General features: G+C 73.2%; 54 protein-coding genes and 2 pseudogenes (2 of these 56 running past the window's edge). 34 read left to right on the top strand and 22 right to left on the bottom strand.

All coding sequences use genetic code 11. The features are described 5' to 3' along the window. The 3 genes from ACWEVP_RS40720 to ACWEVP_RS40710 all read left to right on the top strand — a co-directional run. A protein-coding gene (locus tag ACWEVP_RS40720; RefSeq protein ID WP_452067924.1) for a hydantoinase B/oxoprolinase family protein crosses the window boundary here: on the top strand, nt 1-2,215 show its 3' portion. 89 nt of this gene lie to the left of the window's left edge; only the last 2,215 of its 2,304 coding nucleotides appear in the window; its start codon lies beyond the left edge, outside the window; it ends in the stop codon at nt 2,213-2,215. A gap of 89 nt (nt 2,216-2,304) precedes the next feature. Beyond that, the gene (locus ACWEVP_RS40715) at nt 2,305-2,868 is read left to right on the top strand and encodes a hypothetical protein (protein WP_452067923.1); all 564 of its coding nucleotides are present in this window, start codon (nt 2,305-2,307) and stop codon (nt 2,866-2,868) included. A 1-nt stretch (nt 2,869) separates the two neighbouring features. Continuing rightward, nucleotides 2,870-4,276 carry a dihydrolipoyl dehydrogenase family protein gene (locus ACWEVP_RS40710; RefSeq protein WP_452067922.1) on the top strand — a complete coding sequence of 469 codons (1,407 nt, stop codon included), beginning with the start codon at nt 2,870-2,872 and terminating at the stop codon, nt 4,274-4,276. 105 nt (nt 4,277-4,381) lie between these two features. Here the strand turns inward: ACWEVP_RS40710 and ACWEVP_RS40705 are convergent, their stop codons facing one another. Then, nucleotides 4,382-4,960, bottom strand: a complete 579-nt coding sequence (locus ACWEVP_RS40705; RefSeq protein WP_452067921.1) for a TetR/AcrR family transcriptional regulator — start codon at nt 4,958-4,960, stop codon at nt 4,382-4,384. 66 nt (nt 4,961-5,026) lie between these two features. Here ACWEVP_RS40705 and ACWEVP_RS40700 point away from each other — a divergent pair, with 66 nt between their 5' ends. The 4 genes from ACWEVP_RS40700 to ACWEVP_RS40685 all read left to right on the top strand — a co-directional run bounded on the left by ACWEVP_RS40700 (nt 5,027) and on the right by ACWEVP_RS40685 (nt 8,235). After that, the gene (locus ACWEVP_RS40700; RefSeq protein WP_452067920.1) at nt 5,027-6,046 is read left to right on the top strand and encodes a zinc-dependent alcohol dehydrogenase; all 1,020 of its coding nucleotides are present in this window, start codon (nt 5,027-5,029) and stop codon (nt 6,044-6,046) included. 51 nt (nt 6,047-6,097) lie between these two features. After that, nucleotides 6,098-7,042, top strand: coding sequence for a GlxA family transcriptional regulator (locus ACWEVP_RS40695; protein ID WP_452067919.1), 945 nt, complete (start codon nt 6,098-6,100; stop codon nt 7,040-7,042). A gap of 71 nt (nt 7,043-7,113) precedes the next feature. Further along, a complete protein-coding gene (locus tag ACWEVP_RS40690; RefSeq protein ID WP_452067918.1) occupies nt 7,114-7,668 on the top strand; it encodes a carbonic anhydrase in 555 nt (184 codons plus the stop codon). Between the two features lie 24 nt (nt 7,669-7,692). Next, nucleotides 7,693-8,235 (top strand): carboxylesterase family protein, encoded by a 543-nt coding sequence (locus ACWEVP_RS40685; protein WP_452067917.1) that lies wholly within the window; start codon nt 7,693-7,695, stop codon nt 8,233-8,235. Nucleotides 8,236-8,241: 6 nt separating this feature from the next. Here ACWEVP_RS40685 and ACWEVP_RS40680 read toward each other — a convergent pair whose 3' ends face one another. Then, nucleotides 8,242-8,706: a MarR family winged helix-turn-helix transcriptional regulator gene (locus ACWEVP_RS40680; protein ID WP_452067916.1), complete on the bottom strand. Its 465-nt coding sequence runs from the start codon at nt 8,704-8,706 to the stop codon at nt 8,242-8,244. Between the two features lie 109 nt (nt 8,707-8,815). On the opposite strand from ACWEVP_RS40680, the gene ACWEVP_RS40675 reads away from it, so the two are divergent. Together ACWEVP_RS40675 and ACWEVP_RS40670 are read left to right on the top strand one after the other, a co-directional pair. Continuing rightward, nucleotides 8,816-9,466 (top strand): NADPH-dependent F420 reductase, encoded by a 651-nt coding sequence (locus ACWEVP_RS40675; RefSeq protein WP_452067915.1) that lies wholly within the window; start codon nt 8,816-8,818, stop codon nt 9,464-9,466. After that, entirely contained in the window at nt 9,463-10,065 is a 603-nt protein-coding gene (locus tag ACWEVP_RS40670; RefSeq protein WP_452067914.1) for a malonic semialdehyde reductase, read from the top strand. Before ACWEVP_RS40675 ends, ACWEVP_RS40670 begins: the two co-directional genes overlap by 4 nt. A 23-nt stretch (nt 10,066-10,088) precedes the next feature. Here the strand turns inward: ACWEVP_RS40670 and ACWEVP_RS40665 are convergent, their stop codons facing one another. Beyond that, nucleotides 10,089-12,227, bottom strand: coding sequence for an FUSC family protein (locus tag ACWEVP_RS40665; protein WP_452067913.1), 2,139 nt, complete (start codon nt 12,225-12,227; stop codon nt 10,089-10,091). A 129-nt stretch (nt 12,228-12,356) separates the two neighbouring features. On the opposite strand from ACWEVP_RS40665, the gene ACWEVP_RS40660 reads away from it, so the two are divergent. The 4 genes from ACWEVP_RS40660 (at nt 12,357) to ACWEVP_RS40645 (ending at nt 16,219) form a co-directional block, all read left to right on the top strand. Further along, nucleotides 12,357-12,932 carry a CGNR zinc finger domain-containing protein gene (locus ACWEVP_RS40660; RefSeq protein WP_452067912.1) on the top strand — a complete coding sequence of 192 codons (576 nt, stop codon included), beginning with the start codon at nt 12,357-12,359 and terminating at the stop codon, nt 12,930-12,932. 28 nt (nt 12,933-12,960) lie between these two features. Beyond that, on the top strand, nt 12,961-13,950 hold the full coding sequence (locus tag ACWEVP_RS40655; protein ID WP_452067911.1) for a quinone oxidoreductase family protein: 990 nt from the start codon (nt 12,961-12,963) through the stop codon (nt 13,948-13,950). Nucleotides 13,951-14,032: 82 nt separating this feature from the next. Further along, on the top strand, nt 14,033-14,974 hold the full coding sequence (locus tag ACWEVP_RS40650; RefSeq protein ID WP_452067910.1) for an RNA polymerase sigma-70 factor: 942 nt from the start codon (nt 14,033-14,035) through the stop codon (nt 14,972-14,974). Nucleotides 14,975-15,061: 87 nt separating this feature from the next. Next, entirely contained in the window at nt 15,062-16,219 is a 1,158-nt protein-coding gene (locus ACWEVP_RS40645; protein WP_452067909.1) for an NAD(P)/FAD-dependent oxidoreductase, read from the top strand. Here ACWEVP_RS40645 and ACWEVP_RS40640 read toward each other — a convergent pair. The 6 genes from ACWEVP_RS40640 to ACWEVP_RS40615 form a co-directional block, all read right to left on the bottom strand. After that, nucleotides 16,110-16,631, bottom strand: coding sequence for an aconitase X swivel domain-containing protein (locus ACWEVP_RS40640; protein ID WP_452067908.1), 522 nt, complete (start codon nt 16,629-16,631; stop codon nt 16,110-16,112). The genes ACWEVP_RS40645 and ACWEVP_RS40640 overlap by 110 nt on opposite strands. Further along, nucleotides 16,628-17,905 (bottom strand): aconitase X, encoded by a 1,278-nt coding sequence (locus tag ACWEVP_RS40635; RefSeq protein ID WP_452067907.1) that lies wholly within the window; start codon nt 17,903-17,905, stop codon nt 16,628-16,630. The genes ACWEVP_RS40640 and ACWEVP_RS40635 overlap by 4 nt, the downstream gene beginning before the upstream one ends. After that, entirely contained in the window at nt 17,902-19,242 is a 1,341-nt protein-coding gene (locus ACWEVP_RS40630; protein ID WP_452067906.1) for an MFS transporter, read from the bottom strand. Before ACWEVP_RS40630 ends, ACWEVP_RS40635 begins: the two co-directional genes overlap by 4 nt. 26 nt (nt 19,243-19,268) lie before the next feature. Then, entirely contained in the window at nt 19,269-20,915 is a 1,647-nt protein-coding gene (gene ilvD / locus ACWEVP_RS40625; RefSeq protein WP_452067905.1) for a dihydroxy-acid dehydratase, read from the bottom strand. A gap of 13 nt (nt 20,916-20,928) precedes the next feature. Then, entirely contained in the window at nt 20,929-22,218 is a 1,290-nt protein-coding gene (locus ACWEVP_RS40620; RefSeq protein ID WP_452067904.1) for an FAD-dependent oxidoreductase, read from the bottom strand. 71 nt (nt 22,219-22,289) lie between these two features. Then, complete coding sequence (locus ACWEVP_RS40615) at nt 22,290-23,240, bottom strand: LysR family transcriptional regulator (protein ID WP_452067903.1); 951 nt, start codon at nt 23,238-23,240, stop codon at nt 22,290-22,292. Nucleotides 23,241-23,319: 79 nt separating this feature from the next. Here ACWEVP_RS40615 and ACWEVP_RS40610 point away from each other — a divergent pair, with 79 nt between their 5' ends. From ACWEVP_RS40610 to ACWEVP_RS40560, 11 genes and pseudogenes are all read left to right on the top strand, one after another. Further along, nucleotides 23,320-23,916 (top strand): sulfite oxidase-like oxidoreductase, encoded by a 597-nt coding sequence (locus tag ACWEVP_RS40610; protein WP_452067902.1) that lies wholly within the window; start codon nt 23,320-23,322, stop codon nt 23,914-23,916. Next, nucleotides 23,886-24,617 carry a ferredoxin reductase gene (locus ACWEVP_RS40605; protein ID WP_452067901.1) on the top strand — a complete coding sequence of 244 codons (732 nt, stop codon included), beginning with the start codon at nt 23,886-23,888 and terminating at the stop codon, nt 24,615-24,617. The genes ACWEVP_RS40610 and ACWEVP_RS40605 overlap by 31 nt, the downstream gene beginning before the upstream one ends. Before the next feature lies 1 nt (nt 24,618). After that, nucleotides 24,619-24,882 (top strand): DUF6510 family protein, encoded by a 264-nt coding sequence (locus tag ACWEVP_RS40600; protein ID WP_452067900.1) that lies wholly within the window; start codon nt 24,619-24,621, stop codon nt 24,880-24,882. A gap of 246 nt (nt 24,883-25,128) precedes the next feature. Continuing rightward, on the top strand, nt 25,129-26,154 hold the full coding sequence (locus tag ACWEVP_RS40595; protein ID WP_452067899.1) for an aromatic ring-hydroxylating dioxygenase subunit alpha: 1,026 nt from the start codon (nt 25,129-25,131) through the stop codon (nt 26,152-26,154). Beyond that, nucleotides 26,151-26,330 (top strand): hypothetical protein, encoded by a 180-nt coding sequence (locus ACWEVP_RS40590; RefSeq protein ID WP_452067898.1) that lies wholly within the window; start codon nt 26,151-26,153, stop codon nt 26,328-26,330. Before ACWEVP_RS40595 ends, ACWEVP_RS40590 begins: the two co-directional genes overlap by 4 nt. After that, entirely contained in the window at nt 26,327-27,268 is a 942-nt protein-coding gene (locus tag ACWEVP_RS40585; RefSeq protein ID WP_452067897.1) for a PDR/VanB family oxidoreductase, read from the top strand. The genes ACWEVP_RS40590 and ACWEVP_RS40585 overlap by 4 nt, the downstream gene beginning before the upstream one ends. A gap of 21 nt (nt 27,269-27,289) precedes the next feature. Next, nucleotides 27,290-28,084, top strand: coding sequence for an IclR family transcriptional regulator (locus ACWEVP_RS40580; RefSeq protein ID WP_452067896.1), 795 nt, complete (start codon nt 27,290-27,292; stop codon nt 28,082-28,084). Nucleotides 28,085-28,155: 71 nt separating this feature from the next. Continuing rightward, nucleotides 28,156-29,130: pseudogene (locus tag ACWEVP_RS40575) on the top strand (serine/threonine-protein kinase). A 36-nt stretch (nt 29,131-29,166) separates the two neighbouring features. Then, entirely contained in the window at nt 29,167-29,376 is a 210-nt protein-coding gene (locus tag ACWEVP_RS40570; protein WP_452067895.1) for a hypothetical protein, read from the top strand. Nucleotides 29,377-29,485: 109 nt separating this feature from the next. Next, on the top strand, nt 29,486-30,934 hold the full coding sequence (locus ACWEVP_RS40565) for a helix-turn-helix domain-containing protein (RefSeq protein ID WP_452067894.1): 1,449 nt from the start codon (nt 29,486-29,488) through the stop codon (nt 30,932-30,934). 303 nt (nt 30,935-31,237) lie between these two features. Then, nucleotides 31,238-31,627, top strand: coding sequence for an ATP-binding protein (locus ACWEVP_RS40560; RefSeq protein WP_452067893.1), 390 nt, complete (start codon nt 31,238-31,240; stop codon nt 31,625-31,627). Between the two features lie 2 nt (nt 31,628-31,629). Here the strand turns inward: ACWEVP_RS40560 and ACWEVP_RS40555 are convergent, their stop codons facing one another. The 5 genes from ACWEVP_RS40555 to ACWEVP_RS40535 all read right to left on the bottom strand — a co-directional run bounded on the left by ACWEVP_RS40555 (nt 31,630) and on the right by ACWEVP_RS40535 (nt 38,004). After that, the gene (locus tag ACWEVP_RS40555; RefSeq protein ID WP_452067892.1) at nt 31,630-32,889 is read right to left on the bottom strand and encodes a fatty acid desaturase family protein; all 1,260 of its coding nucleotides are present in this window, start codon (nt 32,887-32,889) and stop codon (nt 31,630-31,632) included. 18 nt (nt 32,890-32,907) lie between these two features. After that, the gene (locus ACWEVP_RS40550; RefSeq protein WP_452067891.1) at nt 32,908-34,005 is read right to left on the bottom strand and encodes a ferredoxin reductase; all 1,098 of its coding nucleotides are present in this window, start codon (nt 34,003-34,005) and stop codon (nt 32,908-32,910) included. A 100-nt stretch (nt 34,006-34,105) separates the two neighbouring features. Then, nucleotides 34,106-36,868, bottom strand: coding sequence for a helix-turn-helix transcriptional regulator (locus ACWEVP_RS40545; protein WP_452067890.1), 2,763 nt, complete (start codon nt 36,866-36,868; stop codon nt 34,106-34,108). A gap of 70 nt (nt 36,869-36,938) precedes the next feature. Beyond that, the gene (locus ACWEVP_RS40540; RefSeq protein ID WP_452067889.1) at nt 36,939-37,400 is read right to left on the bottom strand and encodes a hypothetical protein; all 462 of its coding nucleotides are present in this window, start codon (nt 37,398-37,400) and stop codon (nt 36,939-36,941) included. Between the two features lie 31 nt (nt 37,401-37,431). Beyond that, the gene (locus tag ACWEVP_RS40535; RefSeq protein ID WP_452067888.1) at nt 37,432-38,004 is read right to left on the bottom strand and encodes a VOC family protein; all 573 of its coding nucleotides are present in this window, start codon (nt 38,002-38,004) and stop codon (nt 37,432-37,434) included. Nucleotides 38,005-38,177: 173 nt separating this feature from the next. Between ACWEVP_RS40535 and ACWEVP_RS40530 the strand changes: the two genes are divergently transcribed. The 3 genes from ACWEVP_RS40530 (at nt 38,178) to ACWEVP_RS40520 (ending at nt 40,643) form a co-directional block, all read left to right on the top strand. Next, the gene (locus ACWEVP_RS40530; protein ID WP_452067887.1) at nt 38,178-39,377 is read left to right on the top strand and encodes an FAD-dependent monooxygenase; all 1,200 of its coding nucleotides are present in this window, start codon (nt 38,178-38,180) and stop codon (nt 39,375-39,377) included. A 151-nt stretch (nt 39,378-39,528) separates the two neighbouring features. Then, nucleotides 39,529-39,651, top strand: a complete 123-nt coding sequence (locus tag ACWEVP_RS40525; protein WP_452067886.1) for a hypothetical protein — start codon at nt 39,529-39,531, stop codon at nt 39,649-39,651. 44 nt (nt 39,652-39,695) lie between these two features. Next, nucleotides 39,696-40,643 carry an NAD(+)/NADH kinase gene (locus tag ACWEVP_RS40520; RefSeq protein ID WP_452067885.1) on the top strand — a complete coding sequence of 316 codons (948 nt, stop codon included), beginning with the start codon at nt 39,696-39,698 and terminating at the stop codon, nt 40,641-40,643. A gap of 210 nt (nt 40,644-40,853) precedes the next feature. On the opposite strand, the gene ACWEVP_RS40515 is transcribed toward ACWEVP_RS40520, so the two are convergent. From ACWEVP_RS40515 to ACWEVP_RS40505, 3 genes are read right to left on the bottom strand one after another with little or no spacing between them, the layout of a single operon-like run. Then, a complete protein-coding gene (locus ACWEVP_RS40515; RefSeq protein ID WP_452067884.1) occupies nt 40,854-42,932 on the bottom strand; it encodes an iron ABC transporter permease in 2,079 nt (692 codons plus the stop codon). Further along, on the bottom strand, nt 42,932-43,909 hold the full coding sequence (locus ACWEVP_RS40510) for an ABC transporter substrate-binding protein (protein WP_452067883.1): 978 nt from the start codon (nt 43,907-43,909) through the stop codon (nt 42,932-42,934). Before ACWEVP_RS40510 ends, ACWEVP_RS40515 begins: the two co-directional genes overlap by 1 nt. 21 nt (nt 43,910-43,930) lie before the next feature. Further along, nucleotides 43,931-44,758, bottom strand: coding sequence for an ABC transporter ATP-binding protein (locus ACWEVP_RS40505; protein ID WP_452067882.1), 828 nt, complete (start codon nt 44,756-44,758; stop codon nt 43,931-43,933). 109 nt (nt 44,759-44,867) lie between these two features. On the opposite strand from ACWEVP_RS40505, the gene ACWEVP_RS40500 reads away from it, so the two are divergent. The 3 genes from ACWEVP_RS40500 to ACWEVP_RS40490 all read left to right on the top strand — a co-directional run bounded on the left by ACWEVP_RS40500 (nt 44,868) and on the right by ACWEVP_RS40490 (nt 46,458). Beyond that, the gene (locus ACWEVP_RS40500; protein ID WP_452067881.1) at nt 44,868-45,002 is read left to right on the top strand and encodes an NPCBM/NEW2 domain-containing protein; all 135 of its coding nucleotides are present in this window, start codon (nt 44,868-44,870) and stop codon (nt 45,000-45,002) included. Between the two features lie 72 nt (nt 45,003-45,074). Then, complete coding sequence (locus ACWEVP_RS40495; protein WP_452067880.1) at nt 45,075-45,710, top strand: GntR family transcriptional regulator; 636 nt, start codon at nt 45,075-45,077, stop codon at nt 45,708-45,710. 25 nt (nt 45,711-45,735) lie between these two features. Then, nucleotides 45,736-46,458: a haloacid dehalogenase type II gene (locus ACWEVP_RS40490; RefSeq protein WP_452067879.1), complete on the top strand. Its 723-nt coding sequence runs from the start codon at nt 45,736-45,738 to the stop codon at nt 46,456-46,458. Between the two features lie 4 nt (nt 46,459-46,462). On the opposite strand, the gene ACWEVP_RS40485 is transcribed toward ACWEVP_RS40490, so the two are convergent. Together ACWEVP_RS40485 and mug are read right to left on the bottom strand one after the other, a co-directional pair. Beyond that, nucleotides 46,463-48,019 (bottom strand): long-chain-fatty-acid--CoA ligase, encoded by a 1,557-nt coding sequence (locus ACWEVP_RS40485; protein ID WP_452067878.1) that lies wholly within the window; start codon nt 48,017-48,019, stop codon nt 46,463-46,465. 60 nt (nt 48,020-48,079) lie between these two features. Continuing rightward, nucleotides 48,080-48,649, bottom strand: a complete 570-nt coding sequence (mug, locus tag ACWEVP_RS40480) for a G/U mismatch-specific DNA glycosylase (RefSeq protein ID WP_452067877.1) — start codon at nt 48,647-48,649, stop codon at nt 48,080-48,082. A gap of 104 nt (nt 48,650-48,753) precedes the next feature. Here mug and ACWEVP_RS40475 point away from each other — a divergent pair, with 104 nt between their 5' ends. Both ACWEVP_RS40475 and ACWEVP_RS40470 read left to right on the top strand, forming a co-directional pair. Beyond that, the gene (locus ACWEVP_RS40475; protein WP_452067876.1) at nt 48,754-49,320 is read left to right on the top strand and encodes a TetR/AcrR family transcriptional regulator; all 567 of its coding nucleotides are present in this window, start codon (nt 48,754-48,756) and stop codon (nt 49,318-49,320) included. A gap of 105 nt (nt 49,321-49,425) precedes the next feature. After that, complete coding sequence (locus tag ACWEVP_RS40470) at nt 49,426-50,805, top strand: endo-1,4-beta-xylanase (RefSeq protein WP_452067875.1); 1,380 nt, start codon at nt 49,426-49,428, stop codon at nt 50,803-50,805. Nucleotides 50,806-50,817: 12 nt separating this feature from the next. Here ACWEVP_RS40470 and ACWEVP_RS40465 read toward each other — a convergent pair whose 3' ends face one another. Further along, the gene (locus ACWEVP_RS40465; RefSeq protein ID WP_452067874.1) at nt 50,818-51,669 is read right to left on the bottom strand and encodes a PaaX family transcriptional regulator; all 852 of its coding nucleotides are present in this window, start codon (nt 51,667-51,669) and stop codon (nt 50,818-50,820) included. Between the two features lie 117 nt (nt 51,670-51,786). Here ACWEVP_RS40465 and ACWEVP_RS40460 point away from each other — a divergent pair, with 117 nt between their 5' ends. Further along, entirely contained in the window at nt 51,787-53,088 is a 1,302-nt protein-coding gene (locus ACWEVP_RS40460) for an MFS transporter (protein WP_452067873.1), read from the top strand. A 30-nt stretch (nt 53,089-53,118) separates the two neighbouring features. Here the strand turns inward: ACWEVP_RS40460 and ACWEVP_RS40455 are convergent, their stop codons facing one another. After that, nucleotides 53,119-53,667 carry a cysteine hydrolase family protein gene (locus tag ACWEVP_RS40455; RefSeq protein WP_452067872.1) on the bottom strand — a complete coding sequence of 183 codons (549 nt, stop codon included), beginning with the start codon at nt 53,665-53,667 and terminating at the stop codon, nt 53,119-53,121. A 4-nt stretch (nt 53,668-53,671) separates the two neighbouring features. Then, a pseudogene (locus tag ACWEVP_RS40450) lies at nt 53,672-53,767 on the bottom strand (hypothetical protein); the annotation flags it as partial. Between the two features lie 1,103 nt (nt 53,768-54,870). On the opposite strand from ACWEVP_RS40450, the gene ACWEVP_RS40445 reads away from it, so the two are divergent. Continuing rightward, a protein-coding gene (locus tag ACWEVP_RS40445; RefSeq protein WP_452067871.1) for a serine hydrolase domain-containing protein crosses the window boundary here: on the top strand, nt 54,871-55,887 show its 5' portion. It continues 258 nt past the right edge of the window; only the first 1,017 of its 1,275 coding nucleotides appear in the window; the start codon lies at nt 54,871-54,873; its stop codon lies beyond the right edge, outside the window.

The following is a 55,887-nucleotide window of genomic DNA, read 5'->3' as shown; positions in this document are numbered from 1 at the left end:
CCTGCACCAGGTCGGCGACATCGAGGTCGACGCCCTGACCTACGAGGTCGTCCGGCACCGGCTGTGGGCGATCACCCAGGAGATGGGGGAGACGCTGCGGCGGATGTCGGGCTCGCACGTCGTCACCGAGTCCAACGACTTCAACTTCTCCATCTGCGACGAGCTCGGCGAGCAGGTCCAGGTCGGCACCTACAACATCGGCCTGATCGGCTCGATGGACCTGGCCATCACCTGGACGTTGCGCCACCGCGGCGACAACCCCGGCATCGCCGAGGGCGACATGTTCCTGTGCAACGACCCGTGGATCGGCGGCGGGCTGCACCAGAACGACGCCGCGGTCCTCGCGCCGATCTTCCACGACGGCAAGCTGTTCGGCTGGACGACGGCGATCGCCCACCAGGTCGACCTCGGCGGCCCGCGGCCGGGCTCGTTCAGCCCGTCCGCGCAGGACGTCTTCGGCGAGGCCGTCCCGACGCCGCCGATGAAGGTCGTCCGCGGTGGCGTCCTGCAGCGCGACGTCGCCGACGCCTGGGTCCGCCGCTCGCGGCTCCCGCACCTGGTCGGCCTCGACCTGCGCGCGAAGATCGCCGCCAACAAGAACGCCGCCGAACAGATCCTGCGGCTCATCACCAAGTACGGCGCGGACACGGTCAAGTCCGTGATGCGCCGGATGATGGACGACGCCGAACGCCGGCTGCGCGCCAAGCTCGAAACGCTGCCCGACGGGACGTGGAGCGCGGTCGGCTACCAGGAGCAGTCGCGGACCGGCGACCGCGGCCTGCACGCGATCAAGGTCGCGATGACCAAGCAGGCCGACAAGCTCGTCTTCGACTTCCGCGGCACCGCCGGGCAGACCGGCATCATCAACTGCCCCTACCCCGGGCTGCGCGCGGGCATCGTGTTCACGATGCTTCCCCTGCTGGCCGGGGACATCCCGTGGGCCGCGGGCGGACTGATGCGCTGCTTCGAGATCATCACCGACGAGGACACCATCACCAACGCGTCCTTCCCGGCCGCCGTGGGCAAGGGACCGTTCGGCCCGGCCTGGGGTTCGGGCAACCTGGTCGCCGAGGTGCTGGCCAAGATGCTGGACGCCGAACCGGACCACCGCGCCGATGTGCAGTCGATCTGCAACGGCACCACGGACCTCTGCGTGGTGTCCGGTGTGGACACTCGCGGTGGGGGCAGTAAGGGCTTCGTGTCGCCGGTCTTCGACGTCATGGCGGGCGGCTACGGCGCCCAGGTGCACCACGACGGCGTCGACACCGGCGGCCGGTTGATCATCCCGTCCGCCCGGGCACCGGACGTCGAAATGACCGAGTACCTCTACCCGCTCGTCGCGCTGTGGCGCCGGGAACAGACCGACTCCGGCGGCCCGGGCCGGCAGCGGGGCGGGATGAGCGGCTCGGTCTGCTACGTGCAGCACCCGGACCAGAACGGGACGATGTCGCTGGTCGTGTCCGGTACCGGCAAGGTGGCCAACCAGAACGTCGGCCTGGCCGGCGGCTACCCCGGCAACTCCCAGCTCGACCTGGTCGTGCGCGGAGTCCACGAACCCCAGCTCGCCCAGGCGGTCACCATCCCCGGCCACCTGGGCGAGCTGGGCGGGGAGATCGAGGTGCTGCCCTGCGAAGGCGAGTCGCAGCTGGGCCCACGTGACGCGCTCTACCTGCACTGGCAGGCCGGCGGCGGGTACGGCGACCCGCTGTTGCGCGCACCCGGAAGCGTGCGCGAGGACGTGCAGCAGGTCCGGGTGACGGCGGACGCGGCCGAGGACGTCTACGGAGTCGTGCTCCGCGGGGGCGAAGTGGACGTGACCGCGACCGAAGAGCGGCGCGCGAAGCTGCGGCGCCGCCGGGCGTCCGGCGCCGGCATCGCCGGGCTCACGCCCATCGGCACGCCGGATCTGAACGCGGTGCGCCGGCTCGACGACAACCTCGCCGTCCTCGCCGACGGGGTGGTCGCGTGTGTCCACTGTGGAACCGGCATCGGGCCGCTCGAAGGGGGCGCGTTCGTCGCCGGGCTCGCCCGCTGGGACGCGCCGCCGACCGAAGCGGGCCCGCACATCTGGCACGACCCCGTGGAGTACGTCGACGCGGAGATCGTCTTCCGTCAGTTGTTGTGCCCGGGGTGCCTGACCGCGGTCCACTCCCGCGTGGTGCCCGTTGATCACCCGCTGCCCGTCGACGAATACCGGGGCTGGGCCTCGACGTAAGACTTCGGATAGAACGTTCGGTCTTGACATTGCGCGGGGCGGCGGTCATGCTGGGATGAGATAGAACGTTCGGTCTTGTGAAAGGGATCATGGTGACTACTGTCGACTCGCCCGCCGTAGGTGGGTTCGCTCCGGCGCTGCGCCGGTTGTACTTGGTGCGGTTCGCGTTCGCCATCGTGTGGGCGGTCCTGGTCTTCCTGACGACGAAGTCGGGACTGGGGGCGGCCGGCATCGCGTTGGTCGTCGTGTACCCGCTGTTCGACGTGGGCGCGGCCATTGTGGACGCTCGGTCGGCGAAGGGCGCCGGCTCGGTCACCGGGTTGTACGTGAACATGGCGATCAGCCTGCTCGCCACCATCGGCATCGGGGTCGCCGCCGCTTCGGGCATCCCGGCGGTGCTGCGGGTGTGGGGCGCCTGGGCGATCGTGGCCGGGCTGGTCCAGCTGGTCGTCGGCATTTCCCGCCGCAAGATGGGCGGCCAGTGGTCGATGATGCTCAGCGGCGGCATCTCCGTGCTGGCCGGCGCCAACTTCGTCATCGGCGCCTCCGCGGCGAACCCGGCGCTGTCCGGCGTGGCCGGTTACGCCGTTCTCGGCGGCATCTTCTTCCTCGTCTCGGCGATCCGCCTCGGCCGCGCCGCGAAAGGCAACTGACGTGAGCGACTACGACGTCATCGTCATCGGGGCCGGCCCGGTCGGGGAGAACGTGGCCGACCGGGTGGTGCAGGGCGGCCTGACCGCCGCGATCGTCGAGCGGGAACTGGTCGGCGGCGAGTGCTCCTACTGGGCCTGCATGCCGACCAAGGCGCTGCTGCGCAGCGGCGCGGCGCTTCGTGCGGCCCGGCAGGTGCCCGGCGCCCGGGAAGCGGTGACCGGCGAGCTGGACGTGGCCGCCGTCCTCCGCCGTCGCGACGCCTTCGCCTCGCACTGGAACGACGAGGGCCAGGTGTCCTGGCTCGACTCGGCCGGTATCGCCTTGCACCGCGGGCACGGCCGGATCGCCGGCGACCGGGTCGTCGAGGTGACCGCCGCCGACGGCACCACCACCACGCTGACCGCGCGGCACGCGGTCGTCGTCGCCACCGGCAGCGGCGCGCTGGTCCCGGACATCGAGGGCCTGCGTGAGGCGAAGCCGTGGACGAGCCGCGAAACCGTGGCGGCGAAGGAGGTCCCGGCCCGGCTCGCCGTCATCGGCGGCGGCGTGGTGGCCTCGGAGATGGCGACCGCGTTCAGCCAGCTGGGGTCGTCGGTGACGATGCTGGCCCGCGACGGTGTCCTGCACATGCAAGAGCCGTTCGTCGGTGAGCAGGTGGCAGCCTCATTGCAGGACAAGGGAGTCTCGGTGCGCATCGGTGCCGAAGCCGGGTCCGTCAAGCGCAACGACGACGGCACGGTGTCGATCACGCTCACCGACGGCGAGCAGGTCGAAGCCGACGAGCTGCTCGTCGCGATCGGCCGGACGCCCAACACGCAGGATCTCGGGCTGGAGAACATCGGTCTGAAGCCGGGGTCCTGGCTGACCGTCGACGACACGATGCGGGTCAACGACTGGCTGTACGCGGCCGGTGATGTGAACCGCCGCGTGCTGCTCACGCACCAGGGCAAGTACCAGGCCCGCGCGGTCGGCGACGTCATCGTGGCCCGCGCCAAGGGCGAGCCGGTCGACGACGCGCCCTGGGGCCGCCACGCGGCGACCGCCGACGAGCGCGCGGTGCCCCAGGTGGTCTTCACCGACCCGGAGATCGCGTCGGTCGGCCTGACCGCGGCCAAGGCCGAGGCGGCCGGGCTGCGTACCCGCGTCGTCGACTACGACCTGGCCGCCACCGCGGGATCCGCCGTGCACGCCGAGGGCTACCGCGGGCACGCCCGGATGGTCGTCGACGAGGACCGCAAGGTGATCGTCGGCTTCACCCTCGTCGGCCCGGACGTCGCGGAGATGATCCACGCGGCGACCATCGCGGTCGCCGGCGAGGTGCCGATCGACCGGCTCTGGCACGCGGTTCCGGCGTTCCCGACCGTCAGCGAGGTGTGGCTGCGGCTGCTCGAAGCCTACGGCCGCTGATCCACCCGGTCGGTGCCCCGGCCCCGCCGCGATCCGGCGGGGCGGGGACGCCTTCTTTCCCGCAAGGGGTTTCGTCATCCACCGCGGCGGACGTACCCAGTGCGGCTAGTCCGCGGTGAGCGCCGCCCGGATGGCGCGCTCGACGATGTCCTCGAGGCTCGCCGGGATCGGTCGATCCGCGCCGAGGTACCGGCGTACGGCCGCGTAAGGCAAGTCGACGACGATCAGCAGGACCTCCGCCGTTCCGCGCCCGGTCGCCGCCTTGAGGTCGGTCACCAGGCGGCGGATGTGCTGGTCCCAGCGGGACTGGTCGGCCTCGCGCGCGTCCCGGCTCTCCGCGGGCCAGGCCGCGGGCTCGAAGGAGCCGAGGCCGGCCAGCAACACCCGGGCGTCGGCCGGGTTGGCGCGGCACCAGGACACGGTCCGGCGCCCGAGGGCGACCGCCGCGGCCACCGGTTCGCCGTCGAAGAGCGGGTACAGCTCGCCGTGGAAGCTCCGCACGGCCCGGTTCCAGACCGCGGCCAGCAGGGCCGCGCGATTGGGGAACCGGTGGTAGACGGAGCCGCTGGACACCGCGGCTTCCCTGATCACGCCGGCGATGGTGATCGCGTCGGCGCTCCCCGCGGCCAGCAGCCGGGCCGCCGCATCGAGGATCGTCGACGTGTCGTGCACGAGGCGTGGCATGGGTTGACGATACCGAACACGGCTCTCTAGAGTCCTCTCTCTAGAGAGCCTCGTCCAAGGAGCGCCATGCAGAGCCTCGTCGTCACCGGTCCGCGCGCGCTGCAGTGGCAGGACCGCCCGGCGCCCGTCCTCTCCGCGCCCGGCGACGCGCTGGTGCGGCCGATCGCCTCCTCCGCCTGCGATCTCGACCGCCGGCTCGTGGTGTCGCCCGCGCCGTTCGAAACCCCGTTCGCGCTCGGTCACGAGGCCGTCGGCGAGATCGTCGACCTCGCCGGCGACGACTCCCCGCTGCGGGTCGGCCGGCGGGTGGTCATCCCGTGGCACATCAGCTGCGGCACGTGCGAGAACTGCCGGCGCGACCTGCCGGGTGCCTGCGTTTCGGTGCCGCGCCTGGCGTCCTACGGCACGAGCGCCGGCGGACTCTGGGGCGGGTTGTTCGACGAGCTGGTCCGGGTCCCGTGGGCCTCGTACAACCTCACTCCGCTTCCGCGGGGCGTCGATCCGGTCGTGGCCGCCCCGGCCTCCGACAACCTCACCGACGCCTTCCAGGCCGTCCGGCCGACCCTCGAGGCCCAGCCCGGCGCCGACGTGCTCGTGGTCGGCGGGACGGCCAGCCTCGGGCTGCTGATCGTCCTGAGCGCCGTCGCGCTGGGCGCGGGCAGCGTCACCTACCTCGACGTCGACGAAGCCCGGTGCGCCACGGCCGCCGCGGCGGGCGCGACCGTCACCGCGGTCGACGCCTATCCCGACCGCCTCGACGGCACCTTCGACCTCGTCGTGGATGCCTCGGCCGCGAGCGCCGGCTTCCGATGCGCTTTGCTGTCCACGCGCCCGGGCGGCACGTGCGTGATCCGGTCCGTCTACTTCGGAGAGCCGCGGCTGCCGTACTTCTCGTTGTACGGCACCGGGATCACCCTCGTCGTCGGGCCACCGCACGCGACTCCCCACGTGCCCGGCGTGCTCGAGCTCGTCGCGGGCGGAACTCTCGATCCGTCACCGGTCCTGGCCGGCCCGTTCGGTTACGAGGACGCGGTCGAGGTGCTGCTGGACCCGCCGCCGGGCAAGCCGGTCTTCGTCCGCCCGTGAGCATCGCTATCGCCGCTGTCCGACCGGGCCGGGAGTGGGATACTCGAACCCATGCGACCGCCAGAACCCGACCCGCACCGCGTCGTCGCGCTGGTGCTGCCCGGGGTGATCACCTTCGACCTCGCCATCGCCGCGCAGACCTTCGGGCACCAGGAGCAGTCGCACCTCTACCGCTTCGACGTCTGCACCCCGCACCCGGGACGCGTGGCGACCCAGTCGCCGTTCGCGATCGATGTCGCAAGTGGACTGGAGGCGCTGGAGCGGGCCGACACGATCGTCGTGCCGGGCTTCCGGCCGCTCGTCGACCCGCCGCGGGACGTGCTGGACGCGCTGCGGGCCGCCTACGCCCGCGGCGCCCGGATCGCCTCGGTGTGTATCGGGGCTTTCGCTTTGGCCGCAACAGGTTTGCTCGACGGCCACGTCGCGACGACGCACTGGCGGGAGGCGGCCGAGTTCCGGCGCCGGTTCCCCGCGGTCCGCCTCAACCCCGGCGTTCTCTACGTCGACAACGGCCGGGTGCTGACCAGCGCCGGCCTGTCCGCCGGGATCGACCTGTGCCTGCACATGATCCGGCAGGACCACGGCGCGGCGGCCGCCGCCCGGGTCGCCCGCTACCTGGTCGTCGCGGCGCACCGGCCCGGCGGGCAAGCGCAGTTCGCGAGCCAGGTCAGCGAAGACGACGGCCTGTCCGCGACGTTCGGGTGGATGGTCGGGGAGATGCACCGGCCGCTGACCGTCGCCCAGATGGCCCGGCACGCGGGGATGCCGGAACGCAGCTTCGCGCGCAAGTTCCGCGCCCGTACGGACATGACCCCGATGCGCTGGCTGGCAGTCCAGCGGTTGCTGGAAGCGCAGCGGCTGCTCGAGTCGACCCCGCTGCCGGTCGAGGACATCGCGCAGCGCACCGGGCTGGGCACCGCGGCCAACTTGCGCCTGCACATGGCCCGCCAGCTCGGGACGACGCCGACCGCCTACCGGAAGTCGCGCGCGTCGTAGTGGCCGAAGCCTTTCGCCAACTGGCTGTCCTGCCCCTGGCCGGAGCCCCGCCGCGCCAGCAGTCTTGAGGCATGAGCAACTTCGAGGAACTACTGGACAACAACGCCCGTTTCGCCGAAACCGACGCCAAGGACAAGGTTCCGGACATCCCGTTCATCCCGAACAAGCAGGTCTACGTCCTCACCTGCATCGACCCCCGGGTGGACCCGGCGGCCACGATGGGCCTCGAGCTGGGGGACGCGATCGTCGCCCGCACGGTCGGCGGCCGGGCGAACCAGTCCTTTCTGGACGACCTGGCGTGGATCAGCTACCTGCACGAGACCAAGACCCCGGACGCGGAGTGGTTCGAGATCGCGGTCGTCCACCACACGGACTGCGGTTCGGCGCTGATGGCCGACCCGGAGCTGCGCAAGGGGTTCGTCGAACTCGGCTTCGACGACGAAGAGCTCCGGCGGACCGCGGTAGTCGAGCCGGCGGACACGGTCCCGGTCGACGTGCGGGCGATCCTCGACGCGCCGGCCGTGTCGGGCCGCGTCAAGGTGTCCGGCTACCGCTACGACCTGAAGACCGGCCGCATCGAGCAGCTCGTCGCGCCGCGGTCCCGCGACGGCCGGCAGGCGCCATGACCGGCCACCGTCCACTGAGGATCGGTGCCCTGCGTAGACTGTCGGACTCGACGTTCACCACGTACGGCGGGGGCGGCCGGGGCCATCGCCGACACGAGCGGCCTGGCCCTGTGGGTCGAAGCGGCCGGCACCGATCTCGACGTCCGCGAAACCGCGGCGCTCTTCCACCGCGACCCCGGCGACGCCGTGCGCGACTATCGGAACCGGTACCCGCACGCGGGCGCGGCCGAGCTGCGCACCCGGGTGCTCGGTGACGGTCTCTTCCGCAGTGGCACGCACGCGCTGGCCGGCGCACACACCTCCGGCACGACCTACCGCTACGAGTTCGGCTGGCGGTCGAACGCGGTCGACGGGCAGCTGGGCGCCAGTCACGTGATGGAGCTGCCGTTCGTCTTCGACAACCTCACACTGCCCGCACTGCGCGGGCCGCGGAAGCTGCTCGGCACCGGTGAACCGCCCGCCGCGCTCGCCACCCGGATGCACCACTCGTGGGTCGCGTTCGCCGAGTCGGGCGATCCCGGCTGGGCGGCGTACTCGCCCGGCGGGCACGTCGAAGAGCTGGCGTAGCCGCGCTCAGTCCTCGTCCCGCGCCGCCAGCCGGGCGTTCACCTTGGCGCTGATGGTGGTCAGCGCGTCGAGTTCCGCCGGCGTCAGGTGGTCGATGACCACCTCACGGATGTCCGAGACGTGCTGGGGGGCCGCCGCTTCGATCAGCTTCCTGCCCTCGGCGGTGATGGCGATCACCGAGCCGCGTTGATCGGTGTCGCAGGGTTCCCGGCGCACCAGGCCGCGTTTCTCCATCCGCGTCAGGTGCTGGGACAGGCGGCTCTTCTCCCAGCGCAGCAACCGGCCGAGCTCGTACGACCGCAGCGGGTCCGCCGCCTCCGAGAGGTGGGCCAGCACCTGGTAGTCCGCATTGGACAGACCGCAGCGGTGCCGCAGCTGCCGGTCGACGAACTCCGTCAGGCCCTCCTGCATCGCCATCAGGCTCCGCCAGGCCCGTTGTTCCCGTTCGTCCAGCCACCGCACCTGCGCCATGCTCGCGAGCCTACCCAAGTGGTTGACACGTTAACAAGTTGCGGCGTAGCTTTTGGTTAACACGTTAACCAAGAGGGATCAGTGGTTCGACGACCGGAGGCGTACTGACGTGAAGTTCGGGATGATCGGGGCCGGGACGCTGTCCCAGGCCATCGCCGGCCACCCGCTGAAGGCGGGGCACGAAGTGGTCTTCAGCAACAGCCGCGGACCGGAAACCCTGACCGAGCTGGTCTCCCGGCTCGGCCCGGGAGCCTCCGCCGGCACCATCGCCGAAGCGGGCGAAGCCGACTTCGTCGTCCTGGCCGTGACTTGGCGCCGCGTGCGCGAAGCGGTGAAAGCGCTTCCCGCACGGCCGGGCCGGATCCTCGTCGACGCGACCAACCAGTGGGCGGACCCGCCGCCCGCGGCCGTCCTCGACGTCCTGGACGTCGGCGGCAGCGAGTTCGTCGCCTCGCTCCTGCCGGACGCCCACGTGATCAAGGCGTTCGACAACCTCTACGGGCCGGTCATCGCGGCCGACCCGGTCACCCCGGCGGGCCGCCGCATCCTCTTCCACGCCGGGGACGACGCGGACGCCAAAGCCCGGTTCCGCGCCGTGGTCGAGGAGTTCGGCTACGCGCCGGTCGACCTCGGGCCGCTGACCATGGGCCGGCTCATGCAGGTCGACGGCCCCCTGACCGGGCTGCACGCCATCCGGGAAGACCTCGCGCACCCGGTCGGCCTGTCCGGACAACTCCTGTCACGGAAGGAAACACGATGAACGCCGCCCGGAGGCGGTTGGCTCCCGACGCCACGCACGTGCTGTTCACCGGCGCCCGGACCGCGAACAGCTTCGCGGACACCCCCGTGAGCGACGAAGAGCTTTCGGAGATCTGGGAACTCGCCAAGTGGGCGCCCACCGCGGCCAACACCCAGCCGCTGCGCGTGGTGTTCGTCCGCCCGGGCGAGGGGCGTGATCGGCTGGTCAAGCACCTGGACGAAGGCAATCAGGCCAAGACGCGGTCCGCGCCGGCGGTGGCGATCCTCGCCGTGGACACGCGGTTCCACGAGCACATCCCGGCGCTGTTGCCCCACAAGCCGGAGCTGAAGGAGGTCTTCGCGGCGAACCACGAGATGCGGGAAGACACCGCGACCTTCAACGCCACCCTGCAGGCCGGGTACTTCATCCTCGCCGTCCGCGCGGTCGGGCTGGCGGCCGGCCCGATGGCGGGCTTCGACGCGGCCGCCGTCGACGCCGAGTTCTTCCCGGAGGGGCGGTTCCGCTCGATCCTGGTGGTCAACATCGGGCACCCCGGGGAAAACCCGTGGTTCCCCCGGCTGCCGCGGCTGGCCCACGCCGACGCGCTGCAGTGGGTCTGACGTGGCGGGCAGCTCGCCGGGGGCTAACGCCACCAAGGACGATGGCGTTGGGCCGCCACGACGTTCGCCGGCTCGACGAGTTCGGCGAGCCGTGCCGCGATGTGCTTGATGTGTTCGTGCACCCAGAGGGCGCACGCGAGGTCGCGTACCGAAGCGCCCGGCTGCTGGAGGAGATCCGGGAAGGCGGGCGGCGCGAGGATGGGTACGTCGCCGTGGTCGGTGCGGTCGAGGCGGGAGGCGAGGTGGTCGTACCAGGCGGCGAGCTGGCCCGCCTGGTCGCCGAGGAGCCGGCGGAACGGGTCCGGCTCGACGTGCGGGTTCGGGAGACCGGCCAGTGACTGCGCGGTCAGCCGCGAGCGGACGGTGCCCATGACCAGCCGCCACAGGTCGGGTTTGGGGACGTGCTTGGTGCCCTGTTCGCTGAGGAACCCGCGGAGCGCGTCGTCGAGGCGGGTACCGGCCGCGGTCGCCGCCGCCGGGGCGGGCGGGTCGTGGCGGAGGCCGAGTGCCCAGTTCGCGGCCGCGACCAGGTACGCGCCGCCCGTGCGGAACGCGTCGGCGAGGTCGTCGGCGACGACGGCCCGGGCGCCGCGGGGCCAGAACAGCGCGCCCGCCACCAGGCACACCGCGCAGCCGATGGCGACGTCTTCGATCCGCACGACACCGATCCGCCAGCCGGCCGGTGCGAGCAGGTTGAACAGCACGGACACCGTCACGGTGAAGGCGGCCTGGCCGACGGTGAAGGGCAGGGCGCCGGGCGCGTAGGCGGCGACCAGCACCGCGATCGGGAGGGCGATCCACAACGCGGGCGCGCTGGTGCCGATGACCAGCAGCAACAGCGCGCCGACGACGACGCCGAGCGCGGTGCCGAGCAACGCCCGGAGCGCGGTCGACCCGGTCGCCGCCGCGTTGCCGCGCAGGACCGACAGCGTGCCGAGGACGACCCAGAACCCGTGCTCGACCCCGCTGACGCCGGCGACCACGACCGCGGCGGCCAGGGCCACGGCGCCGCGGAGACTGTTGACGAACCACACCGAGCGCAGGCTCGTGTGGGGGGACGCGACCCGCGTCAGCGACGCCAGCGAGAGCCCGCGCGGACGCCGGCTGCCCGGTGCCGCGGCACTCGCTTCGACGGCCGCGGCCCGGACGGCGAACGCGGCGGTGCGGGCGTGGAAGGACAGGTGCACGGCGTCGGCGTAACCCGGGTCGCCCGAAGCCAGGTCGCGCAGCCACGCCACGCTCGCCTCGATCCGGCGGTCCAGTTCGGCCGCGTCGAAGGAAGCAGTCCCACCGGACATCAGCCGGGTGATGGTGCGCAGGCAGGCGGCGGTTTCGGCGAGGAGCTGCCGTTCGACTTCCGGTGCCCCGCTGAGGTCCGGGTATTCGCCGAGGGTGTCGGCGATGACCGAACCGCACCACTCGAGCAGGCCCACCAGGTTGTCGAGGGCCTGGTCTTCGGCGGCCAGCCCGGTCTGGCGGTACGGCGTCGCGGTGAACTCGTCGATCAGGTGGTGCTTGGCCTCGATCGCCGCCTCGTGGGCGGTGGCGACGTCCGGAGCGCCGCGCAGGGCCGCGTCCAGGTAGCCGGCCATCGCGCCGGCCGCCCGGGACGCCGCGTCGCGCAGGGTCGTGGCGGGCGAGCGGGGGGACAGCAGCAGCACGGCCGCGGTGCCGACCACCGACGCGAGCCACCAGCCGCCGAGGCGGGCGGGCACCATGCTCATGGCGCCGGGGGAGGCGGCGGGCAGGACGTAGGCGAGCAGGGCGGCGGTGCCCCCGGCCGCCGCGTTCGGCCCCGCGACCCCGCCGAACAACACCAGGAAGGCCACGATCAGCGTGACGACCGCGGCCAGGGGCAGCGACACGCTGGCGGCGGTGCCGACGACCAGCAGGACACTGCCGACGACGGCGAGACCGAAGTGGGCCCGCAGCTTGTCCCGCCGGTCGCCGCCGAACGAGGCCAGGACGAGCGTGGCGAACCCGCCGAACGCCGCGAAGGTCGCCACCTGCAGGTCGCCGATCACCGTGATGCTGAACGCGAACAGAGCGGGCACCACCAGCGTGGCGCGGACCGCGCGCAGGGCCGCCGTCGTCGACCACTGGGGAGCCCACGCACGAAGTGTCACCCGGTGCGTCCGCCGGACGGGGGAGTCGATCGCCACCGGGCGAGCATAGACGGCAGGGGCGCCGCGAACGGCCCGCCGGACCACGTCGGCCGCCGCCCGCGCCGACGACGGTGACCTGGCCCACAAAGCAGCGCACGAAATAGGCAACCACGTCATGCTTCTTTCATGGCTTGGCTCGCGACCGCGCGTTACGACCTCTCTCCGGCCCCGGCCGGCCTGGGGCTCGTCCAGGACCTGCTCAACACCCGGTCCGCCGGCCGCCCCCGGCAGCCCGACCTGCTCGCCGACGTGGCATCGGCGCGGAGCTGGGTCGACGGGGCCCTGGCGGCCTGGAGTGAAGAGACCGGACGGGACGTGCCCGCCGTGAGTCTCGGCGAAGCCGACCTCGACCCGCTTCGCGACCTCCGCGTCGATCTGCACGCCCACGCGGCCGGCGTGGCCGGACCGCCGGAACACCAGGCCGGGGTGGTGCTCCGCCTCGGTCCCGACGGCCGGGTCCGGGCGGACCCGCGCGGCACCGGCTGGCGGGCCGTGGCTTCGCTCGCCCTGATCGCCATCGCGGACGCCCAGGCGGCCGGCACGTGGCGCCGGCTCAAGGTCTGCCGCAACCACCGGTGCGAAGCCGCGTTCTTCGACCGGTCGCGCAACAACAGCGGCACCTGGCACGACGTGCGCGTCTGCGGTAACCCCGTCAATCTGCGCGCCTACCGCGAGCGGCAGCGCGTGGAAAGAAGCAACTGACAATAATCTCTTTCCAAGAAGGACCACCATGCGCGCGATCCAGTACGACGAGTTCGGCGGCTACGACGTCCTCCGGGCCGTCGACGTCCCGGTCCCGGTCCCGGCCGACGGCCAGGCGCTCGTCCGGCTCACCCTGGCGGGCGTGAACCCGCTGGACGACACCGTCCGCCGCGGCAAGCTGCCCGCCGCCGCCGTCAAACCGCTGCCGATCCGGCCGGGCGGGTTCGGCGTCGGCGTCCTCACCGAGCCCGGCGCGAGCGGGCTGGCGGCGGGCACCCGCGTCATCCTCAGCGGCGGCCGGTACGGCGTGGGCGCCGACGGCGCGTGGGCCGAGTACGTCGCTGTCGACCCGCGGCACGTCGTGGCCGTCCCGGACGCCGTCGACGACACCGCCGCGGCCGCGCTCACCGCCGCGACCGGCCACCTCACGGCGTACCTGGCGCTGACCGAGCTCGCCGGGTTCCGGCCCGGGCAGTCCGTGCTCGCGCCCGGTGCCGGCGGCGGCGTCGGGCAGGGCGGCGTGGACGTCGCCAGGGTGCTCGGCGCCGGCGCGGCCATCACCACGGCCACCACCACCGCGAAGGCCGAGCGCGGCCGCGCGCTGGGGTTCGAGGTGATCGACCTGTCGACCGAGTCCCTCCGCGCCGGGGTGCACCGCCTGACCGGCGGCAAGGGCGTCGACGTCGTCCTCGACGGCGTCGGCGGCTCCGTCACCGGTGAGTCGCTGAGCGCTCTCGCCGTGGACGGCACCCTGGTCAGCGTCGGGTACGCGGCGAGTACCCGCACCGAAATCGACGTCACCGACCTCATCTGGAAGAACGCCCACATCCACGGCTTCCGGTTCGCGCTGTTCACCACCGAGCAGATCAACGCCGCGAACACGCGCCTGCTCGACCTGGTCGCCCGCAAGGAGATCACGCCGCTGGTCGACAGCGTGTTCCCGCTGGAGCAGGCCGCGCAGGCACAGCGGCACCTCGCCGAGGGCGGCCCGTTCGGCCGCGTCCTGCTGGCGATCTGATCCCGGCTCGGAGTGCGTCTCCCGCGCTGCCGCTGCGGCGTCGAGCGGCTGTCGGCGACCGGTCCGGTGTTAGCTTGGCAGCATGCTGCTGGGGGCGCACGAAGTCGCGGTGTTCGAGGGGGCCAGGGCGCGGCTGGAGGCGATCGCCTACCGCCTGCTCGGGTCGGCGACCGATGCCGAGGACGCCGTGCAGGACACGTTCCTGCGCTGGCAGTCCGCCGATCGGGCCCTCATCGAGACGCCCGAGGCCTGGCTGACCAAGGTGCTCACCAACCTGTGCCTCAACCGGCTCACCTCCGCGCGCGCCAAGCGGGAGACCTACGTGGGCCAGTGGCTGCCCGAGCCCGTCTTCGCCGGGGATCGGATGCTGGGTCCGTCGGACACCGCCGAGCAGCGCGAGTCGGTCTCGATCGCGATGCTCACGCTGATGGAACGGCTCTCGGCCAAGGAACGCGTCGTGTACGTGCTGCGCGAGGCCTTCGGCTACTCGCACCGCGAGATCGCCGAGGTGCTCGACCTGACCGAGGCGAACTGCCAGCAGATCCACCGGCGCGCCAAGCAGCACCTGGCCACCGACCGGCGCCGGGTGGCGGTCGACGCGGCCGCGGCTCGCAGGATCGTCGAGGAGTTCCTCGCCGCGGCGCTCAGCGGCCGGACCGACTCGCTGGTGAAGCTGCTGACCGACGACGCGACCAGCGTCGGCGACGGCGGTGGCGTGCTCTTCTCGCTGCCGCGGCCGGTCACCGGCGCGGTGCGGGTGGCGCGGTTCCTGCGTGGGCTGTTCGAGCCCAGCCCGGCCAAGTGGGAGCTCATCGGCGGCGAGCCCGTCCTGTTCGCCGAGGTCACCAACGGCGTGCCCGCCCTGGTACTGGTGGTCGGTGACCGGGTCGCCGGCGTCGTCTCGCTGGACGTCACCGCCGATGGCATCGCGGCCGTCCACGCCCAGGTGAACCCGGCCAAACTCGACCGCGCGGCGCGCCAGTGGGCCGCCGGCGGCCACGGGGAGCCGCTCGCCGCCTGGTGACCCGGATCACACCTCACCGCTGTCAGGTTTCCCGCCGCCGCCCGGTTCAGGGAGCGACACACCAGCCGGACAGGAATGAGGGAAGCCATGAAGCACCGCATCGTCGTCCTCGGGGCCGGGTACGCCGGGGCCAACGCGGCCGGGCGCCTGGCCAAGCGGCTGCACCCCGCCGACACCGAGATCACGCTCGTCAACGCCGATCCCGAGTTCGTCGAGCGCGTCCGCCTGCACCAGCTCGCGACCGGCCAGGACCTGCGGCCGCGCGCCCTGACCGACCTCTTCGCGGGCACGGGCGTGCGGGTGCGGATCGCGCGGGTCACCGCTGTCGACGCCGACCGCAAGACCGTCGCCCTCGACAACGGCGAACTCGCTTACGACACGCTCGTCTACGCCCTCGGCAGCACGGCCGCCGACGCCGGCGTCGCCGGGCACGCCCAGTTCCTCGCGGGCAAGCAGCAGGCGCTGCGGCTGCGGACGCGGCTGGCCGGCCTCGCCGCGGGCGAAACGGTGCTCGTGGTCGGTGGTGGCCTCACGGGTATCGAAGCCGTCACCGAGATCGCCGAAGCGCGCCCGGACCTCGAAGTCGGCCTCGCCGCCCGCGGCGGGCTCGGCGACTGGCTGAGCGAGAAGGCCCAGCGTCACCTGCGCGTGACGTTCGACCGGCTCGGCATCACCGCGCACGAGCACACCGACATCACGGCCGTGGAGCCGGACAGCGCGGTGACCCGCGACGGCCGCGTGCTCCCGGCGCGGGTGACGGTGTGGACGGCCGGGTTCGCCGTGCACCCCCTCGCCGCGGCGACGACGCTGGCCGTTTCCGAGACAGGGCGGATCGTGGTCGACGAAACGATGCGGTCGGTCTCGCACGCGGACGTCTACGCGGTCGGGGACGCCGCACTCGCCCCGGGCGCGAACGGCGCCCCGCTGCGGATGTCGTGCGCGTCGGGCGTCCCGACGGCTTACCAGGCGGCGGACGCGATCGCCGCCCGCCTGACCGGCCGCGCGCTGCCGGAGAACAAGATCGGCTACACCGCGCAGTGCATCAGCCTCGGCCGCCGCGACGCGATCGTGCAGTGGGTGACGCCGGACGACCGGCCCAAGCCGTCCGCGCTGACCGGCCGGACGGCCGCGCGGCTCAAGGAAGTGATCTGCGCGGCCGCGGCCTGGAGCGTCTCCCATCCGACGTCGCTGCTCCCGGCGCGCCGGCGGCACCCGGCCGGGGAACCGGTCCCGGCGAATCGCTGAAGCCGGCTCTCCCCACGATTTCGACGAACCCGTGGTCGGCGTCGAGGCGGAGGTGGTCGCCGGTGCGGATCACCGCCACCGGGTCCTGGTCGAGGTCGCTCAGCGCCGGGACCCGGGTCACCACCGCGCCCAGCGCCGCCTTCGTCGTCACCACCGTGAAGATCATGCCCAGCGGTGCCGTGCCGAGCAGGCGCGTCGACTGGAAGAACCCCGACCAGCCCGAGGATCCCTTCGCGCCGGGGAAGACGAGGATCTTCCCGGTGAAGCACACCCCGTGCAGCTCGTGGCGGCGTTCGACGATGGTCCCGGTGGCCGGGTCGATGCCGCCCCAGCCCGAGATCGTCTCGCGGGAGACCAGTGCTTCGCCCTCGACGATCCCGGGGACGATCGTCCGCCCGCGCAGGACCGTCATCGCAGGTCACCTCGCCAGCGCCCGGTGACCGCGGCGCCGACGCAGTCTTCCAGGGAGCCGAACCACGCTTCGATCCCGAGGATCGCGGGCAGGTAGTGCGCCTGCTTCGCCGAGTCGGTGGCGAACACGCGGGTGCCCGGCGGTGCGACGCGGGACATCGCCGGGCACGAGTCGGCGAGCAGCCGCCCGCCCGCGGCCTCGATCACGGCCGTGTAGCCGCTGCGGTCGGCCACCGCCTTGAGCGCCCGGGGCGTCATGATCCACAGCTGCGTCCCGGAGTGCAGCCGCTTGCCGTCCAGCGCGCGGGCGGCGGCGCGGAGCTGGTCGATCGACGCGTGCGGGCAGCCCAGCAGCACGAAGTCGACGTCGGTCGAGCGGCCCTGGTCGTTCAGCGTCTCGTAGACCGCACGCCGCTCCCGGAGTCCATAGTGGACAGCGGAAGGCGGGCGGCCGCGGAAGGCCGCTTCGACCGTCGGTGCCTCCGGCGTGATCCCCGGCAGGTGGTACAGCTCGACGCCGCCGGAAGACGCGGCGGCCGCGCCGAAGTGCTTGAGGTCGACGAGATCGGGACGCGGGAACGCTCCCGTGACGACCGGCCGTTCGTCCTGGACCAGCCCGCCCGCGAAGTAGCCGAGCATGCCCCAGTCCAGGAAGTCGCGCACGCCCGCGTCCACCTCGATCAGGTGCGTGCCGAACCGGTTCTCGGCCAGGTGGTTGCCCCAGCACGGGATCTTGCCGGTCAGCGACGCCGCGCCGGTCGACGTCCCGCCTTCGCAGTTGGTCCGGGCGCCGAGCACGGAGTTGGCGTAGACGACCGCCGACGACTCCATCCACGCGCAGTGCTCGCCGCGGACCGGGAGGTTGCCGACCTGGTACGGCGTGCACGTGGCGAGGATGTTCACCCCGCGTCGTCCGTAGAACGCTTCGGCGTCGCTCTGCAGCTCGACGAACTCCTTCGGGTAGGGCACCACGCCGACCGAGTCCGGGCCGAAACCCTGTTGCAGCTGGCAGGTCGGCACCCGCATGCCGGGGATCTCCACGACGTCGTCGCAGTCGAGGTTGAGCACCGCGAACGCCTTGTTCCAGCCGCCTTCGGCCACGAGCTTCGCCTTCACCGGCGACGGCTGGGTGCTCGTGCCGGCGACGTTGCGGGTGTCGCACAGCTTTTCCGCGTCCAGCGCTTCGCCGTAGCGGATGAGCAGGTCCATGGCCGCCGCGACCGCGGGCCCGTCGGCGCCGTCCCGCATGGCCTTCTCGCCGTCGGTCAGGATCACCGCGCGACCTCCGGTTCGGAGACCGCCGGGACCGGGTCGGTGACGCCGTTGGTCTCCGGACCCCGGCGCACGGCCTCGAACATCAGCAGGCCGCCGAAGACGATCAACGCGATCGGGGTGAACTCGTACGGCATGATCGAGCTGAGCGCCAGCAGCCAGAAGGTGTACAGCCCGGGCAGGATCAGCCCGAACATGTAGCCGATGCCGTACCCGCTGGCCCGCACGGACGCCGGGAAGCGCTCGTTGAGGTACACCAGGATCACGCCCAGCGGCGCGGACGGCAGGACCTTCGCGACCACCGCGATCAGCCCGATCAGCCACGCGGGCGCCCCGGCCCGGGCGGCCACCGCGAGCACCGCGAACGCGCCGCCCACGACGACCGTGAGCACGAGGGCCCAGCGCATCAGCAGCGCCCGCCTGCCGATCCGCTGGCCGATCCCGGCGAGCACCAGGATCAGCGCGATCGTGGTCACCGAGCTGATGATCTCGACCGTGGAGGACAGCCGTGGGCTCTGGTCCAGCACCTGCACCAGCAGGGTCGGCAGGAACGACACCGACATCTGGGTGGCGAACCAGTACCCGCAGGTGAACAGGAACACGCTGACGAGCAGCTTCCGGTGCGTGGTGAACAGCTCCGCCACCGGCTGGCGTCCCGTACGGCGGCGGGCGAACACGGAGTCGTCCTCCTTCACGCCGCGGTAGTGCCACAGGTACACCAGGCCGAGCACGAACCCGAGGAAGAACGGGATCCGCCAGCCCCAGGCCAGGAAACCGCCGTGGGGCAGCACGTCGAGCAGCCCGAGCAGGAGCAGGTTGATCACCAGGAACGAGCCGGGCGCGCCCACGCCGATGAGCCCGCCGACCCGGCCGCGCCGCGCCGGGTTCGCCTGTTCCAGCGCCAGGGGGATCGGCGCGGCGTACCCGCCGGCGAGGAAGATCCCGCCGATCAGCCGCAGCAGCGCGAACACGGCGATCGCGCCGTAGTCCCACGTCGCGTAGCCGGGCAGCAGCCCGATCAGGAGGGTGACGATCGTGAAGCCCCAGCCGCTGATCATGGTGACCGGCTTGCGGCCGATCCGGTCGGACAGGTTGCCGAAGATGACGCTGCCGATCGGGCGCGCGACGAGCCCGATGGTGAACAGCAGCGTGGTGAACGTCGCCCGGATCGCCGGCGACAGGTTCGCGGGCATGAAGTACGCCATGGCGGCCGGGAGCACGAGCGCCGGGAGGTAGACGTCGAAGCTGTCGACGAACATCGAGAACGCGCCGCCGCGCGCGGAGCGCCGTTCGTCGGCCTCGGTGATGACGGTGGACGGGGGGACTTCGGGCAGCGCCATTGCGGCCTCCTGGTCGTGGGGGAGCGCTAGGGACGGAGCACGGCGCCGTGGCCGAGGGGGCGCACGGTGCGCCGGTAGACCGACAGCCAGCCGGTTTCGTGGTGGTCTTCGGCGGGCACCGGCCGCCTCGCGGCGAGCTCGGCCGCGTCGACGCGCAGGTCGCACACCCGCGCGGGCAGGTCGATGTGGACGGTGTCGCCGTCGCGGACGAGGGACAGGGGACCACCGTCGGCGGCTTCGGGGCGGACCTCGCCGACCACGATGCCGCGGTTGACGAGCCCGGACAGCTGGCCGTCGGTGACGACCGCGACCTCGCCGGTGAGCCCGGCGCGGTCGAGCGCGAAGACGATCTGCGACGCCATCCCCATGCCGGGCCGGCCCCGCGGCCCGAGCCCGCGGACGACCACGACGTCGCCCGCGGTGATCTTTTCGGCGGCCAGGGCGGCGACCGCGGCTTCCTGGCTTTCGAAGCAACGGGCCGGGCCGGTGAACGCGGCCGGGCGCTCGTCGCCGACGGCGAGCTTGACGATGCCGCCGTCCGGGGTCAGCGACCCGCGCAGGACCACGATCAACGGCTCGGTGGCGAACGGCCGATCGGCCGGGCGGATGACTTCGGGGTCCGCGACTTCGGCCGAGGACAGGTTGCCGCCCACGGTGGTGCCGCTGACGGTCATCGGTGCTGGGTCGATCAGGCCGCCGAGCTGTTTCAGCACCGCCCGCGCGCCGCCCGCGGCCTCGAACTGCTCGATGAGGTGCGGCCCGTTCGGCCGGACCGCCGACACGACCGGGGTGTCCCGGCCGAGGTCGGCGTAGCGGCCGAGGACGTCGACGTCCACTTCGGACTCTTCGGCCACCGCCTGGAGGTGCTTCACGGTGTTGATCGACGCGCCCACCGCCAGCGCGACGCGGACGGCGTTGCCGAACGCGGCGGCCGTCATGATCCGGCGCGGGCGCAGGTCCTCTTCCACCATCCGCACGATGCGCGCCGCGGCGGCGTCGGCCGCGGCCCACATCGACGGCGAATTCGCCGCGACGGGCGTGGTGCCGGGCAAGGCCATCCCGAGCGCTTCGGCGACGACGTGCATGGAGTTGGCCGTGCCCATGCCCGGGCACACGCCGGGGCCGCCGACGGCGCCGTCGCTCATCTCGGCGAGATCGTCCACTGTGGACGACCCGCAGGCGTGGAGGAAGACGTCCTCGATGTCGCAGTGGCCGCCCCGGAAGCACCCGCTGGGCTGGTAGCCGCAGGCGACGAGCAGCGTCGGGAGGTTCAGCCGCCCGGCCGCCATCAGCTGGGCGGGCGCGGTCTTGTCGCAGCTGGCCAGGCACACCATCCCGTCCAGCTGCGCGCCTTCGACGCCGACCTCGATGTCGTTCACGATGAGGTCGCGCGCCGAGAGGATGTACCCGCCGCCGTGCCCGGCCGAGTGGATGAAGTCGCTCGGTGCGGTCGTGCGCACCTCGAACGCCAGCCCGCCGGCGGCGGCGATGCCCTGCTTGACGCGCGCCGCGATCGGGTCGAGGTGGCTGAAGCAGATCGCCAGGTCCGACGAGGAGTTGACGACGGCGATCTTGGGCTTGGCCAGGTCTTCGTCGGTGAGCCCGAGCGCGCGCCACTGGGCGCGCCGGGTGGCCCAGCGGACGGTGCCGGGCGGGAAGTCGCTGCGGACCATCGCTTTCCTCCGTTCAGGACTCGAGGTTGCGGGCCAGGCGGCCGGCCAGCTCGCCGTGGTCGACGTCGTGGACGCTGTCCTTCCCGGCGATGTCCAGCGCGTGCGCCGCCGCCATGCCCATCGCCCCGCACGGGCCCATCACGCGCACGCTCGACAACGCGGCCGCGTCGCCGTCGACGCACCGGCCGGCGACCAGGACGTTGTGGACGTCCGGGGGAGTCATCGAGCGCAGCGGGACGTAGTGCACGTGGTCCGGCCCGAACGTCTCCCACACGTAGCCTTCGGGGCTGTCGTGCAGTTCCACGGGCCACGCGGTCCGCGCGACCGCGTCGGGGAAGCGGGTGCCGGCCCGCACCTCGTCGATGGTCAGCTGGTGCACCCCCTGCGCCCACCGGGTCTGCCGCCGTCCGGGCAGCCCGTACGCCCGGACCCGGATGCGCCCGAACGCTTCGGGGAACTCGGCCCGCAGGAACGCCACCACGCGGTCGGCCTGGGCCTTGCCTTCGAGCTGGGCCCGGGCCGCGGCGATCGGCTCCAGGGGTGCCTCGATGTGCGTCATGTTGAGCACCGCGGTGCCGCGGCCGGGAAAGTGGAAGGCGAGCCCGTCGTGGCGGCGCAGGCCGTACTCCCGGGCTTTCGCGCCGACGCGTTCGGCCAGCTCGCCCGGTTCGGGCGCGGCCTCTTCGGCGACGTGCTCGACGACGAGCTGCTGCGAGCCGTAGATCTCCCGCTCCGGCAGGCGGCAGGGCAGGCCTGCCTCCCAGATCAGCGAAGCGTCCCCGCTCGCGTCCACGAACCCGGTGGCGTCGACGTCCACGGCGCCGTAGCGGGTGGCGAAGGTGACCGACTCGACGCGGTCGCCGCTCCGGACGACGCCGGTGATCGCCGCGCCGGTGATCACCCGGATGCCGTGCTCCCGCACGGTGTCCTCGACCCACCGGCCGAGCACCACTTCGTCGTAGCCGACGGTGAGCGTGTGCCGCCGCTGCCGGAACAGGTCGCCCGTGGCACCCAGGTCGCGGAAGATGTCGTCGAAGATGCCGTGCGTCAGCTGGCGGTAGTCCGGGGCGTTGCCGAAGACCCCGCAGAACAACCCGATCAGCGAGTTGACCATCTGGCCGCCGAGCACCGGCAGCGCGTCGACGAGCACGACGTCGCGGCCGAGCCGGGCGGATTCGATCGCCGCGGACAGCCCGGCGATGCCGGCGCCGACGACGCAGACGTCCGCCGAGACCTGGTGGGCGGCGGAACCGGCGGGCTTGCGGACGGTGCGGACCTTCAGCTCGGTGAGGGGGTGCGGCATGGCTCACACGCTAGGTCGGGCGTCCGCGCCCCCGGAAATAGACAATCGGGCTGCGGAACCATCAGTGTGGCTTATACCCGGAGGTCGCGGGCGAGGTCGGTCAGCACGGTCCGGAGCCAGCGGTGGGCCGGGTCGCCGTCGTGGCCGGCGTGCCACCAGAACCGTTCGACGATCGGCTCCGGATCACCGGGACACGGCAGGACCCGCAGGCCGAGCCGGTCGGCGACGCGCGTCGCGAGGCGTTCCTGCAGCAGGGCGACGCGGTCGGTGCCCGCGACGAAGTGGGGCACGGCCTGGTAGCTCTCGACGCGGACCCGGATGCGCGGCTGAATGCCGAAGAGCGCGAGCTGGCGGCCCATCGGCGCGGCGGGCGGGAACCCCCGGTCCGGGTGGAACGGCGCGACCCACGGCATCGCGGCGAGCTGCTCGAGGCCGAGCTCGTCGCCCCGCACGGACGGGTTCGCCGCATCGACGACGCAGACCCAGCGGTCGGTGAACAACGCGACCGACCGCACGTCGGGCAGCTCGAACCGGCTGACCGGGGGCGCCACCATCCCGTCGATCAGCCGGATCGTGTCGGCGATGTCGCTGGCGAACGCCTCCCGGACCAGCCGGACGTGCAGCCGGACGTCCGGCGCCTGCGCGGCGAGCAGCGCCGACAGCCGTGAACCCAGTACCTCGATCGTGTAGTCCGCCATGACCAGCGTGAACTCGCGGGCGGACGAGCCGGGGTCGAAGTCGTGGCCGGTGCCGAAGAGCCGCTCCGCGCCGGTGCACACCGCTTCGACCTGGTCGGCCAGCTGCGCGGCCAGTGCGGACAGCACGTAGCCGTTCCCCGACCGCACCAGCAGTTCGTCACCGAAGTGCCGCCGCAGCCGGGCGAGCGCGGCACTCGCCGCGGGCTGCGTCACCCCGAGCCGGGCCGCCGCGCGGGTGACGTTCCGCTCGCCGAGGAGCTCGCGCAGGACCACCAGCAGGTTGAGGTCCAGGTTCGCCAGGTGCACCGCGGAGTGCCTCGCCACGGTGGGACTATAAATCAGGCTGACACCCGTTGCGGGCCCGTGGCGGGTTAAGGTGAGCGCCCGACGAGAGGGGAGTGCCTTGGCCGTGTTCAGCCGGGGGTTCCAAGGGCGGCGCGAGCGCGACGCCGGCCTGCCGCCGGGCCAGTACCTCACCGACGACTTCCCCGTCCTCTCGGCGGGACCGACCCCGCCGGTGACCGTCGACGACTGGTCGTTCACGGTCACCACGGAAGCGGGCGAGCGGACTTCGTGGAACTGGGCCGAGCTGACGGCGCTGCCCGCCGAGGAGCCGACCGTCGACATCCACTGCGTGACCCGCTGGTCGAAGCTCGGCACGACCTGGCGTGGCGTGTCGCTCGACGTGCTGCTGGCCGACGTCGAGACCGCCGCCGACTACGCGATGGTGCACAGTTCCGGCGGCTACACCACGAACCTCCCCCTGGAAGACCTGCTCGACGGCAAGGCGTGGATCGCCTACGAGTTCGAGGGCGAGCCCCTCGAACCGGTGCACGGCGGGCCCGCGCGGCTGCTCGTGCCGCACCTGTACTTCTGGAAGTCCGCCAAGTGGGTCAGCGGCCTGGAGCTGCTGCCCGACGACGAGCCCGGGTTCTGGGAAGAGCTCGGCTACCACAACTACGGAGACCCGTGGCGGGAACAACGCTACGACGGCGACTAGGCCGCCGCCGCCTCACCGCCCGGCTCGTCGAAACCCGCGACGAGACGGCCACCGCGCGCACCCTCCGCTTCGCCGTGCCGGACTGGCCGGGGCACCTCGCCGGGCAGCACGTCGACATCCGGCTCACCGCCGAGGACGGCTACACCGCGCAGCGCAGCTACTCGCTGTCCGCGCCCGCCGACGGCGAGTTCGTCGAGGTGACCGTCCAGCTGGTGCCCGGCGGGGAAGTCTCGCCCTACCTGGTGCGCGACCTCGAGGTCGGCGACGACGTCGAGGTGCTCGGCCCGCTGGGCGGCTGGTTCGTGTGGCGGCCGGAGCAGCCGGAGCCGGTCCTGCTGATCGGCGGCGGCTCGGGTGTCGCCCCGCTGATGGCGATGGTGCGCGCCCGCCCGGCGACCGCGCCACCGTTCCGGCTGCTCTACTCGGCCCGGACCCCGGCCGACGTGTACTTCGCCGACGAACTGGACGGACCGGAGCGGGTCGTGCTGTACACGCGGGAAGCGCCGGACGGCGTCGGCCGTGTGCCCCACCGGATCGACGCCGCCGACCTGACGGCGCACGGGATCCCGGCTTCCGAGGAGCCGACGTGCTACGTGTGCGGGCCGACGCCGTTCGTCGAGACGGTCACCGGGTTGCTGGTCGGCGCCGGGCACGACCCCGGCCGCGTGCGCGCGGAGCGGTTCGGAGCGAGCGGAGGGTGAGATGACGGACGCACACATCGACGGGAACGTCCTGGCGGGCCCGCTGAGCAGCGTGTTCACCGCCGACGTCACGAGCGCGACGGCGGTCTGCGCCGGGTGCGGCCGGACCGATCGCCTCGCCGCGGCGGCGGTGTACGGCGCCCCGATGGGGTACATCGCGCGGTGCCCCGGCTGCGACCAGGTGCTGCTGCGATACGCCGAAGGCCCCGCCGGCGCCACGCTCGACATGCGCGGGATCGCCACGCTCCGGCTGACGACGGGCTGACCTCCGCTTTCCCGGCGGGCGGAAGTCACCGCCCGCCAAGGGATTTCGTCAGTGGTGACTGTCCTGGCGGGACACTTCCGGTCGCTGCCTGCCCGCGAACGTGGGGTCGTACGTCGAACGCCGTGCCGGGAAGGGCGATTTCGTGACCGGGCGGGCTTTTCAGCCAGTGAAAAGCGGGATGGCCGCCGCGACGGCCGGGTGGGAGCTTCGGGTGGCGACCCCCGACCGAAGGAGCTCTGAGGCGTGATGGCAGCGTTCGCCCGAAACCAGTGGTACGTCGCCGCTTACGGCCGCGAGGTGGGGCGTGAGCTGTTCGCCCGCACGGTGCTCGGCGAGCCGATCGTGTTCTACCGCACCGAATCCGGCGAAGTCACCGCGCTCGCCGACCGCTGCGTGCACCGCCGCTACCCGCTGTCGGAGAGCCGCCTCGACGGCGACCGGATCATCTGCGGCTACCACGGCTTCACCTACGACCGCGCCGGTTCGTGCGTGGCCGTTCCGGGACAGAAACGGATTCCCCGCACCGCACGGGTTCCGGCCTACCCCGTGGTCGAGCAGGACTCGTTCGTCTGGGTCTGGATCGGCGACCGCGACCTGGCCGACCCGGCCGCGATCCCGCGCGCGCCGTGGCTCGCCGACCCGGCCTACACCACCGTGAGCGGGATGGAACCGCTCGCCGCGCGCTACGAACTGCTCGTGGACAACCTGCTCGACCTGTCCCACGAGACCTACCTGCACGGCGGCTACATCGGGACGCCGGAGGTCGCCGAAACGCCCATCACCACCGAGGTCGACGAAGACCGCGGCATCATCTACGTCAGCAGGCACATGGCCGACGCCGAGTGCCCGTCGTTCTACGCGAAGTCGACCGGCATCGAAGGCCGGATCACGCGCTGGCAGGACATCGAGTACCACCCGCCGTGCCTGTACCTGCTGCACAGCCGGATCGCGCCCGTCGGCGTGCTGCCCGACGACGACGGGACCGATCCCGACGGGTTCCACGTCGAGGTCGTCTACGCCATCACCCCGGAGACCGAGCACAGCACGCACGACTTCTGGGCCGTGGCCCGGGACTTCGCCCTCGAGGACCAGGGCGTGTCGGACTTCCTGGCCGAGAACAACCGCACGGTCGTGCTGCAGGACGTGCGCGCCCTCGACGTCCTCGAACGCGTCATCGCCACCGAACCCGAGGGCTACCAGGAGCTTTCGGTCAACATCGACACCGGGGGACTGGCCGCGCGGCGCATCCTCGCGAAGCTGGCGGCCTCGTGAGCGCGCGCGTGGCGATGCTGTCCGGGGACGCGGTGGTCCGCATCCACTGGAAGCTCGGCACCGACGTGCTCGTCGGGGTGTGCCACTGCGGCGCCGAGCACGAGTCGGAGGACCCCGTCCGGCTGTGGGACTGGCTGCTGGCCCACCCCGTCGGCCACGAGGCGGGGGACCGATGAGCGGTTCGCCCGACCCGGAGCTGGACGTGGTGCTGGCGGCCAAGGAGCGCCTCGCCGACGACGTCGTGCGGCTGACCCTGCGCGCCCCGGACGGCGCGGCGCTGCCCGCGTGGGAGCCGGGGGCGCACCTGGACCTGGTGCTGGGCCCCGGGCTCGTGCGGCAGTACTCGCTGTGCGGAGACCCGGCCGACCGGTCCGCGCTGCAGGTGGCCGTGCTGCGGGAACCGGAGGGCCGGGGCGGGTCGGCCCACGTCCACGAGCGGCTGGCGGACGGCGAGACGCTGCGCGTGCGCGGCCCGCGCAACCACTTCGCGCTCGAACCGGCGGCGCACTACCTGTTCGTCGCGGGCGGGATCGGCATCACGCCGCTGGTGCCGATGGTCGCCGCGGCCGAGGCGGCGGGTGCGCGGTGGCGGCTGCTGTACGGCGGCCGCACGCGGGCGTCGATGGCGTTCGCGGCCGAGCTGCGGGACCGCTACGGCGACCGCGTCGAGCTGGTGCCGCAGGACGAGCGCGGTCTGCTCGACCTGGACGCGGCACTGGCCGCCGAGCCGGGCGCGGCCGTGTACTGCTGCGGGCCGGAGCCGCTGCTGGCGGCGGTGGAAGAGCGGTGCGCACCCGGCACGCTGCACGTGGAGCGGTTCACGGCCAAACCGGACAGCGGGGCGCAAGCCGCGTTCGAGATCGAGCTCGCGCAGTCGGGACGGACCCTCGCGGTGCCCGCGGACCGGTCGGTGCTCGAGGTGGTGGAGGAGGCCGGCGTGCCGGTCCTGTCGTCGTGCCGGGAAGGCACGTGCGGGACGTGCGAGACCGGCGTCCTGGCGGGCGTGCCCGACCACCGCGACGCCGTGCTCACCGCGGCCGAGCAGGAGGCCGGCGACGTGATGATGATCTGCGTGTCGCGCTGCGCCGGCCCGCGGCTGGTACTGGACCTGTGACGCGCCGGGTAGCGTGAGGCGATGACCCGGCGAGCCGAGCACGGCGCCGGCACCTCGGTGACGAGCAAGGTGCTGGCGCTGCTCGAGGCGTTCACGCCGGAGGCCACCGAGCTCAGCCTGAGCGAGCTGGCCCGCCGCTCGGGCGTCTCGCTCGCCACCGCGCACCGCCGCGCGGCCGAGCTGGTGGAATGGGGCGCGCTGGAGCGCGACGCCGCGGGCCGCTACCGCGTCGGGCTGCGGCTGTGGGAGGTGGCGTCGCTCGCGCCGCGCGGGCTGGGCCTGCGTGACGCGGCCATGCCGTTCCTCGAAGACCTGTACGAGGTGACCCACGAAAACGTCCAGCTGGCGGTGCGCGAAGGCCTCGAGGTGGTGTTCGTCGAGCGCATCGCCGGGCGCGACGCGGTCCCGGTCTGGACCCGCGTCGGCGGCCGGTTCGCCCTGCACGCCACCGGGGTCGGGCTCGTCCTGCTGGCCCACGCGCCCGCGGCCGTGCAGGAGGAGGTGCTCGGCGGGACCCTGCGGACCTTCACCGGGAAGACCGTCTCCGACCTCGCCCGGCTGCGCCGCATGCTCGCCGACGTCCGCAAGCTCGGCTACTCGGTGAGCGACGGCCAGGTGACCGTCGACGCCCTTTCCGTCGGCGCGCCCGTTTTCGCCGCCGACGGAACCCTCGCGGCGGCGGTCTCGCTCGTCGTGCGGACCGGCAGCGCGGCGCCGGGCGCGCTGGCGCCGTTGGTGATGGCGGCGGCCAGGGGGATCGGCCGGGCGCTGGCGGGCGGATCGCCGCGGGTGTTCCCCGCCGGGCGGCCGAGGTGATCGCCGCGACCAGGCACGAGTGACACTTTTGCGTGAATTGCCCCGAAGGGTGACCGAACGACACCTGGAGCGTGCCCGGGTACGCCGAAGTGGACGTGCTCGGCAGCGGCGGCTTCGGGCGGGTCGTGCTGGCCAAGCACGAGGCCTCCGGGACGCTGGCGGCGATCAAGTACCTGCGTGCGGAGTTCCTCGCCGACGCGCGGATCGCCGACGGGTTCCGGCGGGAGGCGTGGCTGCTCTCCGGTGTGCGGAGCCCGCACGTCGTCCGGCTCTTCGACTTCGTCTAGACACCCCAGGGCGCCGCCCTGGTCATGGAAGCGGTGCCCGGCGTGTCGCTGCGCGCACTGCCGGTGACGGAGAACGTCCTGGCGCCCGAGGCGGCGCTGGCGATCCTGAAGGGTTCACTGCTCGGCCTCGCCGACGCGCACGCGGCCGGCGTCGTCCACCGGGACTACAAGCCGGGCAACGTGCTCGTGTCGCGGGAGGGCGAGTCGAAGCTGGTCGACTTCGGACTGGCCACTTTGGACGGACACAACGGACTGACCGCGGGCTCCCCGTCCTACCTGGCGCCGGAGCAGTGGGCGGGGCAGCCGGGCGTGCCCGCCACCGACGTGTACGCGGCCACGTGCGTGTTCTACCAGTGCGTCACCGGACAGCGGCCGTTCGAGGCGGACACGAGCGAGCAGCTGCGCGCCCTGCACGGGGGCGCGCCGGTGCCGGTGGCCGCGGTGCCCGAGGCCCTGCTCCAGTACCCGCAGGTGTCCGGCGGCGCCGACGCCGCGGTCCGGCAGCGGATCAACGACGCCCTGCGGGCGCCGGTCGACGAGCGGCTGAAGTCCCTCCACCGATGCTGGGCAAGACGGCGCCGGCCGCGCCGTCGACGACCGCGCCGCCGGCTACGGAGCGGCCCGCCGACGGGAGCACGTACACGAACACCCGGTTCGGGTTCAGCACGCCGGTGCCGCCGGGCTACACGGCGTCGTCGTGGGTCCCCGAGAACGGCGAAGGGCGGCGGTTCACCGACGCCGCGCTCGGCGCGACGCTGACGGTCTGGGGAACCAACGCGGCGGGTGTGCGGCCGGGTGACGTTCCGCTCCGCCGACCGGACCGGCTACACAGTGTCCGGCTTCCAGCGGGACGGAAGGATCTTCTACGAGCACGAGGCCATCGGCCCCAGGGCGGCGGCCGGGCTGCGCTGGGTCTACCCGGCCGCTCGCAAGGCGGAGCTCGACAAGCCCGTCACGGACACGGTGAAAGGCATCGCGCCCGGGGATCTCTCCCAGCCGCACTGAGCGGCTCCCGCGCCGGGACAACGCCTTCACGCGCTTCTTCCGGTCGAGAGCCGCTCCCGTTAAGGTGAAATCCGCGTGCCAGGGGGTGGTCGACGGTGGGCCAGGTCGGGTGACCGCGGCAATCGGCTCCGCCGATCGGGCCGGGGACATCGTCGCGCTGAGCCGGCTGGCCACGGAGCCCGGCGCCGTGGGGGCGATGCTCGACTGGCTCGCGACGCGCACCGGTGGCACCGCCGCGCTGATCGACGTCGGCGGCAGAACCCTTGCGGCGCCGGCGAACCGCGCCGCCCCGCCCCCGCCGGTCCTGGCCGGGGCCGCCGCCGCGGCCGCCGGAATGCACCGGCGCGGGACGCCCTCGGCGGTGCTGTGCGCGGACCCGGACACCATCGACGTCGTCCGCCTCGGCACCGGCGACGAGCCCTACCTGGTCGTCGCCCACCGGGCGGAACGACGGCACAGTGCCCTGCTCGCCGACGCCGCCCGCATCCTCGGCCTGTGCTGGCGGGTGGCGGAAGCCGACCGGACCCGCCTCCGGGTCACGGCGGCGATGACGCGCAGCCGCGAAGCCGTGCTCCACCTGCTCATGGCCGGCAGCTTGGCCGCCGCGCGGCGGGTGGCCGCGGCCCTGGGGCCCCGGCTGCCGAACGTGGCCCGCGTGTTCGTCGTCGAGTGTCCGCCCGGCCGACGGCTCGAGGTCGCCGACCGGATCGAACGGTTCGCGCGGGGGCGGGCGTGGATCGTCCCCTGTCCCGTCCGTCCCCACCACCTCATCGCGCTCGTGCCCCTGGAGCGGGCGCACCGCGGCCGGCCGCTGGACCTGCTGATCGCCGAACGCGCCCCGGAGGCGCGGATCGGCGCGAGCCAGGAGCTGCCGCTGCGCGAGACGGCGCTCGGGTACGAACAGGCGTTCCACGCGCTGGCGGTGGCCCGCGGCGTGCCCGGCCGGTACGCGCGGTTCGACCGGCGCACCGACCTCACGCCGTTCCTCGGCGGCCGCGGCCCCGCCTGGGCGGCGGGGTTCCTGGCGCCGTGCCTGAGCCACGTCCCGGCGCGGCGGGCCGACCCCGGCGCCGAGGAGCTCCTGGCCACGGTGAACTCCTGGCTCACCTTCGAAGGCGGCGCCTGTCACCACCTGAAGATCCACCGCAACACGCTGTCCGCGCGCTTGCACCTGCTCGAGAACCTGCTCGGCCTCGACTTCACCCGGGTCGCCGACCAGTCGGCCGCCTGGCTCGCCCTGCGCCTGCACGCAGCCGGCCGGACGACCACCGCGCCACCGGAAGCCGGCACGCTGGAGAGCCTGCTGGCCACCCCGGGCGCGGTCGTCTGGGCGCGGTCCCAGCTGCTCGCCCTCGACCCGGCCGGCGTCGAGACGGTCCGGACCTGGCTGCGCGCCGACGCCCGGCTGCCCGCCACCGCCGCGGCCCTCGGTATTTCGGCGCCGGCGGCGCGCAAGCGGCTGGCCAGGATCGAGCGGGTGCTGGGGCGTTCGCTTCTGCACGCGCCGAGCGCGAAGCCCGAGCTGTGGCTGGCGATGCGGGCTCTCGGGGAGCTCTGACGCGGGCTCACTGGTCACCGGGAAACCAGGGCGGCCACTCACTGTGCAGTCCGTGACTCGTCAGGCCGGGCGGCGGCGGGCAAGGTTTGCCACGGCGGTCGGAGGGACGGCAGGACCAGGACCAGGACCAGCGAGGGGGAAGAGCATGCCGAACAGCAGGACGCGCGCGTCGATCGGCGCGGCGCTGACGACGGGGGTCGTGGGCGCGGCAGGCTGAACTCACCGGCGCGCATGTTCGTGACGGCTCCCGGCTGGGTAGTACCTCCAGCGACGATCAGCTGCCGTGACGAAAGGCGACCGCCGATGACGACGCACCAGCTTCCCCGGGCGGACGAGCAGCTGCGCGTCGTCGCGCTCGAGGTCGCCGACGACCTCGGCGACGTCGCCGAGGTCCGTGCCTGGGCCGAGCGCCTCCTGGCCGACCTGCCCGACGATCGGCGGCGCGTCGCCGTCTGGGTCGTCGAAGAGCTCGCCACGAACGCTCTGCTCCACGGCGAGCCGCCGCGGCAGGTCCGGCTGCTGCGGCGGCCCGGGTGGCTGTGCGTCGAGGTCGACGACGGCTGCCTGGACACCGCCTGCGTGCGCCGGTCCGGGGGCGGGGGACTGCGGGCGGTCGCCGCGGTGAGCGTCACCTGGGGCCAGTGGCAGCGCAGCACCGGGAAGACCGTCTGGGCCGAGATCGCGCTTCCCTGAGGTCAGGCGGCGCGGGCCCGCTCCTCGCCGCGGTAGGGGCCGGGCTTCGGGCGGGGCTCGCCGCCCGGGAACGCCAGGCGCAGGATCGTGCGGTGCACCGTGCCGAGCTGGCGGGACAGCGGTCCGGTGTTGTACGGCAGGCCGTAGCGCCGGCAGATGTCCTTGACCCGCGGGGCGATCTCGGCGTAGCGGCTGCTGGGCATGTCCGGGAACAGGTGGTGTTCGACCTGGTAGCCGAGGTTGCCGCTCATGAGGTGGAACAGCGGCGAGCCGGTGATGTTGGCCGCGCCGACGAGCTGCCGGACGTACCAGCCGCCGCGGGTCTCGTCGCGGACCTCCTCCTGGCTGAAGGTGTAGGTCTGGTCGGGGAAGTGGCCGCAGAAGATGATCGAGTGCGCCCACACGTTGCGGATGATGTTGGCGGTGAAGTCCGCCCAGAACGTCGCCGCGAACGTGCCGCCGCCCTCCTCGCGGGCGGCCGCGAGCTGGGCGCGGACCGCTCCCTTGAACCGCTTGCCGCGGACGCGGTCGGCCAGGACCCGGCGCCGCGACCGGGGTTCCGGGCGCACGAGCCGTCCCACGGCGGTCGCGGCGAGGGCGCTCACCAGCGGCCAGCCGACGTAGTCCTTCAGGATCTGGTCGCGGGCCTTGCCCGAGATGCCCTTGATGTCGTGCCACACGTCCTTCAGCGGCTTCTCGCCCGCGCGGATGGCTTCGACGTCGAGGTCGTGGACCGCGACCCCCCATTCGAAGAAGGCCATCAGCAGCAGGTTGTAGAACGGCTGGGCCAGGTACGCGGGGTGCCACTTCTGGTGCGGGTCGATGCGCATGATCTCGTAACCGAGATCCTTGTCCTTACCGCGGATGTTCGTGTACGTGTGGTGGATGTAGTTGTGCGAATGCTTCCACGCCGTCGCGGTCGAGGCGGTGTCCCAGTCCCAAGTGGACGAATGGATCGACGGGTCGTTCATCCAGTCCCACTGGCCGTGCAGGACGTTGTGCCCGATCTCCATGTTCTCCAGGATCTTCGCGACCGCCAGGCAGCCGGTGCCCGCCGCCCAGGCCGCCTTGGACCGGGAACCCAGCAGGAGGGCCCGGCCGGCCACCGCGATCTGCCGGTGCAGCCGGATGACGCCCTTGATGTATCGGCGGTCGCGCTCGCCGAGGTCGGCGCGGACGTCGTCGTGGATGGCGTCGAATTCGCGGGCGAGTTCGGCGAGGCGGTCCGCGCTCAGGTGGGCGAACGGGTGCGTTGGTGTCATGGTTTCCTTTCTGGCGCTTCAGAGCTCGACCGTGACCCGGCCTTCGGCGCCGTGCACGCAGGTGCGCACGATCTCGTTGTGCTTCTCGCTGACGACGTTCGTGCGCAGGTCGCGGATCCGGCCTTCCCGGATCGGCAGGACGCACGTGTGGCACACCCCGACCCGGCAGCCGAAGGGCATGTCGATGCCCGCTTCCTCGCCGGCGGCGAGGATCGGCGTGCCGGGCGGGCAGTCCGCGTCGAGGTTGTGGTGGGCGAAGTGCACCGTGCCGCCGGACCCGTCGGCGCCTTCGCCGCCGACGATGGGCTGGAACCGCTCGTGGTGCAGCCGTTCGACGGCACCGTGGCGCTTCCAGTGCGCCTGCAGCGCGTCGAGCAGTTCGCCCGGGCCGCAGGCGTAGGTCTCCCGCTCGGGCCAGTCCGGGCACAGGGTGTCCAGCTCGGCCGGGGTGAACCGGCCGTCCCGGCCGGTGATGCGCAGCTCGAGCCGGAAGCCGTCGTGGCGCTGCTCGAGCTCGGCCAGCTCGTCACCGAAGATGACGCCGTCGGCCTCCCGCGCCGAATGGACGTGCACGACGTCGCGCAGCCCCGGACCCGGCGCCAGGTGCCGCAGCATGCTCATGACCGGGGTGATGCCGCTGCCCGCCGTGACGAACAGCAGGCCGCGCTCGAGCCGCTCCGGCAGGGTGAACGAGCCTTCGACCTCGCCCAGCCGGACGAGCTCGCCGGGCCGCGCCCGCTCGACCAGGTACGGCGAGACGACCCCGCCGTCGACCCGCTTCGGCGTGACCGAGATCAGCCCGTCCGCGCGGTCCGGGCTCGACGTCAGCGAGTACGCGCGCCAGTGGTGCACGCCGTCGATGACGACGCCCAGCCGCACGTACTGCCCGGGCCGGTGCCCGACCCAGTCGTAGCCGGGGCGGATCAGCACCGTGGCCGCGCCGCCGCGCTCGGGTTCGACCCGCTCGACGCGTCCGCGCAGCTCACGGGTCGACCAGAGCGGGTTGATCAGGTCGAGGTAGTCGTCCGGCCGCAGGGGGGTGAACAGCCAGCGCAGCGCGCGCAGGGCCCGGCGCCGCAGCGGCGACACCGGCGGGCGCATCCCCACTTCGGCCATCACGCACCACCCCGCACGGGACGGGCGGTGCCGGCTTCGAAGGTGACCATGCCCATTGAGTGTACGGGCGTGCACTCAACTTGCAGGATGAAGCCGGCGGCTACGTGCCGGCGCCGGCGAGGACGACGTCGCGCAGCTGGCGGCGGGAGCTGATGCCCAGCTTCGGGAAGATCTTGCGCAGGTGCCATTCGACCGTGCGCGGGCTGAGGAAGAGCCGGGTGCCGATTTCGGGGTTCGAATAGCCTTCCCCGGCGAGCCGGGCGATCTGGAACTCCTGCGCGGTGAGCTCGCCCGTGGTCTCCACCGTGCGCTTCCGCGTGGTCTCCCCGGTCGCCTGCAGCTCGCGCCGCGCCCGGTCGGCGAACGCCTCCAGCCCCATGGCGGAGAACTGCTCGTCGGCCGTGTGCAGGTGCGTCCGGGCGGCCACGCGGTGGCCTTCCCGGCGCAGCCACTCGCCGTAGAGCAGGTGGCTGCGGGCGAGGTCGGCGCGCAGCGGGGTCCCGTCGAGGTGCTCGATCGACTCGCGGTAGCAGCGGTCGGCGTCCGGACCGGTGCCGCACAACGCACGCACGCGGGCGTCGAGTCCCCGCGCTTCCGCGGTCCGGGCCGCCGAAGCGCGCTCGGCCGACCGGGCGGCCGCGGCCCGGAGCTGCTCCTCGTCCCCGGTCCGGGACGCCGCCTCGGCCAGCTCGGTGGTGACCAGGCCCTGGAACCCCACCACGTCCTGGTCGAACACCCGGCGGGCGGCGGCCAGTGCGGCGTCGTGGCGGCCGAGGCCGTTGTACAGCACCGCCCGGCCGTAGTCGGCGAAGGTCACCAGCCGGAGCTGCCCGCGGGCCGACGCTTCCCGCGTGGTGTCCTCGAACAGCTCCGCCGCCGGGGTCTCGCGCCCGCGGAACGCGGCGACCAGCATCGCGGCGTAGCCGACCGGCGCGTTGCCGGTCGCTTCGGCGATCACCCGGTCCTCCTCGGCCGAGGCCGCCGCCGCGGTCAGCTCGCCCGCGAGCAGCTCGTTGACGGCCAGGAAGTTGAGGGCGAACTGCAGCTGCACGAGCGCGCCGGCGTCCCGGGCCAGCTGGACCTGACGCGTGGCGAACGCCCGTGCCGCCGCGAAGTCCGCCGCTTCGGTGGCGACCATGCCGCCCGCCCGGTTGCCCAGCAGCCAGAGCACCCGCCCGGTGTCCTCGGTGCCGACGTCCAGCGCGTGGACTGCCGCCACCGCCCGGGCGAGCAGCGGTGCCGCGGCCTGGTGACCGTCGGTGAGCCGGGTGGCCAGCGCGTCCAGGACGAGGTCGACCGCGCGCGGCGGCACCGGCGCCGGGGGCGCGGCCCGGGTGGCCTCGGCCGCCGCCACGAGACCGGCCCGGTCCGAACCGGCCCACAGCGCCGCCGCCAGTGCCTCCAGGTACGTCTCGCGGGCCCGGTTCGCGTCGAGCGGGGAGAGCCGTTCGGCCGCGCGGAGCAGGAGCCGGGCCGCGTCGCCACCGCGTCGCCGGTCGAACGCGATCTGCCCGCGCAGGTGCTCGGCTTCGGCGGCGCGCCCGGCGTCCGGCGGCCCGGCCGCCACCGAGTCGAGGAGGCCGAGTGCCGCGTCGAGCGCGCCGGCGTCGCGCTTGACCGCGGCCGCCGCCAGTTCGCGCTGCGCGCGCCGGGCGGGTTCGGGTGTCAGGACGGCCGCCTGCTCGAGGAACGCGGCCGCCGCGACCAGGCCGCCGCGGGCCCGGGCGCGGCCCGCCGAGCGTTCGAGACCGGCCGCCACGTCTTCGTCCGGGGAGACGGTCGCCTGCCCGCGGTGCCAGGCCCGGCGGTCGGGGTCGCGGCCCGGGTCGGTCACGTCCGCCAGTGCCCGGTGCACGTCCTGGCGGTCCTGCGGCGGCGCCGACCGGTAGACCGCCGACCGCACCAGCGGGTGGCGGAACCGGATCCGGCGGCCGAACTCGATCAGCCCGGTCGCTTCCGCCGCGGCCGCGGGGTCGGCGCCGAGCCCGAGCTTGCCGGCCGCGGCCCACAGCAGGGTGGCGTCGCCGAGCGGCTCGGCGGCGGCGATGAGCAGGAGCCGCCGCGTGTCGGCGGGCAGCGGCTCGAGCTGCTTGACGAAGCACTCTTCGATGCGGCCGGCCAGCGGCATCGCCTCGTGCCGGGCGAACCCGTCGGCCGGCCCGTCCGCCGTCCAGGTGCGGGGCAGCTCCAGCAGCGCGAGCGGGTTGCCGTGGGTTTCGGCGACGATCCGGGCGCGGACGCGGCTGTCCACCGGTCCCTTGAGCACCGAGGCCAGCAGCGCCTCGGAGTCGGCTTCGCCCAGCCCGCCGATCGGCAGTTCCGGCAGCCCGGCCAGGTCGGGCTCGCGGCCGGGCTCCCGCACCGCGAAGACCACCGCGATCCGTTCGGCGAGGAGCCGGCGGGCGGCGAAGGCGAGGACCAGCGCCGACATCCGGTCGAGCCACTGCGCGTCGTCGACCAGGCAGAGCAGCGGCTGCTCCTCGGCCACGTCGGCGAGCAGCGTGAGCACCGCCAGCCCGACCAGGAACCGGGTCGGGCGGGCGCCGGCACTCAGCCCGAAGGCCGTGGCGAGCGCGTCGCGCTGCGGTTCGGGCAGCCGGTCGAGCCGGTCGAAGAACGGCGCGCACAGCTGGTGCAGCCCGGCGTAGGCGAGCACCTGCTCGGCTTCGACACCGGCGGCGCGCGCGACCCGGAACCCCGGGGCCTGCGCGTGCGCGTACTCCAGCAGCGCGGTCTTGCCGATCCCGGCCTCGCCGCGCAGGACCAGCACCTGACCCTGTCCCGAGCGCGCACCGGCGAGGAGGCGGTCGAGAGCGGCGCGTTCGCCGTGCCGGCCGATCAGCGCCGGCTCACGCCCCGGCATGCGAACCTCCCACGACCGCCCGGCGACGGCCGTGCCGGGTCACCGAACCCTAGCGCAGCCGGCCGGCGCCTCACGCGTCGTCGCGGGCGCCCGCGTACCGCGCTTCGACGGCCTTGGCGGTCTTCGCCAGTTCCCCGCCGAGCACCCGCTTGCCCAGCACGCCGAGCAGGGCGCCGAGCAGCCGGCCCTTGAGGTTCTTGCCTTCCCGCACCACCACGGCGTCGACCTCGGTGGTGCCGTCCGGCAGCCGGGTGAAGGTGTAGGTGTGGCCCGAGGCGCCGCCCCAGGTGTTGGAGTCGGTCGTCCGCATCACGACCCGGGCCGGATCGGACCAGTCGTAGTCCAGCCGCTCCCAGATGCCGCCGGATCCTTCGGTGACGTCGGCGTGGCCGGGGCTCCGGTCGTGCACCTTCAGGTAGTCGTTCGCGCTGCGGCCGAAGAGCTTCGCGCGCTCGGGGCCGAAATCGGTCAGTGCGGCCAGGAACTGCTCCGGGGTGGCGGTGGTCGCCTGGCGCAGGTGGATCGTGGACATCTTTCCGGTCTCCTCGGTGGTGATGGGGGGTTCAGGCGTCCTGGTGCTCGGCCATGTACCGGGCGTACCACTCCGGCCAGTTCTCGTCGTACTCGCCGGTCTCCTTCTCGTGCTCGCCGTGCGCGGCCGCGGCCTCGCGCAGCGCCGCCTCGAGCTGCTGCGTGGAGCCGTAGCTCACCCCGTCGACGCGGCCCGGGAAGCGGGTGGTGATCTCCTGCAGCAGCCAGGTGTTGCCGTCGGGGTCGTGGAAGGAGGCGAACGACGAGTAGGTGCCGCGGTCGGGGTGCGCGCCCGGGGCGAACGCGCCCGTCGCGTCGCGGTGGAACACCTCGCTGACGTCGACGCCGTGGCCGGCGAGCTCGGCGCGGGCGGCCTCGATGTCGTCGACGACGAGGTAGGTGCCGCGGACCGACCCGGGGGCGGCGTCGGTGAGGCCGGTGCCGAAGTGGACCGAGGCCGCCGAGCCCGGCGGGGTGAGCTGCACGACGCGGGACGCGCCGAAGTCGATGTCGGCGTCTTCGCGCCAGCCGAGGGTCTTGTAGAAGTGCTTGGTCCGGTCGACGTCGGTGACGGGCAGGACCACGACCTCGAGCTTCATGTCCATGATCGGGACTCCTGGATGGGGGTGGCGGCGGGGTTCGCCGCGCTGTGCCTTCACTGTGCTCCGGTCCGGCCCCCGTGGCCCCAGGGAGACACCCTGGCCGACCCCCGGGCCCGGGCCCGGGATCCCGCTACGATCCGGGGGGTCGACGAGGACCGGTGAACAGGGGGGACGCGATGAGTGGTGTCAAGGTGCTGGTGGCCGGAGCGAGCATCGCGGGGCCGGCGATCGCGCACTGGCTGCGGCGGCGGGGGGCCGAGGTGACCGTCGTGGAACGGGCGCCCGCGCTGCGTCCCGGCGGGCAGGCCGTGGACGCGCGCGGGGTCACCAGGGAAGTCATCCGGCGGATGGGGCTGGACGCGGCCGTGCGCGCGGCCCGCACCGAGACCGCCGGCGCGCACACCGTGGCGGCGGACGGGACCGTGCTGGAGACCTTCCGCGCGGAGGACGACGGCGGCGACGGCTACATCTCGGAGATCGAGATCCTGCGCGGCGACCTTTCCCGGGTGCTCTACGACGACACCCGCGACGGTGTCGAGTACGTCTTCGGCGACCGGATCGCCGAACTGACCCAGGACGGCGACGGCGTCGACGTGGTCTTCGCGGGCGGCGACCGGCGGCGTTACGACTTCGTGGTCGGGGCGGACGGGCTGCACTCGGCGGTGCGGGCGATGGTGTTCGGGCCGCCCGAGGAGTGCGTCCGCCACCTCGGGCACGTGCTGGCCTTCTACAGCGTGCCCAACGAGTTCGGGCTCGACACGTATGTGCTCGAGCACCAGGAGCCCGGGCGCTCGGCGATGCTGCGGCCGATCGGGGACGCCACCCGCGCGATGGCCATGTTCTCTTTCGTGTCGCCCGATTTCGACGTCGACTACCGGGACGTCGAGGCCCAGAAGCGCCTGCTGCGCGAGCGGGTGGCGGGCCTGGGCTGGCTGACCCCGCGGCTGCTCGAGCACCTGGACGACACGCCCGACTTCTACCTCGACCAGGTCGCCCAGGTGGTGCTGGACCGCTGGTCGAGCGGCCGGGTGGTGCTGCTCGGGGACGCGGCGTTCAGCTCGTCGCCGCTGTCGGGGCAGGGCACCGGCCTGGCCCTGGTCGGCGCCTACCTGCTGGCCGGCGAGCTGGCGGCCACGGGGTGGGACCCGGCGGCCGCGTTCGCGGGGTACGAACGGCGGATGCGGCCGTTCGTCGAGGCCAACCAGGAGATCGGCCGGCTGCACGCCGAGATGCGCGGCCTCCCGGACCCGGACGCCGGACCGAGCCCGGAGCCCGACATGGAGGCGCTCGGCGCCTTGGTCGAGCGCGCGCTCAACGGGGTCGAGCTGCCGGACTACGCCGGGGTGCCGGACTCGGGAGCGTCGGTCGCCTCGTAGGCCTCCGGTCGCGCCGCGCTCGCCCGGGCGGCGAGATTGGTCGCGACTCGGTCGAGGTGCTCGGTTGTTGCGGCGCGGTGCCGGACTCCGGAGCCTCGGTCACCTCGTAGGCTCCCGGTCGCGCGCTCGTCCGGGCGGCGAGATTGGTTCGGTGGTGGAGTTCGGGATCGTCGGTGTCGGTGTGGTGGCGCATCGGCGGAAGCCGGTGCGCGGCTCGGTCGAGCTGCCGGACTACGCCGGGGTGCCGGACTCGGGAGCGTCGGTCGCCTCGTAGGCCTCCGGTCGCGCCGCGCTCGCCCGGGCGGCCAGAATGATCCGGTGGCGGAATCCGAGATCACCCGCGTCGGCGTCGTCGCGCATCCGCGGAAGCCGGTGCGCGACTCGGTCGACGTCCTCGTCTCCCACGCCGCGCGGCACGGGGTCGAACTGCTGGTGCGGGAAACCGATGCCGCGCAGGTCGGGGCCGGCGCGGCGGTCGTGTCCGACGCCGATTTCGCGGCCGGCGTGGACGCCATCGTCAGTCTCGGCGGGGACGGGACGATGCTGGGCGCGCTGCGGCTGGCCGTGGACCGGCCGGTGCCGGTGCTCGGGGTCAACTACGGCAACGTCGGGTTCCTCGTGGAAATCGCGCCGCCGGAGCTCGCCGGGGCACTGGAACGGCTGCACGCCGGGGACTTCGAGGTCGAGCCGCACAGCTGCGTCGCGCTCGAGGAGGGCGGTGCGGCGGTGGTCGCGTTCAACGACGTGGTCGTCGGCGGGGCCGAGCCCGGGGCGACGGTCGAGGTCGACCTGCTGGTCGACGGGACTCAGTTCGGGTACTACCGCTGTGACGCGCTGATCCTGAGCACGCCGACCGGTTCGACGGCCTACAACTACGCCGCCGGCGGCCCGGTGATCTCCCCGGCGGCGGAGGTGCTGGCGGTGACGCCGGTCGCGTCGATGTCGGGCGTCAGCCGCTCGATCGTGCTGCCGGCCCGCGACGTCGTCACGCTGCGCGGAGTCGCCGGCAGCGCGCCGCCGATGCTGCGCGTCGACGGCAACGCCTGGCGGCCGCTGGAGCCGGCCACCCCGCTGACGGCGGCCCTGCGCCCGGACGCCGCCCAGGTCGTGCGGCTCGATCCCGGCCGGCACGCCCAGCGCAGCCGCGTCAAGCTCAGCCTCCTCGACCTGCCGTTGCGGCCCGAGCAGATGGCCGAACTCCTCCCGGCGGAGATGCGGGAAGACCTGGCCCGGCTGCGGAAACGCCGTCAGCTGCCGGAGCGCTAGCCGCCCAGGCGGACGGCGCTGTCCTCCGCCGGTGCCCGCCGCGGCGACGATCGCCTGCTGGATCGCGCCGTGGGTCTCGGTCAGCCGCCGCCACGACGGCGGGCCCACGAACGCCTTGCCGCCGCGCCGGCGCGACACACCGTGTCCACCTCGAGCACCCGGGCGAGCTGCCGGCCACGGTGCGCGAGGTCGTCGCCCGCTGAACGCGCGTCAGCGACCCCGCGTGCGGTGCCGGTACAGCAGCCACACGAAGTACGGCGCGCCGAGGAGCGCCGTCATCAGGCCGGCCGGGAGCTGGGCCGGTGCGATGACCGTGCGGCCCACCGTGTCCGCCGCGCAGACCAGGATCGCGCCCAGCAGCGCCGCGGCCGGCAGCAGACGCGAGTGCCTGCTGCCCACGACCGCGCGGGCCGCGTGCGGCGCGACCAGGCCGACGAAGCTCAGCACGCCGATCCCCGCGACCGCCGCGCCGGTCAGCAGGACGGCGCACGACAACAGCAGCAACCGCGACCGCGCGACCGGCACGCCCAGCACCCGGGGCGTTTCGTCGTCGAGGGACAGCAGGTCGAGCTCGCGGCGCATCCGGACCAGCACCGGCGCCACCAGCAGCACCGCCAGCGCCATCGGCACCAGGTGGGTGAAGGCGCGGCCGTAGGTCGAGCCGCCCAGCCAGGTCAGCGCCTTGGTCTCGTTCCACGGGTCGGACAGCGTGATCAGCAGCGTCACCAGCGCCTGCGACGCCGCGTGCACGCCGAAGCCGATCAGCACCAGGCGTTCGCTGGTGAAACCGCCGCGCGCCGCCACGGCGAAGACCACCGCCATCGCCAAGGCGGCACCCAGGCCGGCGGACCCGGTGAGGGTCCAGAACCCGACGCCGGAAACCAGCGTGATCACGGCGACCGCGCCGAGGCCCGCCCCGCCGACCACCCCGATCATCCCCGGCTCGGCCAGCGGGTTGCGGGCGACCGCCTGGGTGAGCGCGCCGCCCAGGGCCAGCGCCGCGCCCGCCAGCAACGCGGCCGCCACGCGGGGGACGCGGGTGTCCAGCACGCCGGTGACGATCGGGCCCGCGTGGCCGGTGACCCAGTTGACGACGTCGCCCAGCAGCAGCTTCGCGTCCCCGAGCAGGACCGCTCCCACGGCGACGCCGATCGTCACGAGCGCCAGCACACCGAGGAGCACGCCGTACCGGAGCGCGCTCACCCCGCCGCGCGCGCCGGCCGCCGGGGGTTCGGCGGTCGCGGACGTGATCCGGGCGCCGCGGGCCAGGACCACGAGGAACAGCGCGCCGAGGATGGTCGTCACGACGCCGGTCGGCACCGCCAAGGCCCGCTGGGGGCCGGCGATCGCGCGGAGCAGCACGTCGGCGCCCAGCAGGAGCGTCGCGCCCAGGGCCGCGGCGAACGGGAGCAGCGCGGCGTGGCGGTGCAGACCCGGTACCGCGGACGCGAGCAGCCGGGCCAGCGCGGGCGCGGCGAGGCCGACGAACCCGATGGGGCCCGCCAGGGTCACCGCGGCCGCGGCCGGCAGCACGGCCAGCGCGATCGCCGCGACGCGAGTCCGTCCGATGTGGACACCCAGCGTCCTGGCGTGGTCGTCGCCGACGTGGATCAGGTCGAGCCGCCGCGCCATCGCGAGCAGCAGGGCCACCGCCACGCCGACGACGGGACCGAGCGTGCGGACCCCGCCGAGCCCGTTCTGCTCCAGCGCCCCCTCGCCCCACGCGAACAGGCCGCGGGTTTCCTGCGCGTACAACAGGAGCAGCACCTGGGTCACCGAAATCAGGGCGAGCGAGATCGCGGTGCCCGCCAGCACCAGCCGCACGATCCCGGTGCCCGCGGTGCCCGACAGCGCGAGCACGACCACGGCCGCGGCGAGCCCGCCCGCGAACGCGACACCGGTCGCGCCGAGCAGGGGCAGCGAGACGCCGAATGCGGCGACGGCGACCACGGCGAGGTGCGCGCCGGCGTTGACGGCGAGGGTGTCCGGCGACGCCAACGTGTTGCGGGACACCGATTGCAGCACCGCACCGGCCACGCCGAGCGCGCCCCCGACGACCAGCGCCGCGAGCAGGCGCGGCAGCCGTGACTCGACGACCACGGCGGTCGTGTCGCCGGCCGCGCCGCCGAACACGAGCCGCAGCACGTCGAGCGGGTCGAGGTTCGCGGTGCCCTGGGTCAGGTGCACCGCCGAGCCCAGCAGGAGCAGGACGGCGAGCCCGCCGCCCAGCAGCGCGAGCCGCCCGTGCCGCCGGACGGCGACCACGGGCGGCCCGGTCAGGGTGGCCACTACCCCTTCAGCGCGGCGACGGCCGCGTCGACGAACTGCGCCATGGACTTCGGGCCACCGAACATCCACAGGGAGTCGGGGAAGCGGTGCACCTTGCCGCTCTTGACGAACGGCAGGTTCTGCCAGATCGCGTTGCCGGCGAGCTGTTGCTGGTAGGGGTCGCCGTCGGCGTCGTTGGCCAGGTACCAGAAGCGCACGTCGGGCAGCTGCGTCAGGCCTTCGACGTCGGCCTGCCCGAGCCCGTAGGCGGGGTCGCCCGCCATCGTCCACGCGGTTTCGAGGCCGAGCCGCGCGAACACCGCCGACACCAGCGCGCCCTTGGTGTAGGGCCGGATGCTGACCGAGCCGGACGTGACGTAGGCGTCGGAGAAGGCGACCTTCTGCCCGGCGGCGCCGAGTTTCTCGACCTCGGCCTTGCCCGCGGTGAGCTTCTGCTCGAACCCGGACTTCAGCTGCACGGCCCTGGTTTCGGTGCCGGTGGCTTTCGCGATGACGTCCAGGCCGGCGTACATCCCGGCGACCGGGTCCTGGGCGTTGCCGCCGGTGATGACGATGACCGGCACCTTCGCCTCGATCTGCTCGAGCGCGCCCTCGGTCACGCTGTCGGTGACGACGACGAGGTCCAGCCCCAGCGAGCCGAGCGTGTCGAGGCTCGGCTCCCCGCGGGTGCCGATGTCCTTCGGGGTGCCGTCGAGCGGAGCGGCGCTCACCCACTGGCCGTAGCCCTTGATGTCGGCCACGCCGACCGGCATGACGCCGAGCGACACCAGGTGCTCCACGGCGTTCCACTCGGTCGCCGCGACGCGCTTGGCCGGGTGGGGCAGCTTGACCTCCTTGCCCCGGGAGTCGACGACCATGACCGGGCCGGCGGCGTTGGTGGTGGCCGCGGTGCTGGTGGGCTCCTCGGTGGTGCCGCAGGCGGCCACGAAGAACGTGGCGGCCGCGGACAGGCCGAGGAGCATCCGGGTGATCCGCATGTTTCTCCTGTTTTCGATGGGTCAGACCGGCGCGGTGTCGTTGAAGCGGCCGACCGCGCGGGTGTGGATCCGGCCGTCGGCGGGGTCGAGCACGACGTCCACGCGGATGCCGTAGGCCCGGCTGAGGTTCGCCGAGGTCAGCACGTCGGCGGGGGAGCCGTCGGCGGTGACGCGGCCGTCCTCGAGCAGCAGCACCCGGTCGGCGACGGCGGCGGCCTGGTCGAGGTCGTGCAGCACGACGCCGACACCGACGTCGTGCCGGTCGGCGAGGTCGCGGACGACGTCGAGGATCTCCACCTGGTAGCGCAGGTCGAGGAAGGTCGTGGGCTCGTCGAGCAGCAGCAGCGCGGTGTCCTGGGCCAGGCAGCTCGCGAGCCACACCCGCTGCGCCTGCCCGCCGGAAAGGGCCTGCACCGGCCGGTCGGCGAGCGCGGTCAGGCCGGTCAGCGCGAGCGCCCGCTCGACGGCGGCGGGGCCCTCGGGGTCGCGGCCGCCCCACCGGGACCGGTGCGGGTGCCTGCCGAACTCGACCAGCTCCCGCACGCTCACCCCACCGGGCGCGGTCCGTTGCTGCGACAGCAGGGTGATCCGCCTGGCAACGTCCTTTCCGGACAGTGCACGCAGGTCGGCGCCATCGCCGAAGGTGACCACCCCGGCGACGGGCGGGTGCAGCCGCGCGAGCGCCCGCAGCAAGGTCGACTTCCCGCTGCCGTTCGGCCCGATCAGCGCGGTGACGGTACCGGCGCGAAGGGAGACGGACGCGCCACGCACGACGACATCGCTCCCGTAGGCGACGTCGAGCTCGCGGGCGTGGACACCGGTATCGGCGCGGCGGGGGACGACGGACACGGGAGAACGATAAGGTCAGGCTTACCTAACCAACAAGGTGGCGGGCAGCACACCGGAGGGTGTTCCGGGTCATCGGCGACGGCGTCGAGCTGGAGGCCGCCGGCGACCTGTGCCACGCGACGCCGCGCAGCACCTGGTCGTGCCGGTGACGGGCGTGCAGGTCGTGGCGCTCGCGGTGGACGGCGCGAGCGACGGCTCGGCCGGTGACCGGGGCGACTGGCTGTCGCCCTGCATCAGCTGCTGACGTTCCCGGCCGGGCCCGCGGGCACGTGCCAGACTGGTGCCCGTCCGGCCCGGCTGTGGGAAAGGGGACCCCGTGACCGTGCCTCTGCGCGGCATCAGCACGCGCGACGCCCTCGTCGGGGAGATCCGGCGGCACATCCTCAGCGGCGACCTCAAGCCGGGGGAGCCGCTCACCGAGGTCGGCCTGGCGAGCATGTTCGGCGTCGCGCGCCCGACCGTGCGCTCGGCCCTGCAGGAGCTCCTGGCCCGCAACCTCGCCGAGCGGTCGGCGGGACGTTCGCTGCGCGTCCCGGTGTTCACCGCCGACGACGTCCGGGACCTGTTCTTCGTCCGCACGCCGCTCGAGCTCGAGGCGGTCCGGCGCATCGTCGCCGGGCGGCGTCCGGTCGACGCCGCCGAAGCGGGTCTCGCCGCGATGGAAGCCCTGGCACCCGGGGCGAGCTGGGGCGAGCGGGTCGACGCGCACACGAAGTTCCACGTCGCGCTGATCGGCTGCGCCGGCAGCCCGCGGCTCGACCGGATCTACCCGGCGATGCAGGAGGAGATGCAGCTCTGCCTGGCCCGGCTCAGCGATTCCTACCCGCGGGCGGGCGACCTGGCGGCGGAGCACCGGGCGCTGCTGGACGCCGTGCGCTCCGGGGACGAAGGCCGCGCGGTCGCGGCGATGCGCGAGCACCTGGAGCACGCGCTGGACGGGCTGGTCGGCTGACGGCCATTGTTATACTGTCATACACATGGTGGACTTGACGGGCTTCAAGGCGCTCAGCTTCGACTGCTACGGCACCCTGATCGACTGGGAGGCGGGCATCGCCGCCGTCCTGGCGCCGTGGGCCGCCGAGCGGGGCCTCGGCCTCTCCGACGAGGAACTGCTGGTCGCCTACGCCGAGCACGAGGCCGCCGTCGAACGGGAAGCGCCGGCCACGCGGTACCCGGAGGTCTTGGCGGAGGCGTTCCGCCGCACGGGGGCCGGCCTCGGCGCCGGCGTGAGCGCCGAGTGGGCCCGCCGGCTGGGCGAGTCCGTGCCGGACTGGCCCGCGTTCCCGGACTCGGCCGGCGCGCTCGCGCGGCTCGCCGGGCACTACCGGCTGATCATCCTGTCGAACGTGCACCGCGACGGGTTCGCGGGCAGCAACAAGCACCTGCGGGGCACCTTCGCCGCGATCATCACGGCCGAGGACGTCGGCGCCTACAAACCGGCCGCGAACCACTTCCGCGCGCTCGAGGAGACGTTGCCGTCCTTGGGCGTGGCCCGCGCGGAACTGCTGCACGTGGCGCAAAGCCTGTTCCACGACCACGTTCCCGCGAAACGCGAAGGGCTGCCGTCGGTGTGGATCGACCGCCGCCACGACCGGCCGGGCTGGGGCGCCACGCCCGATCCGGGCGGGGACTGGTCGTACGACCTGGAGTTCCCGTCGATGGGCGCCTTCGCGGACGCCGTCGACAAGGCTTTCGCCTGACCGCTCAGACCACAGTGGACAGAGCGGTGTAGGCGATGTCCGGCCCCGTGCGCTCCCACACCACGCCGGGGCAGTCCGCGCCCTCCGCCGAGAGCTGCCGCTTGACGACCTTGAACGTCGATGTCCGGGGCAGGTCCCGGACCGTGCGCACGTACCTGGGCACCTGTTTGGGCCCGAGATCCGGCTGGCCGGCGAGGAAACGGCCGAACTCGGCGGGGTCCAGGGGAGTGCCGCCGGTGACGATGGCGGCCATCACCTGGTCCCCGGTCACCGGGTCGGGTACCGCGTAGACGGCGGCGTCGGTGATCGCCGGGTGCCGCAGCAGGATCCGCTCGATCGGTGCGGTGCCGAGGTTCTCCCCGTCGACGCGGAGCCAGTCGCCGAGCCGGCCGGCGAAGTAGCAGAAGCCGTCGGCGTCGGCGTAGGCGAGATCGCCGGTGTGGAACCGGCCGCCGCGCAGGCGTTCCGCGTCCGCCGCGGGATCCCGGTACCAGCCGGCGCCCGCGGTGTTGACCAGTTCGCCGACCGCTTCTCCGGCGTTCACGAGCCGGCCGTCGGCGGCGAACTCGGCCGGTGGGCAGGGCAGGCCCGTGTGCGGGTGCAGGATGGCCACGTCGGGCGTCGGGCGGCCGAGTGAGCCCGGCGGGGTGTCATCGGTGCGCGCGAACCCGATGCCGCCTTCGGTGGAGCCGAACGCGTCGACCACCTTGCAGCCGAAGCGCTTCTCGAACGCGGCCAGGTCGGCGGCGGCTCCTTCGTTGCCGTAGACGAGGCGCAGCGAGTTGTCCGCGTCGTCGGGACGCGGTGGCGTGGCGACGACGTAGGACAGGGGCTTGCCCACATAGTTGGCGTAGGTGACGCCGAACTTCCGCACGTCGGGCAGGAAGCCGGACGCGGAGAACCGGCGGCGCAGGGCGATCGCCGCGCCCGCCGCGAGCCCGACCGCCCAGCCGGCCATGACGGCGTTGGAGTGGAACATCGGCATCGCGACGTACACGGTGTCCGACGCGGACAACCGGAAGCGTTCGGCGAGCATCGCGCCGGGGAAGGCGATCTTGCCGTGGGTGCAGCGGACGGCCTTCGGGTCGCCGCTGGTGCCGGAGGTGAAGATCAGCATGAGCAGGTCGTCGGGGGCGGCGGGGACGGGGTCGGCCGGGTCGGCGGCCGGTGGCCACGACCCGAGGTCCCGCACGGGGATCCCGCCGAGGTCCAGCCCGGCCAGGAGGGGCTCGTACTTCGGCTCGGCGAGGACGACCTGGCAGTCGGCGAGCCGGACGTCCCGCGCGAGCGCCGCACCGCGCCGGGTGGGGTTGAGCCCGACGAGCACCGCCCCGGCGAACGCGCAGGCGCCGAGCAGAACCGAGAACGCCGGCACGTTGTCGGCGAGTACGCCCACGTGCGGCGGTTTGTCCCAGTCCAGCGCGTCCCGGAGGCCTGCCGCGCACCGCGCGGAAGCCCGGACGTGCTCGGCCCACGTCAGGGTCTCGTCTTCGAACCGCAGGCCGGGGCGTTCGTCCCCGGCGCGGGCCAGGAGGAGCTCGGTCACGGTCGGAACGCTCATCCGCGCACCTCCAGGCGGTCAGAAGTGAAACACGTTCTACTTCTAGCACGGTGTCCGCCGTCAGGTCCACCGGTCGCCGAGGAGGGCGGAGCGGTCGGGGACGCCGGCGGCGACGCGCAGCCGGGCGAATTCGCGCGCCAGGGCCTCGGGTGGGTAGTGCGCGTTGAGGCCGCTGGGGTTGGGCACGATCCACACGCGGGCACCGCCGATCGTTTCGGCCTGCTCACCGAGTCGGGCCCGGGGTGCCCCGAATGCCGCCCGGTAGCCGGTCACGCCCAGCATCGCCAGCCAGTCCGGCCCGATCGCGGCGATCCGCGCGGCCAGGTCCCGGCCGCCGGTCACGAGCTCTTCGCGCGTCAGCTGCGCGGCGCGGGCCGTGGGGCGGCGCACGATGCTGGTGATGCCCAGCCCCCAGCCCGGCAGGAGCCCTTCCTCCTCGGCGCTCAGCCGCCGGGGTGTGAACCCGGCGCGGTGCAGCGCGGGCCAGAACCGGTTGCCCGGCGTGGAAAAGCTGTGCCCGGCCGCCGCCGACGAGAGGCCGGGGTTGATGCCGACGAACACGACCCGCAACCCCTCGGCGAGCACGTCCGGCAGGACGGCGTTCGGTGGGGGCTCACCCGGTTTACGCACGCCCCCATCGAACACCAGGTCCGTGGCCGGCGAACCGCTCCTGGCAGGAGGCAAACTATGAGTCAATCCGTCTCAGAGGAGGCGGCCGCTCGTATGCTGTGCCGGTGAGGTACTCGACGGACCCGCGCGCGGCGCGTTCCCGGGAGGCGATCCTGGTCGCCGCCCGGGGGTTGCTGGCGAGCGAGGGGCCGGGCGCGGTCACCCACCAGCGCGTCTCCCAGGAGGCCGGCGTGGGGCGGGCGACCGTCTACCGGCACTGGCCCCGGTCCGAGCAGCTGCTGCTCGACGTCATGGAGGGCGCCGACCTGCCGCTGTTCAAGGACCCCGAGACGCCGGTCCGGCCCTGGCTGCGGCGGCAGCTGCGGCAGCTGGCCGACGAGGTGCTGCCGCCGGCGGTCGCCGGCCTGTCGCTCGCCATGATGCAGTCGGCGCTCTGGGACCCGCAGCTCGCGCGCCGCCGCGACGAGTCGAACGAAACCATTCGGGCGCGGCTCCACGCGGCGATCTCCTCGGCCGTCGCCGGGCACGAGCTCGAGACCGACGTCGACCCGGCGGACCTGGTGTCGCTGCTGGTCGGGCCGATCGTCTACCGCACGGCGATGCTGCGGGACGAGGTCCCGGACAGCCTCATCGAGCGGCTCCTCGACAGCGTCGGGACCTGGCGCCGCTGACGCGCCCGTCCGTCCATTGTGGAGCGTCCGAAAGTCGGGCGAAACTCTTTGCCGGGGTGCGGAGGGCCGTGCTGTGCTGCTCCTGAACCGGAAGGAGATCACGGGATGGCGAAGAGTTCTTCGGATCCGCGCGGCGGGTGGTGGCGGTCCTCGGCCTGCCGGCTGCTGGCGGGGGTGACCACCATCGCGGCGACGGCGGCCGTGCTGGTGACGGCGCCCGGAGCCGACGCCGCGGCCAGTACCCTGGGCGCCGCGGCCGCGCAGTCCGGCCGCTACTTCGGTACGGCGATCGCCGCCGGCAGGCTCGGCGATTCGGCCTACACCACGATCGCGGCGCGCGAGTTCAACATGGTCACGCCCGAGAACGAGATGAAGCCCGACGCGACCGAGCCGAACCAGAACCAGTTCAACTTCTCCTCCGGCGACCAGGTCTACAACTGGGCGGTCAGCCACGGCGCCAAGGTGCGGGGCCACACCCTCGCCTGGCACGCCCAGCAGCCGGGCTGGATGCAGAACATGGGCGGCAGCAACCTCCGCAACGCCATGATCAACCACATCCAGAAGGTGATGGCCCACTACCAAGGCAAGCTCGCCTACTGGGACGTCGTCAACGAAGCCTTCAACGAAGACGGCAGCCGCCGCTCGTCGAACCTGCAGAGCACCGGCAACGACTGGATCGAGGTCGCGTTCAAGACCGCGCGGGCGGCCGACTCCTCGACCAAGCTCTGCTACAACGACTACAACATCGACAACTGGAACTACGGCAAGACCCAGGGCGTGTACAACATGGTGCGGGACTTCAAGTCCCGTGGCGTGCCGATCGACTGCGTCGGCCTGCAGGCCCACTTCACCGGCGGCAGCTCGGTCCCGAGCAGCCTGCAGACGACGATCTCCAGCTTCGCGGCGCTCGGCGTCGACGTCGCGCTGACCGAGGTCGACGTCACCAACGCGTCCACGTCGCAGTACTCGGCGCTGACGCAGGCGTGCCTGAACGTCGCGAGGTGCGTCGGCATCACCGTGTGGGGCGTGCGGGACAGTGACTCCTGGCGCTCCAGCGAGAGCCCGCTGCTGTTCGACGGCGGCGGGAACAAGAAGGCCGCCTACAACTCGGTGCTCAACGTCCTCAACAGCGGCGGTACCACCACGACACCCACGACCACGCCGACCGGCCCGACGACGACTCCGACCACCCCCACCACGCCGACCACGCCCGGCGGAGGCAGTTGCACCGCTTCGCTGTCGGCCGGGCAGTCCTGGAGCGACCGGTACAACCTCAACGTCTCGGTCAGTGGTTCCAGTTCGTGGACGGTCACGATGAACGTGCCCAGCCCCGCGCGGATCATCGCCACCTGGAACGTCAGCCCGACGTGGCCGAGCAGCCAGGTGCTCGTCGCGAAACCCAACGGCAACGGCAACAACTGGGGCGTCACCATCCAGCACAACGGGAACTGGAACTGGCCCAGCGTCAGCTGCAGCACTTCCTGAGGGGGGAGGCGCTCAGCCGTCGGCCTGCTCGTCGGTGATCGAGTCGAGCAGGTCGGCGGCGATGGCGCGGGCGGCGGGCCGCAGCTCGGCGCTCAAGGCGTAGAACAGCTCCTGGGCGGGTTCGGCGGGCCAGTCCGCCGGCAGGTGTTCCCGCGGCAGCCGCGGATCGGTCCGGATGGTCTGCAGCCAGTCGGACTCCAGCAGCAGGTCGCGGGCGAGGCGGTCCGGCGCCTGGGCGGCCGGGTCCCGCCAGCGGTCCAGGAACGCGCGGTAGTGCCCGGCCAGGCGGTCGATGTCCCAGGCTTCCCGGACGATCCCGGCGACCTCGGTGGGTGGCAGCGCGCGGGCCTGGAAGACCTTGACGTGGCCGTCGGCGCCGAGGCCGTCGAGCAGCGGGACCGGGTCGACCTCGCCCGGCGCGATCCAGAGGCCGCCCTGCAGGCTGCCGAAGCCGGCCCACAGCAGCCGCGAGCGCAGGGCGTGCCGCTGGCGCTGCCACGACTCGGGCATCGAGAACCCGAGCAGCGTCCAGGTGCCGTCCCACTGCCGGTTGACCGCCCCGGCCCGCCAGATGCGCCGCTCGCCGTCGTGCAGGATCGCCCGCGACCGGCCGGTGAGGCCGACGTAGACGTGCCGCCCGCGGCGCACCCGGTGGAGCAGGCCGCGCCGCGCCATGCGGCTCAGCGTGGACCGGGTGGCGTGCTCGGAGACGCCGACGCGGTCCAGCACGTCGAGCACGCTCGCGGTGGCGACGTGGATCCCGCGGTCGAGGACGTGACCACCGAAGAACGTGAGCAGCAGCGTCTGCGGACGCGGGGTGTCGGCGCCGATGCCCTCGGCGGCGGGGACGGCCAGATCGCTCACGGCGCGAGCATAAGCCCCGCTCAATGTTGGGCAATGTCTTGACGGTGGTCACCGAACTGCTTAACGTTCGTCGCGCGTGACGCGGGTCACGCGCGGTCGGCGACGAGGCAGGACGCGATGGCAGACAACCTCCGCTCGCGGGCGCAGCTGCGCCGCGCGGTGCTCTCCAGCTACTTCGGCAGCGTGATCGAGTACTACGACTTCCTGCTCTACGCCACGGCCTCGGCGGTGGTGTTCAACAAGGTCTTCTTCTCCAACCTCGACCCGGTGCTCGGCACGATCGCCAGCCTCGGCACGTTCACCACGGGCTACCTGGCCCGGCCGATCGGCGGGATCGTCTTCGGGCACTTCGGCGACAAGCTGGGGCGCAAGCGGATGCTCGTCATCACGATGTCGATGATGGGCGTCGCGAGCACGCTGATCGGCGCCCTCCCGACCTACGCGCAGATCGGGGTGTGGGCACCGGTCCTGCTGATCGTGCTGCGGGTGCTGCAGGGCATCGCGGTCGGCGGCGAGTGGGGTGGCGCGGTGCTGATGTCGGCCGAACACGCGACCAGCCGCCGCGGGCTGTGGGCGAGCTTCACCAACGCCGGGGCGCCCAGCGGGATGGTGGTCTCCACCCTGCTGCTGACGCTGATGGGCGCGGTGACCACCGACGCGCAGTTCCTCGCGTGGGGCTGGCGCGTGCCGTTCCTGCTCAGCGTCGTGCTGCTGGGGATCGGCCTGTTCATCCGGCTGAAGGTCGACGAGACGCCGGTCTTCGCCGCGGCCGGAGAGCGCGCCGGCGCGCCGCTGCTGGAGGTCCTGCGCCACCACCCGAAGAACCTGCTGCTGGCGATCGGCGTGGGGTTCGGGGCGTTCGTCGCGCAGGGCACGCTGACGACGTACATCCTTTCCTACGCCGTGCACGCGGGGTTCTCGCGCCAGACCGTGCTCAACGCGATCACGGTGTCCTCGGTCGGCGCGGTGATCGGCATCATCGGCTACTCGGCGCTGTCCGACCGGGTCGGGCGCCGCCCGGTCGTCATCGCGGGCGCGCTGGCCACCGGCGTGGTGGGGTTCCTGCTGTTCCCGCTGATCGACAGCGGGAACGCCGCGCTGCTGACGCTGGCGGTGGTGCTGGGCCAGTCGGTGGCGCACCCGGCGATGTACGGTCCGCTGGCGGCGCTGTACACGGAGCTGTTCTCGACGCGCACCCGCTACACGGGAGCGTCGCTCGGCTACCAGATCGCGGGCCTCGGCGCGGGCCTCGGCCCGGTGGTGTTCGCGGCGCTCGCCGGCGCGGGGACGGGCGTGATCTCGGCGGTGATCGCGGCGTGCTGCCTGGTGACGGTGGGGTGTGTGCTGGTGTTGCGGGAGAGCCACCGCGCCGACCTCGAGGAGCCGGCCGGGTTGCCGGCGGTGAAGGTGGAGGGCTGAGGCCCCTCCGCGGGGCGGCGCCGCGGACGGCTACCGACCCGGCCAGCCGGCGCACGAGCCGATGCCGAAGCCCCGGCTCGGGAAGACCCGGTCCATGAAGAACGCGTGGACGGCGGGATCCTCGTCGGCGCACCCGTCGGCGAGGAGGGTGACGCGGTAGCCGCGGTCGGCGGCGTCATAGGCCGTCGCCGCGACCATCGCGCTCGTCGCCACCCCCGTGATGGTCACCGTGTCCACGCCGCGGGACCGGAGCACGAGGTCCAGGTCGGTGCCCGCGAAGGCGCTCGCCCGGCGCTTGCGCACGACGACGTCCTCGGGGAGCACCGGCAGGGCGGGCTCGATGCCCGGCGAGCCCTCGTGGAAGACGTCACCCGCCTCGTAGAAGGACTCGAACAGCGCGTCGCCCGGCGGCAGGTCCGCGCGGTTGACGCGGAACGCGGTCTGGACGTGCACCACCAACGTCCCGGCGGCGCGCGCCCGGGGCAGTACTGCCGTCACCGGTGCCACCACCCGGCGCGTGAACGCGAACCGCTCGGTGATGCCCCGCTGGAGGTCGCCGACGACCAGTGCCGTGCTCATGCGGTCAGCTTCCCAGAGCACGCAACAACCCCGTCCCCGGGTGGCAGCCCAGGTACTCGGACCGCGTCTGGTCCCGTGCGGCCACCGTGACCTCGTGGTGGAGGCGCGGCCGGGCCCGTCGTCTACAGGTACTTCAGCGCCGCGCGGAAGATCGCCACGTGCGTCTGTCGCGCAGGAAGTCCATGCCCGCGCGCGGCACCGGCGCGATCTGCACCTACCGGCCCTGACCGCCGCCGACGGCCGAGGGCTGTTGTCAGTGCGCCTCCGGCCGCTTTTCGAGATGTGCTTCGGTAACACCGCCGCCGGGATCGCGGCGGTCATCGCGCTTGCCCTTCGGTCTCCGAATCCGTTGCTCGCGAAGGCGAATGGCCTCTTCTCGCGTGTTCGGCCCCGCCTGGAGCCGTGAGCTCAATAGCCGCCCGGTATTCCGGGTGCCGGGGTCGTCCGCTCGGCTTGTGAAACGACTTGACGCCGCTGCGGGCGTGCCCGAGTTGCCCGCCGTGACCGGCTCCGTAAGGGCCGAAAGTCGGGAAAAAGCGCGGCGGGATTTCGTTACACGTCAATCGTGTGATCGTGAAAATGGCATTTCTCGCATTCTGGAACCCTGTGACACGGATGCCGGCAAGTGTTCAATGCACGCGAGAATGCACGTGCGTCTCACGTGCTGGTCCGGTTTGACCGGCTGATCTCCGGCGGCATTTCCGCAGTTCCGCACCCTGTTCGAGAATGTGGTGATGATCCTTTTCCGACTGGGCTCCGGTTGGTCTGCACCAGGCTGCGATTCGCGCGTTTGAGACCGCATTGCGGTGGGAAGCCTGCATCGGCGGCAGAGCGGCCGCCGGTGCGGGGAAGGCGCGGAGCTCGCGGCCGGAGTGGACGGAGGGAGACGGGGCGAAAGGACAGTCCGGCTGGTCGGAGCGCCGATTGTCGCGGCGCGGTTTTGTGCTGCCCGATTGCGGTATTCGATCCGGTTGCCGTTCGTTCACGTTCTGGAATAGTGCAGGCAATGTTGCGACGGGGAGTGTTCGTGAATGCGGATCGGGCGCCGATCGAATCCCACTATTGGCGGTACTGACGATCACGGTGCGCTTGGCAGCGTAAGTGTTCCAGCCGGGCGCGAAGTCGCAGGCTGACGGGGGCCGGAACGGTGGGGTGCGCGCAATTCCCGAGCACGCCGACACGAAGCTCGAAAGGTTCGTTCATATGCAGTCCGACAGAGATGTCCTCGACCGGCGGGCGGGCACCCGCCCGGTGCCGGCGGCCCGGCTGGACGCGCTCCTCGCGGGGCTCGTCCGCCGCCACCGGGTGCCGGGGGCGCAGCTCGCGGTGTGGCAGGGTGACGAAGCCGCCGTCGTGCAGGCCGGGGTCCGGCGCCACGGCGGAACCGGGGCGATGCTCCCCGCCTCCGCGGTCCCGGTCGGCTCGATCACCAAGCTGGTCACCGCCACGCTCGCGATGGTGCTCGTCGCGGACGACGACCTCGACCTGGACGAACCCGTCGGCGACGTCCTCGGTTTCCCGGGACTGCCCGCCGGGCTGACCACCCGCCGGCTGCTGAGCCACACCGCCGGTCTCCCGTCCGACCCGGCCGGCCTCGCCGGCTCGGCGCCGAGGGAGGTGCGCGACGCCGCGCCCGTCTGTCCACCCGGGACGGCTTTCTCGTACTCGAACCTCGGCTACGCGCTGGTCGGCTCGGTGATCGAGGCGGTGACCGGGATGGGCTGGCGCGAAGCCGTCGAGGCGATCGTCCTGCGCCCGCTGGGCATCGAGCCCCTGTTCGTCGACGACCCCGGCGTCGTGCCCGGCCACGCCGGCGACCGCCCGGTCGAGCAGATCCTGCCGCCGGTGCTCGACCCCGCCGGCGCGCTCGCGATGAGCGCCGCCGACCTCGTGACCCTGGGCCGGGTCCACCTCGGGAAGCCGGCCCTGCTCGACGTCGTCACCGCCGCCGACATGCACCGGCGGGTCGCGGCCGCCGAGCCGTTCGGCCTCGCCGACGGCTGGGGACTGGGCATCGCGCACTTCGGCGACCCCGACACCGGCTGGCTCGGCCACGACGGCACGGCCGACGGCACCTCCTGCCACCTGCGGATCGACCAGGCCGGCGCCTGCGTGGTCGCCCTGACCACGAACGGCACCACCGGCGCGGACCTGTGGCACGCGCTGGCCGCCGAGCTCGCGGACCTCGGCATCGACGTCCCGTCCCGCGCGGCCCGAGCG

The sequence above is a fragment of the Amycolatopsis sp. NPDC003865 genome (assembly GCF_053605345.1).
This window is presented reverse-complemented; position numbering and strand designations above follow the sequence as displayed.

Coding starts and splice junctions, on each gene's coding strand:
- ACWEVP_RS40715 (WP_452067923.1), top strand. CDS start 2,305: ATGGTGACTACTGTCGACTCGCCCGCCGTAGGTGGGTTCGCTCCGGCG.
- ACWEVP_RS40705 (WP_452067921.1), bottom strand. CDS start 4,960: ATGCCACGCCTCGTGCACGACACGTCGACGATCCTCGATGCGGCGGCC.
- ACWEVP_RS40700 (WP_452067920.1), top strand. CDS start 5,027: ATGCAGAGCCTCGTCGTCACCGGTCCGCGCGCGCTGCAGTGGCAGGAC.
- ACWEVP_RS40695 (WP_452067919.1), top strand. CDS start 6,098: ATGCGACCGCCAGAACCCGACCCGCACCGCGTCGTCGCGCTGGTGCTG.
- ACWEVP_RS40690 (WP_452067918.1), top strand. CDS start 7,114: ATGAGCAACTTCGAGGAACTACTGGACAACAACGCCCGTTTCGCCGAA.
- ACWEVP_RS40680 (WP_452067916.1), bottom strand. CDS start 8,706: ATGGCGCAGGTGCGGTGGCTGGACGAACGGGAACAACGGGCCTGGCGG.
- ACWEVP_RS40670 (WP_452067914.1), top strand. CDS start 9,463: ATGAACGCCGCCCGGAGGCGGTTGGCTCCCGACGCCACGCACGTGCTG.
- ACWEVP_RS40660 (WP_452067912.1), top strand. CDS start 12,357: ATGGCTTGGCTCGCGACCGCGCGTTACGACCTCTCTCCGGCCCCGGCC.
- ACWEVP_RS40655 (WP_452067911.1), top strand. CDS start 12,961: ATGCGCGCGATCCAGTACGACGAGTTCGGCGGCTACGACGTCCTCCGG.
- ACWEVP_RS40650 (WP_452067910.1), top strand. CDS start 14,033: ATGCTGCTGGGGGCGCACGAAGTCGCGGTGTTCGAGGGGGCCAGGGCG.
- ACWEVP_RS40645 (WP_452067909.1), top strand. CDS start 15,062: ATGAAGCACCGCATCGTCGTCCTCGGGGCCGGGTACGCCGGGGCCAAC.
- ACWEVP_RS40640 (WP_452067908.1), bottom strand. CDS start 16,631: ATGACGGTCCTGCGCGGGCGGACGATCGTCCCCGGGATCGTCGAGGGC.
- ACWEVP_RS40630 (WP_452067906.1), bottom strand. CDS start 19,242: ATGGCGCTGCCCGAAGTCCCCCCGTCCACCGTCATCACCGAGGCCGAC.
- ilvD (WP_452067905.1), bottom strand. CDS start 20,915: ATGGTCCGCAGCGACTTCCCGCCCGGCACCGTCCGCTGGGCCACCCGG.
- ACWEVP_RS40620 (WP_452067904.1), bottom strand. CDS start 22,218: ATGCCGCACCCCCTCACCGAGCTGAAGGTCCGCACCGTCCGCAAGCCC.
- ACWEVP_RS40600 (WP_452067900.1), top strand. CDS start 24,619: ATGACGGACGCACACATCGACGGGAACGTCCTGGCGGGCCCGCTGAGC.
- ACWEVP_RS40595 (WP_452067899.1), top strand. CDS start 25,129: ATGGCAGCGTTCGCCCGAAACCAGTGGTACGTCGCCGCTTACGGCCGC.
- ACWEVP_RS40585 (WP_452067897.1), top strand. CDS start 26,327: ATGAGCGGTTCGCCCGACCCGGAGCTGGACGTGGTGCTGGCGGCCAAG.
- ACWEVP_RS40580 (WP_452067896.1), top strand. CDS start 27,290: ATGACCCGGCGAGCCGAGCACGGCGCCGGCACCTCGGTGACGAGCAAG.
- ACWEVP_RS40560 (WP_452067893.1), top strand. CDS start 31,238: ATGACGACGCACCAGCTTCCCCGGGCGGACGAGCAGCTGCGCGTCGTC.
- ACWEVP_RS40555 (WP_452067892.1), bottom strand. CDS start 32,889: ATGACACCAACGCACCCGTTCGCCCACCTGAGCGCGGACCGCCTCGCC.
- ACWEVP_RS40550 (WP_452067891.1), bottom strand. CDS start 34,005: ATGGCCGAAGTGGGGATGCGCCCGCCGGTGTCGCCGCTGCGGCGCCGG.
- ACWEVP_RS40545 (WP_452067890.1), bottom strand. CDS start 36,868: ATGCCGGGGCGTGAGCCGGCGCTGATCGGCCGGCACGGCGAACGCGCC.
- ACWEVP_RS40540 (WP_452067889.1), bottom strand. CDS start 37,400: ATGTCCACGATCCACCTGCGCCAGGCGACCACCGCCACCCCGGAGCAG.
- ACWEVP_RS40535 (WP_452067888.1), bottom strand. CDS start 38,004: ATGGACATGAAGCTCGAGGTCGTGGTCCTGCCCGTCACCGACGTCGAC.
- ACWEVP_RS40530 (WP_452067887.1), top strand. CDS start 38,178: ATGAGTGGTGTCAAGGTGCTGGTGGCCGGAGCGAGCATCGCGGGGCCG.
- ACWEVP_RS40510 (WP_452067883.1), bottom strand. CDS start 43,909: ATGCGGATCACCCGGATGCTCCTCGGCCTGTCCGCGGCCGCCACGTTC.
- ACWEVP_RS40490 (WP_452067879.1), top strand. CDS start 45,736: ATGGTGGACTTGACGGGCTTCAAGGCGCTCAGCTTCGACTGCTACGGC.
- ACWEVP_RS40485 (WP_452067878.1), bottom strand. CDS start 48,019: ATGAGCGTTCCGACCGTGACCGAGCTCCTCCTGGCCCGCGCCGGGGAC.
- ACWEVP_RS40470 (WP_452067875.1), top strand. CDS start 49,426: ATGGCGAAGAGTTCTTCGGATCCGCGCGGCGGGTGGTGGCGGTCCTCG.
- ACWEVP_RS40460 (WP_452067873.1), top strand. CDS start 51,787: ATGGCAGACAACCTCCGCTCGCGGGCGCAGCTGCGCCGCGCGGTGCTC.
- ACWEVP_RS40455 (WP_452067872.1), bottom strand. CDS start 53,667: ATGAGCACGGCACTGGTCGTCGGCGACCTCCAGCGGGGCATCACCGAG.